Origin of the sequence: Sphingomonas sp. S-NIH.Pt15_0812 (genome assembly GCF_003951315.1) — a bacterium.
GTDB lineage: Bacteria > Pseudomonadota > Alphaproteobacteria > Sphingomonadales > Sphingomonadaceae > Sphingomonas.
Map to the genome: position 1 here is coordinate 1 of NZ_QLJH01000019.1, position 57523 is coordinate 57523.

The 57523-nt window shown below is 68.7% G+C and carries 48 protein-coding genes, 1 tRNA gene and 1 pseudogene (1 of these 50 cut by a window edge); 23 read left to right on the forward strand and 27 right to left on the reverse strand.

Going from position 1 to position 57523, the window contains the following annotated elements; all coding sequences use genetic code 11:
* Positions 1-159: 159 nt before the first annotated feature.
* The 5 genes from BRX43_RS13060 (at position 160) to BRX43_RS13080 (ending at position 3796) form a co-directional block, all read left to right on the forward strand.
* Positions 160-1257, forward strand: a complete 1098-nt coding sequence (locus tag BRX43_RS13060; protein ID WP_125995543.1) for a flagellar basal body P-ring protein FlgI — start codon at positions 160-162, stop codon at positions 1255-1257.
* On the forward strand, positions 1254-1553 hold the full coding sequence (locus BRX43_RS13065; protein ID WP_125995544.1) for a rod-binding protein: 300 nt from the start codon (positions 1254-1256) through the stop codon (positions 1551-1553). The genes BRX43_RS13060 and BRX43_RS13065 overlap by 4 nt, the downstream gene beginning before the upstream one ends.
* Positions 1550-1972 (forward strand): hypothetical protein, encoded by a 423-nt coding sequence (locus BRX43_RS13070; RefSeq protein WP_125995545.1) that lies wholly within the window; start codon positions 1550-1552, stop codon positions 1970-1972. Before BRX43_RS13065 ends, BRX43_RS13070 begins: the two co-directional genes overlap by 4 nt.
* Before the next feature lie 83 nt (positions 1973-2055).
* Complete coding sequence (locus BRX43_RS13075) at positions 2056-2379, forward strand: hypothetical protein (protein ID WP_125995546.1); 324 nt, start codon at positions 2056-2058, stop codon at positions 2377-2379.
* Positions 2380-2428: 49 nt separating this feature from the next.
* Positions 2429-3796 carry a methyl-accepting chemotaxis protein gene (locus BRX43_RS13080; protein WP_346962862.1) on the forward strand — a complete coding sequence of 456 codons (1368 nt, stop codon included), beginning with the start codon at positions 2429-2431 and terminating at the stop codon, positions 3794-3796.
* 139 nt (positions 3797-3935) lie between these two features.
* Here the strand turns inward: BRX43_RS13080 and BRX43_RS13085 are convergent, their stop codons facing one another.
* The 5 genes from BRX43_RS13085 to BRX43_RS13105 form a co-directional block, all read right to left on the reverse strand.
* Positions 3936-5561, reverse strand: coding sequence for an NAD-dependent malic enzyme (locus BRX43_RS13085; protein ID WP_125995548.1), 1626 nt, complete (start codon positions 5559-5561; stop codon positions 3936-3938).
* A gap of 18 nt (positions 5562-5579) precedes the next feature.
* The gene (locus tag BRX43_RS13090; protein WP_241214946.1) at positions 5580-7157 is read right to left on the reverse strand and encodes an alginate export family protein; all 1578 of its coding nucleotides are present in this window, start codon (positions 7155-7157) and stop codon (positions 5580-5582) included.
* A gap of 51 nt (positions 7158-7208) precedes the next feature.
* Positions 7209-8540: a dicarboxylate/amino acid:cation symporter gene (locus BRX43_RS13095; protein WP_125995549.1), complete on the reverse strand. Its 1332-nt coding sequence runs from the start codon at positions 8538-8540 to the stop codon at positions 7209-7211.
* Between the two features lie 341 nt (positions 8541-8881).
* Positions 8882-10201, reverse strand: a complete 1320-nt coding sequence (locus tag BRX43_RS13100) for a sigma-54 dependent transcriptional regulator (RefSeq protein ID WP_125995550.1) — start codon at positions 10199-10201, stop codon at positions 8882-8884.
* Positions 10198-11994 (reverse strand): ATP-binding protein, encoded by a 1797-nt coding sequence (locus BRX43_RS13105; protein ID WP_125995551.1) that lies wholly within the window; start codon positions 11992-11994, stop codon positions 10198-10200. The genes BRX43_RS13100 and BRX43_RS13105 overlap by 4 nt, the downstream gene beginning before the upstream one ends.
* A gap of 222 nt (positions 11995-12216) precedes the next feature.
* Here BRX43_RS13105 and BRX43_RS13110 point away from each other — a divergent pair, with 222 nt between their 5' ends.
* The gene (locus tag BRX43_RS13110; RefSeq protein ID WP_125995596.1) at positions 12217-13512 is read left to right on the forward strand and encodes an MFS transporter; all 1296 of its coding nucleotides are present in this window, start codon (positions 12217-12219) and stop codon (positions 13510-13512) included.
* A 63-nt stretch (positions 13513-13575) separates the two neighbouring features.
* Here the strand turns inward: BRX43_RS13110 and BRX43_RS20895 are convergent, their stop codons facing one another.
* On the reverse strand, positions 13576-14658 hold the full coding sequence (locus BRX43_RS20895; protein ID WP_241214947.1) for a trypsin-like serine protease: 1083 nt from the start codon (positions 14656-14658) through the stop codon (positions 13576-13578).
* A 328-nt stretch (positions 14659-14986) separates the two neighbouring features.
* Here BRX43_RS20895 and BRX43_RS13120 point away from each other — a divergent pair, with 328 nt between their 5' ends.
* Together BRX43_RS13120 and BRX43_RS13125 are read left to right on the forward strand one after the other, a co-directional pair.
* Positions 14987-16039, forward strand: a complete 1053-nt coding sequence (locus BRX43_RS13120) for a glycosyltransferase family 1 protein (protein WP_125995552.1) — start codon at positions 14987-14989, stop codon at positions 16037-16039.
* A gap of 64 nt (positions 16040-16103) precedes the next feature.
* Entirely contained in the window at positions 16104-17393 is a 1290-nt protein-coding gene (locus BRX43_RS13125; RefSeq protein WP_125995553.1) for an adenylosuccinate synthase, read from the forward strand.
* 177 nt (positions 17394-17570) lie between these two features.
* On the opposite strand, the gene BRX43_RS13130 is transcribed toward BRX43_RS13125, so the two are convergent.
* Positions 17571-17813, reverse strand: a complete 243-nt coding sequence (locus BRX43_RS13130) for a hypothetical protein (protein WP_125995554.1) — start codon at positions 17811-17813, stop codon at positions 17571-17573.
* 288 nt (positions 17814-18101) lie between these two features.
* Between BRX43_RS13130 and BRX43_RS13135 the strand changes: the two genes are divergently transcribed.
* The gene (locus BRX43_RS13135) at positions 18102-18320 is read left to right on the forward strand and encodes a hypothetical protein (protein WP_125995555.1); all 219 of its coding nucleotides are present in this window, start codon (positions 18102-18104) and stop codon (positions 18318-18320) included.
* 39 nt (positions 18321-18359) lie between these two features.
* Here the strand turns inward: BRX43_RS13135 and BRX43_RS13140 are convergent, their stop codons facing one another.
* The gene (locus BRX43_RS13140) at positions 18360-20276 is read right to left on the reverse strand and encodes a TonB-dependent receptor (protein ID WP_125995556.1); all 1917 of its coding nucleotides are present in this window, start codon (positions 20274-20276) and stop codon (positions 18360-18362) included.
* Positions 20273-22369, reverse strand: a complete 2097-nt coding sequence (locus BRX43_RS13145; protein WP_206433209.1) for a TonB-dependent siderophore receptor — start codon at positions 22367-22369, stop codon at positions 20273-20275. The genes BRX43_RS13140 and BRX43_RS13145 overlap by 4 nt, the downstream gene beginning before the upstream one ends.
* 144 nt (positions 22370-22513) lie before the next feature.
* Between BRX43_RS13145 and BRX43_RS13150 the strand changes: the two genes are divergently transcribed.
* From BRX43_RS13150 to BRX43_RS13165, 4 genes are all read left to right on the forward strand, one after another.
* Positions 22514-23254, forward strand: a complete 741-nt coding sequence (locus BRX43_RS13150) for an ABC transporter ATP-binding protein (protein ID WP_125995557.1) — start codon at positions 22514-22516, stop codon at positions 23252-23254.
* Positions 23251-24687 carry a DUF3526 domain-containing protein gene (locus BRX43_RS13155; protein WP_125995558.1) on the forward strand — a complete coding sequence of 479 codons (1437 nt, stop codon included), beginning with the start codon at positions 23251-23253 and terminating at the stop codon, positions 24685-24687. The genes BRX43_RS13150 and BRX43_RS13155 overlap by 4 nt, the downstream gene beginning before the upstream one ends.
* Positions 24687-25928: a DUF3526 domain-containing protein gene (locus BRX43_RS13160; protein WP_125995559.1), complete on the forward strand. Its 1242-nt coding sequence runs from the start codon at positions 24687-24689 to the stop codon at positions 25926-25928. Before BRX43_RS13155 ends, BRX43_RS13160 begins: the two co-directional genes overlap by 1 nt.
* 362 nt (positions 25929-26290) lie before the next feature.
* Positions 26291-26491 carry a hypothetical protein gene (locus BRX43_RS13165; protein ID WP_125995560.1) on the forward strand — a complete coding sequence of 67 codons (201 nt, stop codon included), beginning with the start codon at positions 26291-26293 and terminating at the stop codon, positions 26489-26491.
* A gap of 141 nt (positions 26492-26632) precedes the next feature.
* Here the strand turns inward: BRX43_RS13165 and BRX43_RS13170 are convergent, their stop codons facing one another.
* Entirely contained in the window at positions 26633-27235 is a 603-nt protein-coding gene (locus BRX43_RS13170; RefSeq protein WP_241214948.1) for an FxDxF family PEP-CTERM protein, read from the reverse strand.
* A gap of 541 nt (positions 27236-27776) precedes the next feature.
* On the opposite strand from BRX43_RS13170, the gene BRX43_RS13180 reads away from it, so the two are divergent.
* Positions 27777-28535: a ZIP family zinc transporter gene (locus BRX43_RS13180; protein WP_125995561.1), complete on the forward strand. Its 759-nt coding sequence runs from the start codon at positions 27777-27779 to the stop codon at positions 28533-28535.
* Between the two features lie 173 nt (positions 28536-28708).
* Here the strand turns inward: BRX43_RS13180 and BRX43_RS20900 are convergent.
* From BRX43_RS20900 to BRX43_RS13210, 7 genes and pseudogenes are all read right to left on the reverse strand, one after another.
* Positions 28709-28798, reverse strand: a pseudogene (locus tag BRX43_RS20900) (PEPxxWA-CTERM sorting domain-containing protein); the annotation flags it as partial.
* Between the two features lie 3 nt (positions 28799-28801).
* Complete coding sequence (locus BRX43_RS20335) at positions 28802-29467, reverse strand: hypothetical protein (protein WP_241214953.1); 666 nt, start codon at positions 29465-29467, stop codon at positions 28802-28804.
* Between the two features lie 351 nt (positions 29468-29818).
* Positions 29819-29895, reverse strand: a tRNA-Arg gene (locus tag BRX43_RS13190).
* Positions 29896-29937: 42 nt separating this feature from the next.
* Positions 29938-30342 carry a hypothetical protein gene (locus BRX43_RS13195; protein ID WP_125995562.1) on the reverse strand — a complete coding sequence of 135 codons (405 nt, stop codon included), beginning with the start codon at positions 30340-30342 and terminating at the stop codon, positions 29938-29940.
* A gap of 13 nt (positions 30343-30355) precedes the next feature.
* Entirely contained in the window at positions 30356-31018 is a 663-nt protein-coding gene (gene nth, locus BRX43_RS13200; RefSeq protein ID WP_125995563.1) for an endonuclease III, read from the reverse strand.
* A gap of 2 nt (positions 31019-31020) precedes the next feature.
* Positions 31021-31749: a 4-hydroxy-tetrahydrodipicolinate reductase gene (dapB, locus tag BRX43_RS13205; RefSeq protein WP_125995564.1), complete on the reverse strand. Its 729-nt coding sequence runs from the start codon at positions 31747-31749 to the stop codon at positions 31021-31023.
* Positions 31750-31937: 188 nt separating this feature from the next.
* A complete protein-coding gene (locus BRX43_RS13210) occupies positions 31938-32474 on the reverse strand; it encodes a PEPxxWA-CTERM sorting domain-containing protein (protein ID WP_164523601.1) in 537 nt (178 codons plus the stop codon).
* Between the two features lie 250 nt (positions 32475-32724).
* Between BRX43_RS13210 and BRX43_RS13215 the strand changes: the two genes are divergently transcribed.
* Positions 32725-33450: an NAD-dependent deacylase gene (locus BRX43_RS13215; protein WP_125995566.1), complete on the forward strand. Its 726-nt coding sequence runs from the start codon at positions 32725-32727 to the stop codon at positions 33448-33450.
* On the opposite strand, the gene era is transcribed toward BRX43_RS13215, so the two are convergent.
* The 4 genes from era to BRX43_RS13235 form a co-directional block, all read right to left on the reverse strand.
* Positions 33417-34313, reverse strand: coding sequence for a GTPase Era (gene era, locus BRX43_RS13220; RefSeq protein WP_125995567.1), 897 nt, complete (start codon positions 34311-34313; stop codon positions 33417-33419). The genes BRX43_RS13215 and era overlap by 34 nt on opposite strands.
* A gap of 150 nt (positions 34314-34463) precedes the next feature.
* Complete coding sequence (gene xylA / locus BRX43_RS13225) at positions 34464-35774, reverse strand: xylose isomerase (protein ID WP_125995600.1); 1311 nt, start codon at positions 35772-35774, stop codon at positions 34464-34466.
* Positions 35771-37231, reverse strand: coding sequence for a xylulokinase (gene xylB, locus BRX43_RS13230; protein WP_125995568.1), 1461 nt, complete (start codon positions 37229-37231; stop codon positions 35771-35773). The genes xylA and xylB overlap by 4 nt, the downstream gene beginning before the upstream one ends.
* Positions 37232-37238: 7 nt before the next feature.
* Positions 37239-38282 (reverse strand): glycoside hydrolase family 43 protein, encoded by a 1044-nt coding sequence (locus BRX43_RS13235; protein ID WP_241214951.1) that lies wholly within the window; start codon positions 38280-38282, stop codon positions 37239-37241.
* A 228-nt stretch (positions 38283-38510) separates the two neighbouring features.
* Between BRX43_RS13235 and BRX43_RS20340 the strand changes: the two genes are divergently transcribed.
* From BRX43_RS20340 to BRX43_RS13245, 3 genes are all read left to right on the forward strand, one after another.
* Positions 38511-38648, forward strand: coding sequence for a hypothetical protein (locus BRX43_RS20340; protein ID WP_164523602.1), 138 nt, complete (start codon positions 38511-38513; stop codon positions 38646-38648).
* A gap of 39 nt (positions 38649-38687) precedes the next feature.
* Positions 38688-39800 carry a LacI family DNA-binding transcriptional regulator gene (locus tag BRX43_RS13240; RefSeq protein ID WP_125995570.1) on the forward strand — a complete coding sequence of 371 codons (1113 nt, stop codon included), beginning with the start codon at positions 38688-38690 and terminating at the stop codon, positions 39798-39800.
* Positions 39801-39879: 79 nt separating this feature from the next.
* Positions 39880-41316, forward strand: coding sequence for a sugar porter family MFS transporter (locus tag BRX43_RS13245; RefSeq protein WP_125995571.1), 1437 nt, complete (start codon positions 39880-39882; stop codon positions 41314-41316).
* Between the two features lie 84 nt (positions 41317-41400).
* Here the strand turns inward: BRX43_RS13245 and BRX43_RS13250 are convergent, their stop codons facing one another.
* Genes BRX43_RS13250 through BRX43_RS13260 form a run of 3 tightly spaced genes read right to left on the reverse strand, consistent with a single transcriptional unit; the run spans position 41401 to position 46783 of the window.
* Positions 41401-43506 carry a GDSL-type esterase/lipase family protein gene (locus BRX43_RS13250; protein ID WP_125995572.1) on the reverse strand — a complete coding sequence of 702 codons (2106 nt, stop codon included), beginning with the start codon at positions 43504-43506 and terminating at the stop codon, positions 41401-41403.
* A 5-nt stretch (positions 43507-43511) separates the two neighbouring features.
* Entirely contained in the window at positions 43512-44660 is a 1149-nt protein-coding gene (locus BRX43_RS13255; RefSeq protein WP_125995573.1) for an endo-1,4-beta-xylanase, read from the reverse strand.
* Complete coding sequence (locus tag BRX43_RS13260; protein WP_125995574.1) at positions 44657-46783, reverse strand: alpha-glucuronidase family glycosyl hydrolase; 2127 nt, start codon at positions 46781-46783, stop codon at positions 44657-44659. Before BRX43_RS13260 ends, BRX43_RS13255 begins: the two co-directional genes overlap by 4 nt.
* Positions 46784-46987: 204 nt before the next feature.
* On the opposite strand from BRX43_RS13260, the gene BRX43_RS13265 reads away from it, so the two are divergent.
* From BRX43_RS13265 to BRX43_RS13285, 5 genes are all read left to right on the forward strand, one after another.
* Positions 46988-49309 carry a glycoside hydrolase family 3 N-terminal domain-containing protein gene (locus BRX43_RS13265; protein WP_241214952.1) on the forward strand — a complete coding sequence of 774 codons (2322 nt, stop codon included), beginning with the start codon at positions 46988-46990 and terminating at the stop codon, positions 49307-49309.
* Between the two features lie 314 nt (positions 49310-49623).
* Positions 49624-50982 (forward strand): M48 family metalloprotease, encoded by a 1359-nt coding sequence (locus tag BRX43_RS13270; protein WP_125995576.1) that lies wholly within the window; start codon positions 49624-49626, stop codon positions 50980-50982.
* Complete coding sequence (locus BRX43_RS13275; protein WP_125995577.1) at positions 50979-51683, forward strand: DsbA family protein; 705 nt, start codon at positions 50979-50981, stop codon at positions 51681-51683. The genes BRX43_RS13270 and BRX43_RS13275 overlap by 4 nt, the downstream gene beginning before the upstream one ends.
* Positions 51680-52609: an ABC transporter ATP-binding protein gene (locus BRX43_RS13280; RefSeq protein WP_125995578.1), complete on the forward strand. Its 930-nt coding sequence runs from the start codon at positions 51680-51682 to the stop codon at positions 52607-52609. Before BRX43_RS13275 ends, BRX43_RS13280 begins: the two co-directional genes overlap by 4 nt.
* A 67-nt stretch (positions 52610-52676) precedes the next feature.
* Positions 52677-53438: an ABC transporter permease gene (locus tag BRX43_RS13285; protein WP_125995579.1), complete on the forward strand. Its 762-nt coding sequence runs from the start codon at positions 52677-52679 to the stop codon at positions 53436-53438.
* Here the strand turns inward: BRX43_RS13285 and BRX43_RS13290 are convergent.
* The 3 genes from BRX43_RS13290 to BRX43_RS13300 all read right to left on the reverse strand — a co-directional run.
* Positions 53404-54099, reverse strand: coding sequence for a CPBP family intramembrane glutamic endopeptidase (locus BRX43_RS13290; RefSeq protein ID WP_125995580.1), 696 nt, complete (start codon positions 54097-54099; stop codon positions 53404-53406). The genes BRX43_RS13285 and BRX43_RS13290 overlap by 35 nt on opposite strands.
* Positions 54096-55061, reverse strand: a complete 966-nt coding sequence (gene glpX, locus BRX43_RS13295) for a class II fructose-bisphosphatase (protein WP_125995581.1) — start codon at positions 55059-55061, stop codon at positions 54096-54098. Before glpX ends, BRX43_RS13290 begins: the two co-directional genes overlap by 4 nt.
* A gap of 681 nt (positions 55062-55742) precedes the next feature.
* Positions 55743-57523, reverse strand: partial view of a ribonuclease E/G gene (locus tag BRX43_RS13300; protein ID WP_125995601.1) — the 3' portion only. Its footprint extends 919 nt past the window's final position; only the last 1781 of its 2700 coding nucleotides appear in the window; its start codon lies off the right edge, out of view; its stop codon occupies positions 55743-55745.

Sequence of the window (57523 nt, forward strand, 5' to 3'; positions counted from 1 at the left end):
GTCGGACGTACCGGCCGCGGGCTGGCGCTGCGGCCGGATCACTGGGCCAAGACGATCGATTTCCATGATTTCCGCCTTTCCCCCGGCACAAGACATGCTGGCATATCCTATAAGTAACCAACGGTCCACTGGCGTGGACCCTATCCCGGAACCTCGACCATGCGTCTGACCGCTTCATTGTTCGCCCTCCTTGCCCTGGCCGCGCCCGCCGCGGCCCAGGCCGGGGCACGCGTCAAGGACATCGTCGATGTCGAGAATGTGCGTCCCAACCAACTGGTCGGCTATGGCCTGGTGGTCGGCCTGCCCGGCACCGGCGACCGCACCAACAACGCGCCCTTCACCGAGGAATCGCTCCAGGCGATGCTGGAGCGGATGGGTGTCAATGTCCGCGACGCCAAGATGAAGCCGCAGAACGTCGCCGCCGTCTCCGTCACCGCGACCATGCCCGCCTTCGCGCGCGCCGGCTCGACCATCGACGTGCAGGTCTCGGCGCTGGGCGATGCCACTAGCCTTCAGGGCGGCACGCTGCTGATCTCGTCGCTGCGCGCGCTGGACGGCGAGATCTATGCGGTGGCGCAGGGGCCGGTGGCCGTCTCCGGCTTCAAGGCGCAAGGGGCGGGGGCCAGCGTCAGTCGCGGCGTGTCGACCTCGGCGCGGATCGCCGGCGGCGCGATCATCGAGCGCGAGGTGCCCTATGCCCTGCGCTCGGCGACCAGCCTGAAACTGGCGCTGAAGAATCCCGACCTGGCGACCGCGCGGCATATCGCGGCGGCGGTCAACGGCCTGTACGCTGGCACCGCCAGCGTGCTCGATCCGGGCACCGTGCAACTCACGCCCGGCGTCGGCTATCGCGGCAACATCGTCGACCTGCTCGGCGACGTCGAGAACCTCCCCGTGTCGGTCGACCAGGCCGCACGCATCGTCATCAACGAGGCGTCGGGCACCGTGGTCATGAGCGCCGACGTGCGGATCAGCCCGGTCGCGATCGCGCAGGGCGGCCTGACGATCAGCGTCAGCGAGACCCCGGTCGCCTCGCAGCCCGCGCCCCTGTCGCAGGGGCAGACGGCGGTGCTGCCGCGCACCCGCGTCGCGGTGGACGATGGCGGCAACGCCTCGCTCGCGATGGTGGAGGGCGCGTCGCTGCGCTCGCTGGTCGCCGGCCTCAACACGCTCGGCGTCTCGCCGCGCGACCTCATCACCATCCTCCAGGCGATCAAGACCGCCGGAGCGCTGCAAGCGGAGATCGCGGTCCAATGATCGATCGAATGAGCCCCCCATCGCCATCTAGCCAGGGCGCAGCGCCGGCCAGGGCCGATCCCGCCGCCGCCAAGGCCGCCCACGAATTCGAGGCCGTGTTCATCGGCCAGATGACCAAGATCATGATGGAGACGGTGCAGAGCGACGGCCCCTTTTCCGGCGGGCATGGCGAGGAGATGTTCCGCGGCGTGCTTGGCGAACAGCTCGGCACGGTCATCAGCGCGCGCGGCGGCATCGGCCTCGCCCCGGCGGTGATGGACCAGATCATCAAGCTTCAGGGAGGCGGCAACGCATGACGGCGGCACTGATCGATGCGCTGGCCTCGCTGGCCCAGATCGTCGACGAGGAGAATGACCGGCTGACCCGGCCGATCCATCATCCCGAACTGCCCGCCCTGGTCGAGGCCAAGACGCGGCTGGCGGCGACGGTCGAGGTGGAGATCGCGCGGCTGGCGCGCGAGCGGCCGGACTGGATCAACAGCGTCGAGGGCGAAGGCCGCGTCGCGCTGACCCAGGCGGTGGAGGTGCTGACCCGCCGGCTGGCGGTCAACAGCAAGCTGATCGAGCGGCGGATCGAACTCTGCGACGAGATCATGGAGGCGGTGGCCGACGAGGCCCGCCGGCTGAGCGGCGCGCGCAGCGCGGTCTACGGCGTCCATGGCACCCTGTCGCGCAGCGACCAGGCCGCGCCGATCGCGGTGAACAGCCGGATCTGATCGCCCCTTTGCGCCCTCCGTCCGTCCCGTCGTCCGGATTGCCGATGCCGCATCACGACATCGTTCGCGAACCCCCGTCCCTCATGGAGATCGACGCCCGGCCGCCATCGGTGCCGACGGCGATCACGTCGATCATCGGCGGCGGCATCGGCTCCATCCATGCCGCCCCGCTGGAGCAGACCGCGACCTCGGTCACGCAGATGGATGGCCGGACGCGTCGCGTGGTTCACCCGCGAGCCTCGCGCCGCCCCTGCCATGCACCGGCACCCCGGGGCACGACCGGCACGCCGGTCCGCACATTACAGAATTGCATTGCCGCCCGACCTGCAAGTTTCCGATCGGGAACGATGGCCGTCACTGACCACCGCAACATCGGATCATCTATATTGTATGACGGCTCTCTCTGAGGGGAATGATATGCAGTGGTTTACGGAGAACTCACCGATCCGGCAGAAAATGGCCATCGTCACGGCGGCGATGGTCGGCTTTTCGGTGCTGGCGATGCTGACGGGCGCGCTGGTCGCGGAATTCGCCCCCTTGTGGGTGGCGCTTCTCGCCGGCCTGGTGCCGGTCGGCGGCGCCTTCGTCGCGGCGCGGCTGATGAGCACGGGCGTCGTCGTGCCCTATGTCGCGACGGTCGAGCGGATGGAGGCGCTGGCGCGGGGCGATACGGACAGCCCGATCAACTATACCCATTTCACCGACTGTATTGGCCGGCTGACCAAGGCGATGTTCACCTTTCGCGAGACCGCGATCACGCAGCGCAAGGTCGTGGTCGAGCAGCAGGCGATCGTCGATGAGATGAACACCAGCCTGCTGCGCCTGTCGGAAGGCGATATGACGCGCACGATCACCACCGACTTCCCCAGCGAATATGCCTCGCTCAAGACCAACTTCAACCAGGCGGTGCTCAATCTGCGCAACTTGATCGGATCGGTGTCGGAAAGCGCGGCGACCATCCGCACCGGCTCGGACGAGATCGCCCAGGCCTCGGAGGATCTGGCGCGGCGGACCGAGGCCAATGCCGCCTCGCTGGAACACACCGCGTCCTCGGTCACCCAGATGGACAGCCGACTGAAGGCCTCGGCCACGGCGGCGGCGCGCACCGTGGAGCGGGCCGATCAGGCGATCTCCACCGTTGGCGGCGGTCGCGCGGTGGCGGACGAGGCGGTGCAGGCGATGGGCCGCGTCGCGGACAGCGCCAAGGGCATCGATTCGGTGATCGAGGGGCTCGACAAGATCGCGTTCCAGACCCGCGTCCTGGCGATGAACGCGGCGGTCGAGGCGGGCCGGGCCGGCGATGCCGGGCGCGGCTTCGCGGTCGTCGCCGATCTGGTGTCGGCGCTCGCCATGCGATCCGAGGAGGAGGCGAAGCGCGCCCGCGAACAGCTGACCGCGACTCAGACCGACATCGTCACCGCCGTGCAGGCCGTGCAGAAGGTGGACGGCGCGCTGTCGGCGATCTCGGGCGACGTGGCGCAGGTGCACGAGTTGCTCGCCACCATGGCCACCGACAATTTGGCGCAGGCGACGGCGATCACCCAGATCTCCAGCGCGGTCGGCAGCATGGACCGCGCGACCCAGCAGAATGCGGCGATGGTCGAGCAAACCTCGGCGGCGGCGCGCAATCTGGCCAATGAAGTCGGAACACTCGCGGAAAAGGCGTCGCACTTCAAGACCGATGCCCGACGCGGCGGCGACCAGCGACCGGCGGTGCGCAAGATCGACATTGCGAGCTTCAACCAGCCGATCAGGCCGCTGCCCGCCGCCGCCGTCACGGCCCTGACGCCGAACGGCACCGACGACGACTGGAAGGAGTTCTGATCGGCTCGCCGTCCGTCACGCTGACGCCGAGAGGGCGGCGCGAGCGGACGGCGGGTCGATCCGATCGAAGGGACGATGGGAACAACGGCGTATCGGGCGTCGACGGACAGTCCAAGGCCGTCCCGACCGCCCTGCACCGTCACCGATAGGCGGGCACCCACATGCGGGCGGCCAGCGCCTCGGTCTCGTTCGCCTCGGCCGGGGGCGCGACCCCCTCGGCGCGGGCCTGGTCGGCCACCGCCAGCGCGACCTGCAGGGCCACGTCGCGGAGCGCCAGGATCGGCGGCAACAGTCCATCGTCCGGCCCGGCCAGTTCGCCCAGCTTGCGCGCGGCGGCCATGAACATGCCCTCCGTCACCCGCGTTGCCTTCGCCGACAGGGCACCCAGGCCGACGCCGGGGAAGATATAGACGTTGTTGACCTGCGCCAGCGCCTGGGGCGTGCCGGACAGGTGTGGATAGGGGCTGCCGGTTCCGACGATCGCGCGACCCTCGGTCCAGGCGATCAGGTCGGCGGGGTTGGCTTCCGATCGCGAGGTCGGGTTGGACAGCGGGAAGATCACGGGATGCTCGACCGCCGCCGCCATGCGCCGCACGATCGGCTCGGCAAAGGCGCCGGGCTGGCCGGACACGCCGATCAGCACGCCGGGGCCGACCCGCTCGACCACCTCCGCCAGCGTGATCGCGCCTGGCGCCGACCAGCCGGCCAGCTCCTTCGGGTCGCGCGCCAGCGCCGCCTGGCCATCGCTCAGGCCCGCCATGCCGCGCACCACCAGGCCGAAGCGGTCGATCGCCCAGATCCGGCCGCGCGCCTCGATCTCGGTCAGGCCATCGGCGACCAGCAGCCGCACCAGCATGTCGGCGATGCCGCAGCCCGCCGCGCCCGCGCCGTACAGCACGAACCGCTGCTCGGTCAGCGCATGACCGGTGCGGCGCACCGCCGACAGCAGGGTGCCGACCGCGGTGGCGGCGGTGCCCTGGATATCGTCGTTGAAGCTCAGCAGCCGGTCGCGATAGCGATCGAGCAGGCGATAGGCATTGGTGCCGGCGAAATCCTCCCATTGCAGCAGGACATCGGGCCAGCGCGCCTGCACCGCCGCCACGAACTGCTCGACAAAGGCGTCATAATCGGCGCCGCGCACGCGCGCGTGTCGCCAGCCGACATAGAGCGGATCGTCGCGCCGGGCTTCGTTGTCGGTGCCGACATCGAGCAGGATCGGCAGCACCTCGGACGGGTGGATGCCGGCACAGGCGGTGTAGAGCGCCAGCTTGCCGATCGGGATGCCCATGCCGCCCGCGCCCTGGTCGCCCAGGCCCAGGATGCGTTCGCCGTCCGACACCACGATCACCTTGACCCGGTCCAGCGCCGGGTCGGCGAGGATCTGGTCCATGTGATCGCGATTGGGCCAGGACAGGAACAGGCCACGGGGCTTGCGCCAGATCTCGCTGAACCGCTCGCACCCCTCGCCGACCGTCGGCGTATAGACCAGCGGCAGGAAGCGCGGCAGGTCGCTCGCCACCAGCGCATGGAACAGCACCTCGTTGCTGTCCTGCAATTCGCGCAGGAACGCGTAGCGGGCGAAATCGTCGGGCAGCCGTTCCAGCGCCCGCCGCCGCCGCTCGATCTGGCTGTCGAGCGTGCCGACATGCGGCGGCAACAGGCCGTGCAGGCCGAAGGCGTCGCGCTCCGCCTCCGTGAAGGCGGTGCCCTTGTTGGTCAGCGGATCGGCAAGGAGCGCGCGGGCGGCGATATGCGAACTGGCGATGGGATGGTCTCCGTCAGGTCAGAACCGCAGGCTGAGCCAGCCTGCGAGGAAATCCGAGCTCTTGTACCCGGCATTGGTCAGCGCCGGCCCGGCCATCAGATGCTCGTACCGGCCGGTCAGGCTGACTCGTGGCGACACCGTGTAGACCGCCTGCAACCGCGCGGTGTCGGCGATCTTGCGCCCCGCGACCAGCTGCGTGCCGGCAAAGGCGGTGCCGTTGGCACGGTAGACCGCGTCGGTCACCGTATCGCGCCAGCTCAGCTGATATTCGGCCGACACGCGCAGCTTGGCCAGGGGCGTGAAGGTGAAGGTCGGCGCGAACGCGATCAGGTTGGTCGGCGTCGCATAGAGCTGGTAGCTGTAGTAGATGTTGTTGCCGAATGGCGCGAGCGCGTTGCGCAGCTTGCCGGTGCCATAGGCGCCGCCGCCGGACGCATAGTCAAAGTGGAAGCCGACGCGTGGTGCACCCTTGCTCTTCCCGATGCGGTAGTTCTGCGCGAGCAGCACCAGCCAGGCATCGATCGAGCGGCCGTTGTAATTGCCGCCCTGGTAGTTGACCGTCCAGTCGAGATTGACCGGACCGACATCGCCCAGCGTGTGCAGGCCGTAGAAGAACCGCTCCTCGCGCACGGTGGTCCGCCCCCAGGTGGCGTTGTCGTTGCGCAGCCGCCACAAGAACGGGTCGAGGAACAGCTTCGAGCCGCCGAACAGCGTCTTGGGCAGGACGATACCGCCCGAGATGCCCGAGAAGCGGCGGCCGCGCTCGCTGATGTCGTCGCCGGTGCCGCCGACGCCCAGCCGCGTGGTGCGGAAGTCGAACAGGTCGACCCGCACCGACTTGGCCCGCGCCCAGGCGCGGGTGCCGTTATAGACGAAGAAGATGGTGTTGTTGTCACGCGGCACGACCATCAGGTTGGGGCCGTCGGCGAAGGTCTGGCGACCGTAGCGGACGCCGACATCGGCCTCGGCGATCTTGCCGGTCACGTCGACGAACGACTGCTGCACGACCAGGTCGTTGCGCATCTGCGGCGTGATCGTCCCCAGGTTGCGGCCGGCAAGACCGGCATGGGCCAGCTCGCCGAACAGGCGGACATGGTTGCCCAGATGCAGGTCGGCGCCGCCGACGATGCGGGTGATGTCCTGGCGCTGCGCCTCCGCGTCGCGCAGGTTCGGATTGGTCGTCTGGTTGACGCGGAAGCGAAGCTCGCCCGACAGCGTCAGATAGACATTGCCGTTGGCATCGAACGGAATGAACTTCAACCGGTCGAGCGGGTCGTTGCGCTTGGCGGGATCGCGATAGCGGGTCCAGTCCTCGGCCCAGCGCGACTGGTTATAGCCGCCCGCCGTGTTCCCGTCGCCGACCGCCTCGGCCGGGTAGGCCTCCTGCACGGGGGAGGCGATGGTCTGGTTGCCGCGTTCCTTGGGGCCCAGCGCCTGCGGCGTGGCGGGAGCGGCATCGGCGGGAGCGGCATCGACGGTCGTGGCAGGGGCCGGGGCCGGCGGCGTTTCCGCCGGTGCCGGCGCGGCGGCGATCAGGGCAAGCGGGGCGGTGGCGAGGGCGAGGCGCGTTCGGGTCGGCATGGTCGTTACTTTCACTTGTCTGGCGGTGGCGGCGCGGGGCCGCCCCATGGAGGTCACGTACCCGCATCACTCAGCGGGGACGGCACCAACCCCCATCTGATCCACGCGCAGGCTCTCTCCCTTCATAGCGCGATCGAGCTGTGCATGGTCGAGCACGCCCTCCCAGCGCGACACCACGATCGTCGCGACCGCATTGCCGATGAAGTTGGTCAGGCTGCGGCACTCGCTCATGAACCGGTCGACGCCCAGGATCAGCGCCATGCCCGCGACCGGCACGGTCGGCACGATCGACAGCGTCGCGGCCAGGGTGATGAAGCCCGCGCCGGTCACGCCCGCCGCGCCCTTGGACGACAGCATCGCCACCGACAGCAGCAGCAGTTGCTGGCCCAGCGTCAGGTCGACATTGCACGCCTGGGCGATGAACAGCGCCGCCAGCGTCATGTAGATGTTGGTGCCGTCCAGGTTGAAGGAATAGCCGGTCGGCACGACCAGCCCGACCACCGACTTCGGACAGCCGGCGCGCTCCATCTTCTCGATCAGGGCGGGCAGCGCGCTTTCCGACGAGGAGGTGCCCAGCACCAGGAGCAGTTCGGTCTTGAGATAGGAGATCAGGCGGAAGATCGAGAAGCCGCACAGCCGCGCGACCACGCCCAGCACCACGATGACGAACAGCAACGCGGTCAGGTAGAAGGTGCCGACCAGCATCGCCAGATTGGCGAGCGTGCCGACGCCGTACTTGCCGATGGTGAAGGCCATCGCGCCGAACGCGCCGATCGGGGCGGCCTTCATGACGATCGCGACGACCTTGAACACGGCGGTCGACAGTTCCTCCAGCGCGGCGGTGATGCGCTCGCCGCGCTCGCCGATCATCGCCAGGCCGATGCCGAACAGGATGGCGACGAACAGCACCTGGAGGATGTTGCCCTCGGTCAGCGCCGACAGGAAGGTGTCGGGAATGATGCCGGTCAGGAAGCCGGTGATCGTCGTCTCATGCGCCTTTTCGGCGAACTCGGTCACCTTGCTGGTGTCGAGCGAGGCGGGGTCGATGTTCAGCCCCGCGCCCGGCTGCACCACATTGGCGACGACCAGGCCGACGATCAGCGCCAGCGTCGAGAAGAACAGGAAGTAGATGAAGGCCTTGCCCGCGACCCGGCCGACCGAGGCGAGATCGCGCATCCCGGCGATGCCGGTGACGATGGTCAGGAAGATGACCGGGGCGATGATCATCTTCACCAGCTTGATGAAGGCATCGCCGACCGGCTTCAGCGCCGCGCCCGTGGTGGGATAGAAATGGCCGAGCAGCACGCCGGCGGTGATCGCGATCAGCACCTGGACATACAGGTGGCGGTACCACGGCTTGGCGGCCGGGGGCAGGGCAGGTTGGGCAGAGATGTGCATGGCTGAGCCTTTCATCCTCTCGAACGCGCTGCCGTATTCGGCTGGTGCGATAGGTTATCGGGGCCAGCATCCGCTTTCGGGACAGGCTATGCAATGCGCGCTCAAAGCCGTGGAAATCCGCCATTCCGCGATCGAATGGCAATAAATGTGAGTGAAATCCCGCACACGGTTCCGCCGGGCTTGGGCGGATGTCCGCCGCCGGGCGCTCGTGATCCGCCTGGGTGGGGCGGGGGGGGGCACGGGCAGAAGGAATGTCCGTGCGGGTGAGGACGGCGGCGCTCACCGGCCGGGCGCGTCTTCGTCAGGCCGGCGGCCTGCCACCTGCCCGGGATGGTTCCTCGCTATTCCGCCCGGCGGAACGCGTCGAGCGATAGGCCGTGACGCGCGACCTTGTCGTAGAAGGTCTTGCGGGGGATGCCGAGCCGTTCCAGTGCGGAGCGGACATCGCCCTGCACCTCCTCCAGCACGGTGCGGATCACATCGCCCTCGAACCGCTCGACTCGCAAGGGAAGCGGCTCCATCTCCGGGGCGGTCGCGGCCTGGTCGGCCAGGCCCAGCGTCACGCGCTGCGCATAGTTGCGCAATTCGCGGACGTTGCCGGGCCAGTCATGCGTGTCGAGCCGCGCGCTGATGCCCGCATCGATGCTCGGCACCGGCCGTCCGAATCGCTCCGACGCCTCGCGTAGGAAGGCCGCGAACAGCAGCGGCACGTCGCCGCGCCGTTCGCGAAGGGGCGGCACGCGCAGCCGCACCGCATCCAGCCGGTAGAGCAGGTCGGCGCGGAACCGGCCGGCCGCCACCGCCTCGGCCAGATCGGTCTTGGCGGCGGCGACGATGCGCAGGTCGACGACGCGCGGGCCCTCGCCGCCGCCGCGCACCTCGCGCTCCTCGACGACGCGGAGCAGCTTGCCCTGGAGCGCGGGCGACATGCTGTCGATCTCGTCGAGGAACAGCGTGCCGCGATCGGCGGCGATGATCCGCCCTTCCTGTCCGCGCCGGCCGGCGGAGGGCCCCAGGCCGAACAGCTCCTCCTCCGCCACCGCATCGGGCAGGGCCGCGCAGTCGATCGCGACGAAGGGGCGGGCGCGGCGCGCGCTGGCGCGGTGGAGCAGCCGGGCGACCAGTTCCTTGCCGGTGCCCGTCTCGCCCTCGACCAGCACATCGACCTCGGCGGGCGCGACCTGGCGGATGGTGGCGCGCAGCCGCTCGATCGCGGGTGACTGGCCGATCAGCGGCGAGGCATGGTCGGCATCCTCCGCCAGTTGCCGCAACCGCCGGTTCTCCAGCACCAGCCGGCGCAGCTCCAGCGCGCGGTTGGCGCTGGCGACGAGCTGCTCGGGGGCGAAGGGCTTGGCGATGAAGTCGAACGCGCCGTCCTTCAGCATCGCCACCGCCATCGCGACATCGCCATGCCCGGTCATCAGCAGCACCGGGATTTCGCTGTCGATCGCGGCGGTGCGGTGGAACAGCTCGGTGCCGGTCATGCCCGGCATCCGGATGTCGGTGACGAGAATGCCGGGAAAGTCCGCGCTCAACCGCGAGAGCGCGGTGCGCGGATCGGCATGGGCCTCCACCTCCAGCCCGGCCAGCTCGAATGTCTGGACCAGCGCGGTGCGCAAGCCGTCATCGTCATCGACCAGCAGGATCTGAAGCTCGCTCATGCGCGCGGCAATATCATGCGAAAGGCCGCCCCGCCCAGAGGCGAGGGGATCAGGTCGAGCGTCCCGCCGAATTCCACCACGATGTCGCGCGCGATGCCCAGGCCCAGGCCGAGTCCGTCGGGTCGGCCGGTGACGAAGGGGGTGAAGATCTCGCAGGCGCGATCCTCGGCGATGCCCGGGCCATTGTCGGCGACGGTCAGCGCCACGGTGTCCGCCGCGGTGGCGACGAGCAGCGCGACGCGCGGCGCCGCCCGGCCGGCGAGCGCATCCAGCGCGTTGGCGAGGAGATTGACCAGCACCTGTTCCAGCCGCACCCGGCCCGCCACCACCATCGGCAGGTCGTCCGGTTCGGGCAGGTCGAGCGCGACGCCGGCGGCGCGCAGCCGGTCGCCGACCAACAGCATCGTCCCCTCGATCACCTCGGTCAGCGGGATCGGCCCCAGGCTGCGGCTGCCGCGCCGGGCGAAGCGGCGCATCTCGCTGACGATGCTGCCGATCCGCTCGGTCAGCGCGGCGATGGTGGCGAGGTTCTCGGCGGTGCGTTCGGGCCGGGCGCGGTCCAGAAACAGGCGGCCATTCTCCGCCAGCGTGCGGATCGTCGCCACCGGCTGGTTGATCTCATGCGCGATGCCGGCGGTGATCTGTCCCAGCGAGCCGAGCCGGTTGGCCTGGGCCAGTTCCTCGCGCGCGGCGCGAAAGCGCTGGTCGGCGGCCATCCGCTCGGTGATCTCGACGCGCAGTCGGTCATTGGCGAGACGCAGGTCGCCGGTGCGCGCGGCGATCTCCGCCTCCAGCGCCTCGCGCCGGGCGGCGGCGCGCTCGCCCCGGCTGGTGCGCCACAGCCAGCCGGTGGCCAGCCCCGCCGCGATCAGCGCGAAGGCGAGCGTCGCGGTATGCGACCAGGTGTCGGCCGTGTGCAGGGCCGGGGCCAGCGGCTCGACGTGCAGCAGGCGCCAACCGGGCAGCGGCGCGGCCAGCGTCGCGCTCGCCATCGCCGCGCGCGCCGCCGTCCCCTCGCGCCAGCGCGCCAGGGGCAGGGGCTGGTCGGCGAACTGACGGTGGATGCGGATCACCTGCCGCTCGGTCGCGGTCAGCGGACGCAGGGTGGTGAATCGCTGCGTGGGGTCGCTCGCCACCACCACCACGCCGGTCGCGTCGGTCAGCAGCGTCATGCCCGCATCGCCGCGCCAGGCGCGCTCCAGGCGATCGAATTCCATCTTCACCACGATCACGCCGTCCGGATTCGCCGCCGAGCCGATGCGGCGCGCCAGGAACAGGCCGGCCCGGCCGCTGGTCGTGCCGATCGCGAAATACTCCGCCGCGCCATAGCGTTTGGCCTGGAGGAAGTAGGGGCGAAAATCGTAGCGCTGGCCGGCGAAGCTGTCCGGCCGGTCGGCGTTGGAGGCGGCGACCGCCAGGCCGTTGCGATCGACCAGGTAGATGACGGGAGCGCCGGTCCGCTCGGCCAGCAGCTTCAGCTTGCCGTCGAGCCGCTCCGCCGCCGCGTCGCCGTCCGAGGCCAGCGCCGGGCGCAGTTCGGCGAACTCGCGCAGCACGATCGGCAACAGGCGGAACTTCTGCAACTCGCTGTCGAGCAGCCGCATCTGCTGGCGGGCGGTTCGCTCCACCTCGATCGCCAGCGACGCGCGCGCTTGGTCACGGGCATAGCGGCCGGCGATCAGCGCGAAGAGGATCGTCGCCACCGCGACCAGCAGCACCGCGACGACCGCGCGACGGGCGGCGGGGCTGGCGAACGGGCTGGCGGGGACGGGCACCTGTGTGGATTGCCGCAAGGCTGGGCGGCTTGGCAAGCGAATCCCCGCACGCTCGAGTCGCGCCCGTCGACCGCGCAACCTCGGGAAATCCCCACAACTGCTTGGCTAGGGCCTGGAAAATCGTGCCGCTTGCCGGCCGCGTCGATCCGGGGGAGCATGACGCGTCCCTGTCCGAATACGGCAGGAAAGAAACCAAGGAGAGACATGATGGCCGGTGCCGTTCCCCGTGATCCGATCCAGATGGCGGGCGCGCCTCCGACATCCTCCACCGCCGGCCGGTTGAAATCGATCATCGGCGGATCGACCGGCAATCTGGTCGAATGGTTCGACTGGTATGTGTATTCGGCCTTCACCCTGTATTTCGCGCCGCATTTCTTCCCCAGCACCGATCGCACCGCGCAGTTGCTGAGCGCGGCGGCGGTGTTCGCGGTCGGGTTCGTCATGCGGCCGATCGGCGCGTGGATCATGGGCATCTATGCCGACCGGCGCGGGCGCAAGGCGGGGCTGACCCTGTCGGTGACGCTGATGTGCGCGGGCTCGCTAATCATCGCGGTGACGCCCGGCTTCGAGACGATCGGCCTCGCCGCGCCCGCGCTGCTGGTGCTCGCCCGGCTGATGCAGGGCCTGTCGGTCGGCGGTGAATATGGCGCCAGCGCCACCTATCTGTCGGAGATGGCGGGCAAGGGGCGGCGCGGCTTCTTCTCGTCCTTCCAATATGTCACGCTGATCTCGGGACAGTTGCTGGCGATCTGCGTGCTCCTGATCCTGCAATCCACGCTGAGCGAGGCGGATCTCGACGCCTGGGGCTGGCGCATCCCGTTCGCGGTCGGCGCGTTGCTCGCGGTGGTCGTCTTCTATCTGCGGCGCGGGCTGGCGGAGACGGAGAGCTTCAAGAACGCCAAGCAGGAGGGGGCGCCCAAGTCCGGCTTCTGGCAACTGATCCGCCATCACCCGCGCGAGACGGCGACGGTGATGCTGCTGACCGCGGGCGGTACGCTCGCCTTCTACGCCTATTCGATCTACATGCAGAAGTTCCTGGTCAACACCTCCGGCTTCAGCCGCGAGGTGGCGAGCCAGATCAATGCCGTGACCTTGTTCGTCTTCATGCTGCTGCAACCGCTGGTCGGCGGCCTCAGCGACCGGATCGGACGCAAGCCGATCATGGTGGCGTTCGGCATCGGCGGCCTGCTGTTCACCTATCCGATCTTCTCGACGCTGGCGACGGTGCGCGATCCGCTGACCGCCGGCCTGCTGGTGATGGCGGCGCTGATCATCGTCACCGGCTATACGTCGATCAACGCGGTGGTGAAGGCCGAGCTGTTCCCCGCCCATATCCGCGCGCTGGGCGTCGCCTTGCCCTATGCGCTGGCGAACACGATCTTCGGCGGCACCGCCGAATATGTCGCGCTGAAGTTCAAGGCGGCGGGCTGGGAACAGGGCTTCTACTGGTATGTCACCGCGATGATCGGCGTGTCGCTGATCGTCTATCTGCGGATGCGCGACACCGCGCGGCACAGCCAGATCATCGAGGACTGAACGCGATCGGGGCGGGGGATCGCTCCCCCGCCCCGCCGGTCCTGCGGCTGACGCGACGGCGGTTCAGGCCGTGGCGGTCGCCCGGCGGGCCCGGCGGCGCAGGCCGACACCCATCATGCCGAAGCCGCCCAGCATCATCACCCAGCTCGACGGCTCGGGCACGGCGCTGGCAAGATAGGCGTTGATGAAGCCGGTATACGGCTTGACCCAGGTATCGCCCGTCAGCTCGCCGATCGAGGAGTTGGTGCAGTTGCCGCTCGCGGAGGCATAGGGATCGATGCTGCCGGTCCGGCCGCAGCCGCCGCCGAACACCGCGCCGGTCACGCCGAAAGAGGTGATGCCGGCGATCTTGCCGTCGATGAAGATCGGGCCGCCCGAATCCCCCGGCGAGGAGGCGCTTTCCCCGTCGATTCCGGTCTGCGACGTGCCCATGCCGCGGCCAAAGGCGTCATGCGTCGCCGTGCCGTCGTCGAAGTCGGACAGCAGGATGTTGTGCTGGGCGTCGCCGAACACGTCGTCGCCGTAGAATTCGTAGAGGTTCCTGCCCTCGCGCTGCTTGTAGTCGTTGCTGACGCCGCCGGTGCCGGTGCCCTCCGGACCGCCGATCGTGCCGGTGCCGACGCGGGTGAAGTCGCGCAGCGGGTTGCCGTCATAGATGCCGTAGACGTCATGGCCGGTCGCCTCGCGCGACAGCGAGAACAGCGCGATGTCGTTGCCCGCGCCGAGGTCGGTCGCGTCGTAATCGTCATGCACCTTCCACGAGCCGGTGATGGCGGTGAAGGTGGTCTCGGCCGTGCGCTCGCCACGCGAAGGCAGGTAGAAGGTGACCGACGTCACCTTGTCCATCGTGCCGTCCTGCTTGAAATCCGACAGGCAGTGCGCGGCGGTCAGCACCGCGCCGCTCGACACCAACGCGCCGGTGCACAGCGACCCGAAACCCGTCGTCTTGGTGGACTCGAAGCTGATGAACAGCGATCCGACCCCGGTATAGGAACCACCGGTCAGGCCACCGGCGACCTTGTCGGCGGTGGTATAGGTCATGATCGGCACAGCCTGGCCACCCAGGGTATAGGCCGCCTGCGCAGGCATCGCGCCAGCCACCATCGCCAGCGTCGCCGCGGCGAGCATGGTCCACGTCTTCGTCATTTTCCCCCCTGTCTTATTCGCTGCAAAAGGCCGGCCCGCCATGTTCAGGCGGCCGGTTCGGTCGCAAACCTGTCCTGTTTCGATGAGCTTAGCAAGATGGTGGTTACCGGAATATTATTCATGACCGATCCGTCATCTTGCGAATGCCGGCATGATGGAAATCATCACTCCAACCTTCCTGGAAATGCCGTTTCATCATTGATGAATTCCGCTTGAAATCAGAGTGTTGCTAGTGGAATTGGGCGGGACGCCGAAACGTCATCGATGTGAGACATGGGCGTCACAGGCCGGTGCTAACCCGTCCTGATCCGGGACAGGGAAGAGCCATATGCGGATTGCGATCGTCACCGACGCCTGGGCGCCGCAGGTCAACGGCGTCGTCCGGACGCTGCGCGCGACGCGGGCGCAACTGGAGTCGATGGGCCATCGGGTGATGGTCGTCTCGCCCGACCGGTTCCTGTCGCTGCCCTGCCCGGGCTATGCCGAGATCCGGCTGGCGCTGGCGGGATCGCGCCGGGTCGGACGGATGATCGCCGACTTCGCGCCCGAGGCGGTGCATATCGCTACCGAGGGCCCGCTCGGCTGGGCGGCACGCGCCTGGTGCCTGCGGCAGGGGCTGCCCTTCACCACCGCCTATCACACCCGCTTTCCCGAATATGTCGCCGCGCGCACGCCGCTCCGGGCGGAGCGGGTCTGGCCGATCATCCGGCGCTTCCATGCTCCCGCCCATGCGATCCTGGCCGCGACCGCCGGTGTCGAGGCGGTGCTGGCGGACCATGGCCTGACCCAGGCGCGGCGCTGGGGGCGGGGCGTCGACCTGGAGCAGTTCGATGCGATCGGGCCGATCGACCAGGCGATCCGGTCTCTGGGGGGACCGGGTCGGCCGGTGCTGCTCTATGTCGGGCGTGTCGCGGTGGAGAAGAATGTCGCCGCCTTCCTGTCGAGCCGCCATCCAGGCGTACGCGTCGTGGTCGGCGACGGACCGGCGCGCGCGGCACTGGAGCGGCGGTTTCCGGACGCGCACTTCCTGGGCGCGCGGCACGGCACGGCGCTGGCCGCCGCCTATCGCGCCGCCGATGTGCTGGTCTTCCCCAGCCTGACCGACACGTTCGGGCTGGTGATGGTCGAGGCGCTGGCCTGCGGCACGCCGGTCGCGGCCTTTCCGGTGACGGGGCCGGTCGACGTGCTGGTGCCGGGCGTGGGCGGGATGCACGACGATCTGGACCGGGCGATCGCCATGGCGCTGCCCTGCGATCCCGCCGCCTGCGCCGCCTATGGCCAGGGGTTCAACTGGGCGGCCAGCGCCCGGCAATTCCTGTCCGCGCTCGCTCCGATCCCCGCCGAGCGGCGGTCGGCGACCATGGTTCCGGCGCTCGCCTGACGATTCGGCATGGACCCGGAGCCTCTGCGCCCTTAAGCGGCGCGCGGACAGCGAAGGAAGAACTGTGGCGAACGTAGCGGTCATCGGCGCGCAATGGGGCGACGAGGGCAAGGGCAAGATCGTCGACTGGCTGGCAAGCCGAGCCGACATGGTCGTGCGATTCCAGGGCGGGCACAACGCCGGGCACACGCTGGTGGTGGGTGACAAGACTTATAAATTGTCGCTCCTCCCCTCCGGCCTGGTGCGCGGCACCCCGTCGGTGATCGGCAATGGCGTGGTGCTGGACCCTTGGGCGCTCAAGGCGGAGATCGAGCGGCTGGGCGAGCAGGGCGTGGTCGCCACGCCCGAGACGCTGCGCATCGCCGATACCTGCCCCCTGATCCTGCCCTTCCACCGTGACTTGGACGGGTTGCGCGAGGATGCGAGCGGCGCGGGCAAGATCGGCACGACCCGGCGCGGCATCGGCCCCGCCTATGAGGACAAGGTCGGCCGCCGCGCCATCCGGGTGTGCGACCTCGCGCATCTGGGTTCGCTGGAGCCGCAGCTCGACCGGCTGCTGGCGCATCACGATGCGCTGCGGGCGGGTTTCGGCGTCGACCCGATCGACCGCGCGGCGCTGATCGCGGAGCTGGAAGAGATTGCGGGCTTCGTCCTGCCCTTCGCCAAGCCGGTGTGGCGCGACCTCAACGAGGCGCGCAGCGCGGGCAAGCGCATCCTGTTCGAGGGTGCGCAGGGCGTGCTGCTGGATGTCGACCACGGCACCTATCCGTTCGTCACCTCGTCCAACACCATCGCCGGGGCGGCGGCGGGCGGTTCGGGCCTGGGGCCCTCGGCGGTCGGCTTCGTGCTGGGCATCGCCAAGGCCTATACGACCCGCGTCGGCTCCGGCCCGTTCCCCACCGAGCTGGAGAATGAGACGGGCGAGCGGCTGGGCATGCGCGGCCATGAGTTCGGCACGGTCACCGGCCGCAAGCGGCGCTGCGGCTGGTTCGATTCGGTGCTGGTGCGCCAGTCGGCGGCGGTGGGCGGCATCACCGGCATCGCGCTGACCAAGATCGACGTGCTCGACGGGTTCGAGGAGGTGCAGATCTGCACCGGCTATCGCCTGCGCGGCGAGGTGCTGGACTATTTCCCCTCGCACGCCGCCGACCAGGCGCTGGTCGAGCCGGTCTATGAGACGATGGAAGGCTGGAGCGAGTCGACGGCGGGCGCGCGCAGCTGGGCCGACCTGCCGGCGCAGGCGATCAAATATATCCGCCGCATCGAGGAGTTGATCCGCTGCCCGGTCGCGCTGGTCTCGACCAGCCCGGAGCGGCTCGACACGATCCTGGTCCGCGATCCCTTCGCGGATTGACGACCCTCGGGGGCGGGGCGGCAGGATACCGCTCCGCCCCCGGCGACGACGGGATACGCCGACGTTCGCGCTGCGACGACGCTAGGTAGGTTCCGGCGTAATTCGCGCGCCTGACGCCCTGGATCGTTTCGCTGCGCTCGCCATGACGATCCCAAGTCCCAATCATGTCATCGGGTTCTACAGTTCCGCCTGCGCCTCCCTGAGATCGGGGAAGCTGTAGCGCGACGGCGGATCGTCGCTCGTGCCGCGGGCGAACACGGCGATGTCGCCCGGCACGATGGCCTCTCTGGCCCAGACGTCCCAGCCGATATGGATGAAGTCCGGCGTTCCGAACACGCGGACGGCGCTATGATATTCGTCGCCCCGGAATGCGACGAAATGGACCGCCCGTCGCGGGGGCGGGGCACCCGCACATGTCATGCCGGGTGCCTCCGTCGCGACGGACCGGCAAGCCCGTCCGCCATGTCCATCTCGCTTATTGGTAGCCGCCGTTTTCCTCGCGCTCCTCGGCCGCGTCCTCCTGCACCTTCTCCATCTCTTCGGCTTCGTCCTGCGTGGTGTCGGGATCGATCATGATGCTCTCCTTCGCGGTAGGATCAACGCGAGATCCCGCCGGTCGGGCGCATGGGGATCGTCGATGCGATCCATGAGGCATCATCATGCGTTGACCCGGCACCCAAGCCAAGCGGCCGACCTTCGGAGATCATCATGCGGTTCGTTCAGATCGACATCCTTCCGTCCGGCAAGGCGCTGGTCGACATCGACAAGCTGACCCATGCCGTACCGGAGGGCGAAGGGTCGCGCCTGTTCCTGGGGGCGCAGCACCTCGACGTGCCGCATACGCTCGGCGAACTGGAGAATGTGCTGGCGGGGCGCGACCGCACCGACAATGGCGAGCATGGCCGAGCCGGCTTCGGCACGGGCTGAACGCGATCTCCGCGCGCCATGCCCCGATCGGAAACCGCTTCAGAAATCCGCCGTCACGCTCGCGATGACGCGGCGGCCCGGCAGCAGCGTGTAACCGCCGCCGCCGGATACCCGCCAACCGAACGTATCGGCGACGTTGCGCACCTGTACCCGGAGCAGCGTCGGCACATGGCCGATGCGGCTGCGATAGCGCGCGCCGAGATCGAGGATCGCACGCGCCGGAAGCGAGGCGGTGTTCGCGGCATTGGCGGTCCGTCGCGCTTCATAGGTGGCATGGGCGTCGACCGAAAAGCCGGAGAAGCCCGGAATCCGGTAGTCGACGCTGGCATCGATGAACAACGGCGTTCGGCCGATCGGGCGCGGGCCGATCCGCCCGTCGTCGACCGCCTGGCCCGTCACGCGGGGACGCAGCCAGACCATGCCGACGATCATGCTGAGCCCCTCCAGCGGACTTCCGGACAGCGATGCCTCGGCCCCGCGATGGGTGACGGTGCCCAACTGGCGAAACGCGCCGTTCCGCCGGTCGAGGTCGAAATAGGGCTTGGCGATGTCGAACACCGCCGTCGTCGCGCGCCAGCCGCCGGGAAAGGCGTAGCGGGCACCAGCCTCATATTGTCGGGTCCGCAGCGCGGGCAGCGCCGCGCCGGGATTGCTCGCATTGCCCGGCGCGATGCCGCTTTCCTCCAGCCCGCGCGTCGTCGCGACGTAGAGCGTCAGGCGTTCGGTCGGCAGCAGGGCGAGGGCGGCATTCCATAGCCAGGGGCGATCGCGTTCCAGGACGACGGCCGCGTCCGGCACCACCACCGCGTTGCGATAATCGGTGCGCGTCAGGCCCAGATTGAGTTCGAGCAGCCTGGTCCAGCGCAGTTCATAGCCGACCGCATGGCTCGCCTGCCGCACATCGTCGCGCGTCCGCTCGCCGGATACCGGCATCGGCCGGGGGCGGGGGTCGGGAACGCCGATCGTCGCAAGTCCCAGATCGGCGGTGGCCAGCCCGCCATAGCGCGCCGACACATCGCGCGCCCGCACCGACACGAGCAGCCGGTGGCGACGCGGGCCGTCCTCGATCAGGCGGCTGAGGCGCAGTTCGCCCGAGGTGGAGGCGGTCGTCTGATCCTCGCCCGCCAGCACGAAGGAACGGCCGACCCCGTCCGCATCGACGCCGCGATAGAAGGCGGTGTGATATTCGTCGCGGGCGAAGCGGCTGCGGAAGGCGCCGGCGGCGACCTGCCACTGGCCGAGCGTCGCCTTGGCCAGCGCGCCATAGTTGAACGCCTGTCCCGCCCAGTCGGCCCAGTCCTGTCCGAAGAAGCGGCGGCGCACGATGGGCTGCGGCACCCGGCCATCGGCGGTGAAGATCGTCGGCGCCTGTTCCTCGTCCGCGAAGCTGTAGCCGCCATAGAAGCCGGTCAGCTCGACCCCGTCGACCGGACGCAGGCGCGCGATCCCGCCATAGCTCAGGAACCGGCCACTGGCCCCGCTGACATATTGGTCGTCGTAAAGCCCCGCATCCAGGTTGATGCCGATCCGTTCGCCGATGGGGATCGCCGCATCGACGATCAGATCGGTCCCCAGATAATCGCCGCTGTTCACCTGGACGCTGACGACCGGCTTGGGTCCCGCGCGACGCATCTCATGGTCGATGATCCCGGTCGGCGCGGGCAGCGGATAGCCGAAGGCGCTGAGGCCGACGCGGGTCGTCGTTTCGCGGGTGATGACGCTGCTCAGCGTGGCCGCGCGATCCCAGTATATGCCCTCGATCCGATTGTTGCCCGCCTCGGTCGCGCTGAACCCGCGCACCTCGCCGCTGGCGTAGATGCCGATCGATTCGCTGCCCACGCTCTTGCCGAAGCCGTCCTCCGCCTCGCGCACGGTATTCTCGGTCGTGCGCTGGGCGGCAGCGGGCGCCTGCCAGCCACCGGCGGCCAGCGCCAGCCCCCATGCCAGTCGTCTCACAGCGCGAGGGCGATCCGGGCGCGGATCGTGCGCGGTGCGCCGGGCGTGATCCACACATTCGAATAGCTGCTTTCGAGATAATAGACGTCGAACAGATTCTCGCCATCGAGATGCGCCGACAGCCCTTTTGTCAGCCGGTAGGACAGCTTGAGCCGAGCGGTGGCATAGCCCGGCAGGCGGAGCCCGCTGGCGACGTCGTCGCCCGGCCGTGCGCCGACATAGGTCACGCCCGCGCCGATGCCGACCGATCCCGGTCGCGTCCCGCGGGACTGCCAGAAGGCATAGGCCGCGCCGCTGTGATGCGGGATGTTCGACAGGGCGCTGCCGGTCAGGCCCGACCGTGTATCGCGCGTCACCTTCGCATCGGTATAGGCATAGACGCCGGTCAGCGTCAGCCGCTCGCCGACGCGATAATTGGCGTCGGCTTCCACCCCGCGACTGCGCGCCTCGCCGGTCGCGATCGAGAAACCGGGATTGGCGGGATCGTTGACCAGGATGTTGCGCTTGGTGATCTGGAAGAGCGAGACGGTGCCGGTCAGCCGCTTGTCCAGCGCCGCGATCTTCACGCCACCCTCCCACGCCTCGCCGCGTTCGGGGGCGAAGGGGGCGTCGGCGGCGTCGACGCCCTGGTTGAAGCGGAACGACCGGCCCCAGCTGATATAGGCCGAGACATGCGCGCTCGGCGCGATGGTGAAGGCGGCGCGGGGGCTGGTCGCCTGTGGACGCTGCCGGTCGGTGCGGCCGGTCCGATAGTTCAGATTGTCCTGGCGTATCCAGTCGTGGCGGAGACCGAGCAGCAGCGAGACGCGATCGTCGAACGTCAGCAGGTCCTGGGCATAGACGCTGTGCCCGCCCAGCCGTTCGAGCAGATCCTGGTTGAGCGGCGCGACCGGCTTGGGCTGGCCATAGACCGGCTTGGCGATGTCGATGGCATAGGGCTGCGCCGCCGTCGGGTTGAACCGGTGGAAGATGCGTCGCTGGTCGTAATCGAAGGCGTCGGCGCCGACCCGCATCTGATGACCGATGCCGAGCAGCGTACGATTGGCGCTCAGCTCGATCCGCCCAGACAGATCCTGCCAGCGGTAATCATGGATGCGCAACTGCCGCCACAATTGCGTGCCGACCAATCGGCTATTGTGCGTCGACTGCCCCAGCAGCGCGCCGTCGCGATATTGGACGCCGCCCTCCAGCGCGACGCCGGGGCCGAGATCGACATAGGCGGTCGCCTGATGCTGCGACGTGCGCTGGGTCATCTGCCCGTCGTTCGGCTCGCCCAGGAACCGGCTGCGCGGCAGCGCGCGGCCATTGCCGTTCACCGCCACCAGCCCGCGATCATGGGTGAAGCCCACCAGATTATATTCGAGCTGGTAGAGCAGCCGCACCCGGTCGTTCAGCCGCCAGCCGATCGACGGCGCGAACAGCAGCCGGTCGTTATGCACGAAGTCGCGGAAGCTGCCGCCGTCCTGATAGACGCCGATGACCCGCGTCGACAGGCCCTTGCCGACCGGGCCGCCGATATCGAAGCTGCCGCGCCACGTATCGAAACTGGCATAGCCCAGCTCGCCGCCGGCATGGACATGGTCGAGCGGGGCCTTGGTCACGATGTTGATCGATCCGCCCGGTTCGCCCTTGCCCGATAGCGCCGAGGCCGGGCCCTTCAGCACCTGGAAGCTTTCGACCGTCGCCACGTCGCGGCGCGCATTGAAGCCGCGATTGGCGCTGAAGCGATTGACCAGCAGGTCCGGCCCCTGATTGATATCGCCGGAAAATCCCCGGATCGCATAGGCATCCCAGGCGCCGCCGAAGCTGTTCTGCCGCGACATGCCGCCCGCCAGATCGAACAGCTGCGACAGGTCGGTAAAGCCCGCCCGCTCGATCAGCTGGTCGTCGAGCAGGCGGACATTCTGCGGCAGCAGTTGCGGATCGATGTCGAGTCCGTTGATGCTGGCATTGGCCCTGCGCGACCCGGTGATGACGATGTCGTCGGTCGTTTCCTCGACCGGCGATGCCTTGGGCTCCGCGCCTTCGTTCGCCCGCGCGGCGGTTGCGCTGGCCAGCGGCACGAGCATCAGGGCCGGCGCAAGCCGGCGCAAACAGATCGACATACGGTTCCCCCCAAATGCGAATGACGTGAAATTTTACGCGCCCCAACCCGATCCACAAAAGCCTGTCAATGGAATGATACATCATCGCACTTGACGATGGCGTTTGTCGGAGGGCAGTGGGCGGATATGTCGATGCCGCACCAACCGCCCGCCGGCCTGCCCGAAATCGCCATTGACGGCGCCATCCTCCATTATGGCGCGCATCGCGTGCTCGACGGCCTGTCGCTGTCGGTGGCGAGCGGCGAGATCTACGCGCTGCTCGGTGGCAATGGCGCGGGCAAGTCGACGACGCTGTCGGCCCTGCTCGGCTTCGTCCGGGTCGACGGGGGCAGCGTGCGGGTCGGGGGGATCGACGCGGCCGCCGATCCCGACGCGGCCCGGCGCCGCATCGCCTATCTGCCGGAGAATGTCGCGCTGTACGAGCATCTGAGCGCGGTCGAGAATGCGGATTACCTGCTCGCCCTGTCGGGTACGCCGCGCGACCGGCCGGCGATTGTCGAGGCCCTGGCGGCGGCGGGCCTGCAGGAGCGGGCGTTCGACCAGCGGCTCGGCGGCTTTTCCAAGGGGATGCGACAGAAGGTCGCCATCGCCGTGGCGCTGTTGCGCGAAGTCCCGGTGCTGCTGCTCGACGAGCCGACCTCCGGCCTCGATCCGCGCGCGACGGCCGATTTCAACGCGCTGCTCCATGCGGTGCGGGCGCGGGGCACCGCCGTGCTGATGGTGACGCACGACCTGCTCAGCGCCGCCGATGTCGCCGACCGTATCGGCTTTCTGGAGGGCGGACGCATCGTCGCGGCGGTCGCGGCGGAGGGCGAGGCCCGCTTCGACGTGCGCGCCCTGCATGATCGGTTCGCGGGGGCGGCGGCGGCATGAGCGCGGTCTCGCTCATCGCGCGCGACGAGTGGCGGCTGATGCGGCGCAACCGCGTCGCGGTGACCGCCATCCTGCTGCTGCTGCTCCTGACGCTGGTTGCGGTCGTCACTGCCTGGACGCATCAACAGGGAATCGCCGACCATCGCGCGCGCAATCAGGCGGAGGCGAACCATGCGTTCGAGGCGCAGCCCGACCGCCACCCGCACCGTGTCGTCCATTATGGGCATTTCATCTTCCGCCCGCTGGGGCCGCTCGCCGCCTTCGATCCGGGCGTCGACGCCTTTACCGGCAACACCATGTTCCTCGAAGGACATCGGCAGAATACCAGCAATTTCGGCGATGTGCGGCAAAGCTCGGCCCTGGTCCGCTTCGGCCAGCTCACCCCGGCCTTCGTCCTTCAGGCGGTGGCGCCGCTGCTGTTGATCTTCCTCGGTTACGGGGCGGTCGCGCGCGAGATCGAAGGGGGGACACTGCGCCCGCTGATGGTGCAGGGGGCCTCGGCACGGTCGATCGTGCTGGGCAAGCTCGCCGCGCTGGGCGTGGTCGCGCTGTTGGTCGGACTTCCGGCGATGATCGGCTTCGTGCTGATCGCCGGCCAGCCGGGCGCCTTTGCCGGGCCGATGACGGCCATCGCACTGGGCTATGCCGCCTATCTGGCATTGTGGGTGGTGGCCATCATCCTCGTGTCGATGCTGGTCCGTCGCCGCCGCGATGCCCTGCTCGCCTTGCTGGCGGTGTGGGCGGTGACGGTGGTGCTGCTGCCGCGCGTCGCGCCCGACATGGCGAGCGCGGCCTATCCGCTCACCAACCGCCTGCAGACCGATGTCGCCATCGCCCGCGACCTGCGGCGGATGGGCGACAGCCATGATCCCGACGATCCGCATTTCGCCCGGTTCAAGGCGGACGTGCTGAAGCGCTATGGCGTGACACGCGTCGAGGATCTGCCGGTCAACTATAAGGGCCTGCTCGCGCTGGAGGGCGAAGCGCTGACCAGCAAGTTGTTCGACCGTTATGCCGCGGCCAGCTTCGCGACGCAGGCGCGGCAGAATGCATGGGTCACCGGGATCGGCCTGCTCAGCCCGACCATCGCGCTGCGCCAGGCGTCGATGGCGGCGGCGGGCACCGACTTCACCGGCCATCGCCGCTTCCTCGAACAGGCGGAGGCCTATCGCTACGCCCTCGTCCAGCGGTTGAACCGCTTGCAGGCCGAGGCGGTCCGCTATGCCGACGATGTCGCCAAGGACGCCGGCGCCGACCGGCGTAAGCGGATCGGGGCCGACCATTGGCGGGGAATTCCCGAATTCGCCTTCGTCCCGCCCGATGCGGCGACCTTGGTGCGGGCGAGCCTGCCGGGGCTGACCATCATCCTGGGCTGGCTGGTGGTGGCCGGGGCCGCGCTGGCATGGGCGACCCGCCGACTGGGAGCGAAGTAATGGCGATGTGGAGGCATGAGCTACGGCTGCTGCTGCGGTCGCGCATGGCGAGCATCGCGCTGGTCCTGCTGGCGGTGCTCAGCGCCGCCGCCGTCGCCGCCGGGATGACCGAAATGGCACGGCAGCGCGCCGCCATCGACGCGATCTCCACCGCGCAGGCGGGGGATGTCGCCGCGATCGCCCGCTATGTCGACCGGGAGAAGGACGCCGGAAGCGCCGCCTATTATACCTTCCACCCCACCTGGGACGCGCCCGCGCCGCTCGCCTTCGCCGCGATCGGCATGCGCGATGTTGCACCGTATCTCCTGCGCGTCCGGACGCTGGGGCTGGAGGCGCAGATCTATGACGGCGATACTTTCAATCCCGAACTGGCGCTGCCGGGGCGGTTCGATTTCGCCTTCGTGCTGGTGTTCCTGGCGCCGCTGTTGGTCATCGCGCTGTTCCACGACTTGAAGTCGGGCGAGCGCGAGGCGGGACGCGCCCGGATGCTGGGCGCGCTGCCGGGCGCGGGGCGGCTGTGGCTGCGACGTGGGCTGCTGCGGTTCGCGCTGTTGCTGGCGGCCCTGGCGGTGCCGTTCATGATCGGCGCGCTTCTGTCGGGGGGCGAAACCTGGGCGATGCTGCTGGTCGTCGCGGTGGCGGGTGCGTATCTGTTGTTCTGGATCGGCCTGGCCGGGCTGGTGTCGCGACTGGGCCATGGATCGACCGCCAATGCCGCGACGCTCGCCGGACTGTGGCTGGTGCTCGTGCTGGTCGTTCCGACGCTCGCCAATGTCGTCATTGATCGCGCCATTCCGGTCGACGAAGGTGCCCGGATCGCGCTGGCGCAGCGCGAGAATGTCCACCACGCCTGGGAAATCCCGCGTGAGGACACGATGCGGCGCTTCTATGCCCGCCATCCAGAATGGGCGGACTCGCCGCCGCTGCCCGAGGGTTTCCATTACAAATGGTATTTCGCCTTCCACCAGAATGGCGACGACAGCGTCGCCGATCGGGTCAAAGCTTATCGCGAGCGGCTGGAGCGCCGCGCCAACGCCGCCGACGCGCTCGGCTGGCTACTTCCGTCGGTGGGCGTTCAGGCGCTGCTGACGCGGCTGGCGCATACCGACCTGGCGGCGCAACTCGCCTATCAGGATCGTATCCGCGCCTTTCACCGTCGGCTGCGCGACTTCTATTATGACTATATCTTCCGCGACCGGCCGTTCGGCAAGGCGGACTTTGCCAAGGCGCCCGGCTACTGAGGCCATGTCAGGGGATGCGGCGCGCGACATGCGAGGCATCCGGATAAGCCAGAGTTTTGGGCACAATGGTGCGTGACAGCGTCGCCGACGCGCCCGCGCTTGCGATGCTTGCCGAGCCGTCCGTCGGATGGGGCCGGTCCGTGCAAATCTCGTCGGACCAGGGCAGGCATGACTGTCCGAGCGAAAAAGAACCGGTTTTCCCACAAGGCCCGGACCAGAATTGGATCGAGATTCGATAAAGACCGATTGGCGCTTAGCGTATTCGCCGAATCATGATAGTAAGACCTATCGTCGACAGCCTCTCTCGAAGCGTCGACGGCTGAGAGACATCGTGCTCCCGCTTCCACATGCCGGGAATTATCATGTCTGATAGTGCATTAGATTATCGTTCGCGCGCGGCGGATTGCCGGCGCACGGCTGGCGCCGCCATCTTGGAGAATGTCCGCCTGCGCTGGGAATCGTCCGCCTTGAACTGGGACGCACTCGCCGAACGGGCCGATCGCACCGATGCCGAGCGAGACAGGATCAAGGCCGATCGCATCACTGCGATGGCGCGAACCTAGCCATGGCCGCCTCGCCATGCCTGGTGCGGGTGAGGGTGCAAGGAGCGGGCGGCGGTTGCGGGAAGCCTCGCGGCATCACCGCTCGTGAACTCGCGCCTTCCGCGGCGGAGTAGGGGCCGGCCGTAGCCGGCCCCGACAGGCTTAGGCGAACGCCAGCTTGCGACGACGCATCGCATAGCCAACCATGCCGAAGCCGGCGAGCATCAGCGCCCAGGTGGACGGCTCGGGGACATCCAGGGGCTCGAAGCTGGCCTGGCCGCCATAGGCGCCGTTGCCGCGCGAGAAGCCGGTCACGGTGATCGTGTTGAGCTGCCCGGCGGTGATGGGGATGAGATTCTGGAAGGCCGTTTCGAACACGCCGCCGCCCGCGACGAAGATCTGCGCAGCCACGCCGTTGATCAGGACGGACGTGAAATCGAGATCGTTCGCGTTACCGAGGAAGTTCGCGCTCGTCGTCACCGTGCCGCTGCCGAAGCCATTGGCGGGGATCGTGAAGGTGAAGGTGTCGGTGAACGCACCCGACGCGATGCCCGTGTTGAAAAAGGCACCGGCGAAGGTGCCGTTCGGGCCAGCGGTGGCCTTGAAATTGGCACTGCCCACCGGGAAGGTTGCCGCTTGCGCCGACGAAGCGGCAATAAGGCCGCTCGTCGCAATCGCTGCGGCGAGTAAAACCGTTTTCATCTCAATTGTCCCTGTTGGCGAAACTGCCGCACGGCCTGTGCGCGTAAAGTCTCTGATAACCAAGAGAAATTTGCGTAGTTAATCGTAGGTTAAGGTGATTTTAAGCGTGCCGTTCGAGGCCCTGCGCCGCGTCTGGAAGGATGTGTTGCGGCCTGTACGCGACGAATGTCCGATCCGTACCGCCGTCAAACCCCGTAGCGCTTGTTCCCGCTGCTGGTGATGCAATATCGGCCGCCGCGCGGGCCGACACAGGCGTCGTCGCCATTGCACGGACATTCACCGCTTGTCGTGCCGCGCGACGGCGTGAAGGTGCGGACGCGTACGCTGTGCTTCCGGCTCTTATAGGTCGACGATCGGCGGGCGTCACTTGGCACCGTGCCGACAGCCAGCATCGAAAGGGCGGCACAACCGAGAATCACCATGCGTCTCATAGACGTCCCCCTGTCGGGGCACCTAGTCTCCCGAGACGGGCCGCGTCCACGACTCCTTGATCGGTTCTGGATGTATTCTGCCGGAAAGTGACGCGGGAACAGGCTGTTAGTCAGCTCGACGGAGCCTTCACCGGACGATGGCGTTGCGCGCCTGCAACGATAGGGGATTCGCCATGACTGGACTATGGGCCGCCGGCTTCTGGGGGCTGGTGGGAGGATCGGCATTGGTCCTCGGCGCGGTCGTGGCGTGGTTCGCGACCCTGCCGCAACGCCTGATCGCCGCCGTGATGGCGGTCGGCGCGGGCGTGCTGATCTCCGCCGTGGCGTTCGACCTGATGGATGAGGCGTTCCACCAGGGCGGCTTCGATGCCACGGCGGTCGGCTTTCTTGGCGGAGCGATCACCTATACGGCCGCGAACATCATCGTCTCTAGGCGCGGAGCCCGTCACCGCAAGCGGTCGGGCTCCAACCCCGACGAACGCCAGTCCGATGCGCGCAGCGACTCCGGTGCCGCCATCGCGATCGGCGCGCTGCTCGACGGCATTCCGGAATCGGTCGTCATCGGCGTCAGTCTGCTCGGCGGCGGCGGCGTGAGCGCGGTGACGGTGGCGGCCGTGTTCCTGTCGAACGTGCCGGAGGGCTTGTCGAGCGCGGCCGGCATGAAGGCGGCCGGCCGCTCGCCCAAGTACGTGTTCGGCGTCTGGGGCGGCATCGCCATCGCCTCCGCGATCGCCGCGATGATCGGCAATGTGGCGCTGGCCGGCAGCAGCCCGGACCTGATCGCGGGCGTCACGGCGGTCGCGGCCGGCGCGATCCTCGCCATGCTGGTGGACACGATGATCCCGGAGGCCACCGAAGCCACGCATGACTATTCCGGCCTGATCGCGGTCGTTGGCTTCCTGCTGGCCTTCATTTTGACGAAAAGCGGTTGAAACCGATGGAGCGACCGCATCCCAAGCCTTGTATCCGGCAGAGCTGCCGCCGCGGCCGGGGGGGGGGCGTCAGGTCGGCACCGGCAAACGGTAAAGGCCGCCAGCCTTTCGACCAGCGGCCTTTCTTGAAGCCATACAGAGATGGGAGTTCAGGCCTCAAACCGGATATGGGTTTACGCCAGGGCGATCTTGGTCGACCGGCGGCGATAGCGGGCTGCGGCTCCAACCATCGCAAAACCGACCAGCATCATCGCCCAAGTCGTGGGCTAGGGAACCGCCGCCACCGTCAACTGCGCGACCTTGAAGAAGTCGTTGCGATCGTCCGGCCCGTTGAACGAACCGCCCACGATCCAGACGTTCGACGCTTTGGCCAGCGGCAGGGCATAGGTCTGGAGAGCGGTCTTGTAGGCGTCGCTGTTGCTGTTGGAGCCACCGAGGCGGGTGTCGAACAGCGTCGCGGCATCCGTGCCCGTCAGCGCCGTGCCGAGGCCGAGCGTCGACGAGTTCCAGCCGATAAAGGCGTCATTGTCGGTATAGTTGCGGTCGTCGATGCCGAAGCTGTTCAGCTTTGCCGATTGCAGCGTCACGGCCTCGCTGAACTGGAGGATGAGGAATTCCCAGCCATTGATGTTGTCGATCTGGTGATAGCCGCCGTCGCGACGTTCACCCTGCTGGTAGATGCCGAGACCGTTCGAGCCGAAAGACGCGATCTCGCCGGCCGTGAACGCACCATCGAAGCCTCGCGACCAAGCGGTCGCCTTCATCGTGATCGACCGCGACCCGTCACTGCCGGAGTAAGTGAAAGCATTGCCGTAGCCTGAGCCGGTAACTTTACCGGAATTGACTGTGTTGAACACGAAATCCGCGGCCTGCGCCGATCCGGCGCTAGCAAAGGCTCCAAATGCTGCCGTTGCGGCGATGATCTTCTTCATGTCGTTCCCCGTAATCTGATGAACAATCTCCTAACGTGGATTTTCGTTATCGCGCAATAGGTTGTTGGGGGCAGCTTTGTGTCAATATGAAGCCCGCCATGGTTAATCACTATAGTAACCATGATTTGCGGGTAATGCGATCGATCTAGACCCAGTCTGCACGCATAGGTTTTCGTGCGAGTTGAAGATTTGATTAGAGGCTGGCCCATCATTGCCGATGTGATCGACGACGCCCATCGCGTCGAGGTTCGCGACCAAGAGGTGCGGATCGCGGAGCACGACGCTATGCTGGAACGCACGATCAGGGTGTCCGGGCAGCCCGGCGCGGCAGTGTGCAAAGCTGAACGGAAATGGCGCACCCGACAGGATTCGAACCTGTGGCCTCTGCCTTCGGAGGGCAGCGCTCTATCCAGCTGAGCTACGGGTGCCTGGAGGGCTCGCCTAGCAAAGCCTTTGGCGGAGCGCCAGCCCTAACGTGCAGGGAATCGTCGTGTCGGCGTCAGGGTGACGGGCTGGAAGGGCGCCAGGCCGCAGGCGGCGCCGCTCTGGATCGGCGCGCTGGTGATGACCGTCAGGATGTCGGTCGAGCAGAGCCGGTTGCCGATCGGGCGGTAGCTGATCCGCCGCTCATAGCCGAGGCCTGGGCAGGCCTGTGCCAGGGTGGTGCGGAAGACGCGGCGGTCGCGCATCAGGAAATCGATCACCCGGTCGCTGCGGACCTGGCTCTCGCGGATCAGATGGGCGGGGATGCAGTCCACTGCCGCGCCTGCCGGCTCGGCCGGGGGCGGGGTGCCATGATCGCGGTTCCTGGCGGAAGCCGCGAAGGCGGGTGCGATCGCCAGCAGCAGGAAGAACCGTCGCCGGGATCGCGTCATCGCATCGCCTCCGTCAGGCCGCGCGCGCCGCCTTGGTGGCGGGCGGCGGGGTCTTGGGCTTGAACGCACAGAGATCGGCGACGATGCAACGCCAGCATTCGGGCCGGCGCGCCTTGCACACATAGCGGCCGTGCAGGATCAGCCAGTGATGGGCGTGCTGGCGAAAGGGCGGGGGCGTCGCCTTGTCCAGCTTCAGCTCGACCGCCAATGGCGTCTTGCCGGGGGCGAGGCCGGTGCGGTTGCAGACTCGGAAGATATGCGTGTCGACCGCGAAGGTTTCCGCGCCGAACGCCACGTTGAGCACGACATTGGCGGTCTTGCGGCCGACGCCGGGCAGCCGCTCCAGCGCCTCGCGCGTGGCGGGCACCTCGCCGCCGAACGCATCGATCAGCATCTGCGACAGGGCGATGACGTTCTTCGCCTTGGCATTGTACAGGCCGATCGTCTTGATATGCCGTTTCAGCCCCTCCTCGCCGAGCGCCACCATCTTCTCGGGCGTGTCGACCGTCTCGAACAGCGCGCGGGTCGCCTTGTTGACCGACACGTCGGTCGCCTGCGCCGACAGCGCCACCGCCACGACCAGCGTGAACGGGTTGCGATAGTCCAGTTCGGTGACCGGATGCGGGTCCGCTTCCGCGAGCCGGTGATAGAAATCGCGAACGTCGGCGCGCTTCACGCTCAGAGGCCCAGCACGTCGCCCATGCGATAGCGGCCGGCGGGTTGCCGGGCGAGCCATAGTGCCGCCTTCACCGCGCCGCGCGCGAAGATGCTGCGGTCCTGCGCCAGGTGGCTGAGTTCGATCCGCTCGCCTTCCGCCGCCAGGATGACGCTGTGATCGCCGACCACCGATCCGCCGCGCAGCGCCGCCAGCCCGATCGTGCCCTCGCTACGCGCGCCGGTCAGTCCGACGCGGCTGTCGACACGCAGTTCCGACAGCGTCGAGCCGCGCCCCGCCGCCGCCGCCTCGCCCAGCAGCAGCGCGGTGCCGGAGGGGGCATCGACCTTGTGGCGATGGTGCATCTCGACGATCTCGATGTCCCAGTCGGGTCCGAGCCGGGCGGCGGCCTCCTGCACCAGCATCGCCAGCAGCGTGACGCCGAGCGAGGTGTTGCCGGTCTGGAGGATGGCGACGCGGGTGGCGGCGGCGTCGATCGCCGCATGGTGCGCGGGCGACAGGCCGGTGGTGCCGATCACGATCGGCGTATCCGCCGCGACCGCCGCGTCGAGATGTGCCTCCAGCGCGGAGGGCGTGGAGAAGTCGACCAGCACGTCGGCGGCGCGCGCAACGATCGCGGGATCATCCTTCGCCTCCGACCCGCCGGCGAGCCGTGCGCCAGCCTCGACCAGCGCGTCGGCGATGGCGCGGCCCATGCGGCCGGCGCTGCCATAGATGCCGATGGCGGTCATGCGGGAAGGCTCAGATGCTGGCGGTGTGGCATGGCCGATCCTTGGCACGAAGCGCGGCAAGCCGGAACCGGAAATCGCCCGGTTTCGCTAACGCCCGGCGAGTAAAAGCGGAAACGCCGCCGGCCTGACGGCCGACGGCGTTTCCGACGTTCGGGGCGGGAATCTGTCCTGCCGCCCCGTCCGTCACTTCAAGCGAAGCGGATCGCGGTGTTGCGGCGGCGATAGCGCGCAGCACCGGCGACCATGCCGAAGCCGAGCAGCATCAGTGCCCAGGTGGCGGGTTCGGGCACCGCCGAGATGGTGACGACGTTGCCGCCCTCGGTCGGCACCACATAGCCACCCGGCGTGGCCAAGTCGGCATCGGTGATGTTCAGCCTCAGGCCGCCGATGTAGAGCGGCTTGGCGGCGGTGAAGGCATCGTCGAACCAGTATTCGACCGAGTCCTCACCTTTCCGCTTCGTGCCGATGCCGAAGTTGAAGGCGCCATATTCCGCTGCGGAACTGCCGAAATAGGCGGCGTTGTTGCCCTTGAGGCTGTTGCTGATGTCAAAGAAGACGTAGTTGGCGATCGAGTTCTGGATGCCGGTATCGGAGTTCAGATCGAACGAATCGATCAGATCTGCGCCATTGGTAATCTTGAAGTTCAGCAGCGCAGCGGAGGCCGGCGCAGCGGCGAGGATGGTCAGGGCGGCGGTGCTGGCGAGCAGGGTCTTGATGATCTTCACAAAGGTCTCCGTCAGAGAGGTTCGAGAACTTGACGCCTCTTTGATGCGACCGACCGAGTAGGGCAACAGATAGCTTGGATTAACAATGTGCTAAAGCGGGACGATGATAAAGATGAATAAAATAATCCATGATAATCATTATGTTGATCGGTAAACCTCCATGCGATCGCCCATCGGCTCTGTCGATTTTCGGTGTCACCGGGCCTTGCCGGGCCTGTTCGCCAATCGCTGGGGCTTCTATCCTGCCGTCATGGAGAAACGATCTGCCATCGTCGTGCTGACCGGGGCGGGGATTTCTGCCGAATCGGGGGTCCCCACTTTCCGAGGGCCCGGAGGCTTGTGGGAGGGGCATCGGGTCGAGGAGGTCTGCACGCCGCAGGCGCTGGGGGCCGACCCGGCCTTGGTGCACCGCTTCTACGATTTGCGCCGTGCGGCGCTGCTCGATGTCGTGCCAAATCCCGCCCATGAGGCGCTGGCGCGACTGGACCGGGAATGGCGGGGCGAGTTGCTGATCGTGACGCAGAATGTCGACGACCTGCATGAGCGGGCGGGCGCGCGGCGGCTGCTCCATATGCATGGCGAATTGCGATCCGCCTTGTGCGCCGCCTGCGGTGCCCGGATGCCGCATCCGGGGCCACTGCCGCCCGGCAGCCGCTGCCCAGGCTGCGGGGCGGCGGCGCTACGGCCGGACATCGTCTTCTTCGGCGAGTTTCCCTACGCGATGGAGCGGATCGAGGCCGCGCTGGCGGCCTGCGACCTGTTCGTCTCGATCGGCACGTCGGGCGCGGTCTATCCGGCGGCGGGATTCGTCGCGAAGGCCGCCGCCTATGGCGCACGCACGCTGGAACTCAATCTGGAGCCATCGGCAGGCAGCCGCCGATTCGACGAGACGCGGCTCGGCCCCGCCAGCCGGCTGGTGCCCGAATGGGTCGAGGCGCTGCTTCAGTCGACCCAGTCGAGCCCGATGTCGCGATAGAGCGTTCGGTCCTCGTCCCAGCCGGGGCGGACCTTGACGTGGAGGTAGAGGTGCACCGGCCGGTCGAGCAGCACCGCCAGTTCGGTGCGCGCGCGCGCGCCGATCTCGCGGATGCGGCTGCCGCCCTTGCCCAGCACGATGGCGCGCTGGGTCGGGCGCTCGACCAGGATCTGCTGGTGGATCTCGACCGATCCGTCCTCGCGCTCCTTGAACGCCTCGGTCTCGATCGCGCTGGCATAGGGCAACTCGGCATGGAGCTGGAGATAGAGCTGCTCGCGCGTCACTTCGGCGGCCATGGCGCGCTCGGTGGCGTCGGACACCTGGTCCTCGGGATAGTGCCAGGGGCCGACCGGCATCGCCCCGGCCAGCGCGCGCTTCAATTCGGGCAGGCCGTCGCCGGTCTGGGCGGAGACGAACCAGGTCTCTGCAAAGGGCAGCAGCGCGTTCAGCCGCTCGGCATGGATCAGCAGCTTGGCCTTGTCGGCCAGGTCGACCTTGTTGAGGATCAGGTGCTTGGGCTCGGGCCGGTCGCGTAAGGATTCGGCGATGTCGGTCACCTTGCTGCCCAGGCCGCCCTTGGCGTCGACGACCAGCGCCAGCACGTCCGCGCCTTCGGTCCCGCCCCAGGCGGCGGCGACCATCGCGCGGTCCAGCCGGCGCTGCGGCTCGAAGATGCCGGGCGTGTCGACCAGCAGCAGCTGCGCCTCCTCCTCGATCGCGACGCCCATCAGGCGCGCGCGCGTCGTCTGCGCCTTGGGGCTGACGATCGCCACCTTCTGCCCGACCAGGGCATTGACCAGGGTGGACTTGCCCGCATTGGGCGCGCCGAGGACGGCGACGAGGCCGCAACGTTGTTCGCTCATGCGCGTGGCGTAGAGGCGGGACGGGGGGCGGGGCAAGCCCCGAGCTTCCGCGCGGGCAAAGGGTGGCGCTCCGCCTGGCCCTGGACTCCCGCGTTCGCGGGAACATGAAGAGGCGCCCCCTCCCCGAAGGCGGGAAGGGGGCCGGACGTCTTACAGGAAGCGGTTGATGAGGTTCTCGATCCGCTCCTGCCGGCCGGAGCGGGGCTTGGGATCGATGTTCCGCTCCACCGCCAGGTCGGCGATGCCCGCCAGGTCGAGGCCGCCGACCTGCTGGCCGAACGCGCCGTCCCAGCCGGCGTAACGCTCCGCCTTGATCGAGTCGAGGCGACCGTCCTCGATGATCGCGGCGGCGTTGAGCAGGCCCTTGGCGACCACGTCGATGCCGCCGACGTGGCCGTAGAACAGGTCGGCCGGGTCCATCGACTGGCGACGCACCTTGGCGTCGAAGTTGAAGCCGCCGGTGGTGAAGCCGCCCGCGCGGATGATCTCGATCATCGCCAGCGTCAGTTCCTCGACCGAGTTGGGGAATTGATCCGTGTCCCAGCCATTCTGCGGGTCACCGCGATTGGCGTCGATCGAGCCGAAGATGCCGAGCGCCGCCGATGTCGCGATCTCATGCTCGAAGGTGTGGCCCGACAGCGTGGCGTGGTTCGCCTCGATATTGACCTTGACCTCGTTCTCCAAGCCGTAGCGCTTCAGGAAGCCGTACACGGTCGCGGTGTCGAAGTCGTACTGATGCTTGGTCGGCTCGTGCGGCTTGGGCTCGATCAGGATCGTGCCGGTGAAGCCGATCTTGTGCTTGTGCTCGACCACCAGGCTGAGGAAGCGGCCGAAATTGTCCAGCTCGCGCTTCAGGTCGGTGTTGTGCAGCGTCTCATACCCCTCGCGGCCGCCCCACAGCACATAGTTGCTGCCGCCCAGGCGATGCGTGGCCTCCAGCGCGTCGCGGACCTGGAGCGCGCCGAACGCATAGACCTCCGGATCGGGATTGGTCGCGCCGCCGGCGGCGAAGCGCGGATGGCTGAACAGATTGGCGGTGCCCCAGAGCAGCTTGCGGCCCGACGAGGCCTGGAGCGTCTCCAGATGGTCGACGGCCTCGGCGAAATAGCGGCGATGCTCGGTGACGTTGGCGGCGTCCGCCATCACGTCCACGTCATGGAAGCAGTAATAGGGCACGTCGAGCTTCTGGAAGAAGTCGAACGCCACCTCGCGCTTCTCGGCGGCCGCCGCGCTGTCGTTCGCGCCGCGATGCCAGGGGCGGTTGAAGGTGCCGCCGCCGAACACGTCGGAGCCGGGCCAGCAGAAGGTGTGCCAGAAACAGGCGGCGAAGCGGAGATGCTCCTCCATCGTCTTGCCCATCACGACGCGGTTCTTGTCGTAATAGCGATAGGCCAGCTCGTTGGTCGAATCCGGACCTTCGTAGCGGATCTGGGGAATGTCGGCGAAGAAATCGGACATCAGGCGTTCCTGTCGAGAGGGGTGGGGGTGATGCGGGAATAGGCGTCGCGGAAGGCGGCCTTCTTGGCGGCGAGCCGGTCGACCAGTTCGGGTTCGGGGGCGATGCTGCGCGCGACCGGCGGGGCGGCGCAGACGCTGGCGGGATCGCCGCCATCGACGGCGAGCTGCGCGAGGCGGGCGGCGCCCAAGGCCGGGCCGACCTCGCCGCCCTGGAGATAGACCAGCTCGACCTCCATCGCGCTGGCGAGGATGCGGCCCCAATAGCCGGAGCGCGCACCACCGCCGATCACCGCCATGCGGTCGACCCGCGTGCCGGCATCCTTCAATGCGTCGAGCCCGTCGGCCAGCGCGAAGGCGACGCCCTCCAGCACCGCCTGCGCCAGTCGGCCGCCGTCCGTGTCATGGTCGAGGCGGAGGAAGGCGCCACGCACCTCGGCATCGTTGTGCGGCGTCCGCTCGCCCGACAGATAGGGGAGGAAGAGTTCGGGGCCGCAGGCCGGCCCCGCCGCCTCGGCGCGCGCGAACAGTTCGGCCGCGCCGCCGGCCGCCGTGATCCGCGCCACCCAGTCGATGCACGAGGCGGCGGACAGGTGGACCGACATCTGGTGCCACAGGCCGGGCAGGGCGTGGCAGAAGGCATGGACGGCGCGCGCCGGATTGGGGCGGAACTCCTTCGTCGCGACGAAGATCACGCCCGAGGTGCCGAGCGACAGCAGCGCGTCGCCGTCCCGCACCACGCCGACGCCGACCGCGCCCGCCGCATTGTCGCCGCCGCCGGCCGCGACCGGCACTGGCGGCACGCCCCACAGTTCGGCCACCTCGGCCAGCAGCGTGCCGGTGACGTCCGATCCCTCGTGCAGGCTGGGCATCTGCGCCTGGGTCAAGCCGCAGGCGGCGAGCACCGCGTCGCTCCACCGCCGGCCGGCGACGTCGAGCCAGATGGTGCCGGCGCTGTCCGACAGGTCGGACGCCTTGTCGCCGGTCATCTTCAGCCGGACATAGTCCTTGGGCAGCAGCACGGCGCGGACCGCGGCGAACACGTCCGGCTCGTGGTCGCGGACCCATAGCAGCTTGGGCGCGGTGAAGCCGGGCATCGCCAGATTGCCGGTGATCGCGTGGAGATCGGGCACCGCCGCCTCCAGCGCGCGGCACTCGGCGGCGCTGCGCCCGTCATTCCACAAAATGGCGGGGCGCAAGGGGCGGTCGTCCGCCCCCAGCAGGGTCGCGCCGTGCATCTGCCCGGCGAGACCGATGCCGCGCACCGCGCGCCGCACCGCCGGGTCGATCGCCTGGACGGCGGCGGTGGTCGCCTTCCACCAGGCGTCGGGGTCCTGTTCGGACCAGAGCGGATGGGGACGCTGCACGGTCAGCGCCGCCGTTCCCTGTCCGGCGACCGCGCCGCTGTCGTCGAGCACTACCGCCTTGACGCCGGAGGTGCCGATATCGATGCCGAGAAACATGGGGGGATCAGTCCTTGAACGGGTTGATCGTCTGGATCGTGCCGTCGGGGTTGAAGCGCAGCTCGGTCATCTTGGCGGAGCGCAAGTGGTTCTTCCCGGACAATTGCGTGTCATGGTAGAAGAGATACCAGCGACCCTTGAAGTCGATGATCGAGTGGTGCGTCGTCCAGCCCTGCACCGGCTCCATGATCCGGCCGGTATAGCGGAACGGGCCATAGGGCGTGTCGCCGATCGCATAGGCCAGGTAGTGCGTGTCGCCGGTCGAATAGGTGAAGTAATATTTCCCGTTCCGCTTGAACAGCCAGCTCGCCTCGAAGAAGCGGCGGTCATGATCGCCGCCGAGGATCGGCTTGCCCTGGTCGTCGACGATCTGCACGTCGCGCGGCGCCTCGGCGAAGCTCTTCATGTCGGGGGACAGGCGGGCGATCTTGGCCGACAGCGCCGGCTGGTCGTCGCGCTTCAGGTCGGTGTCGCCGCCGTTCGCGTCATAGCGGCCGGTCGCCCAGCGCTGGAGCTGCCCGCCCCAGATGCCGCCGAAATACATGTAGCTCTGGCCATCGGTGTCGGTGAACACCGCCGGATCGATCGAATAGCTGCCGGCGATCGGCGTCGGTTCGGCCTTGAACGGGCCGGTCGGCGACTTGGAGGTGGCGACGCCGATCCGGAACACGCCCTGTTTGTCGCGCGCCGGGATATAGAGATAATAGGTGCCGTTCTTGTACGCGGCATCGGGAGCCCAGGTCTGCTTGGACGCCCAGGGGATGTCCTTCACGTCGATCGCGACCGGATTCACCGTCACCGGGCCGCCGGGCCGGTCCATGCTCAGCACCTGATAGTCGTGCATCGCATATTGGTTGCCGAGATCGTCGTCGGGAATGCCGGCATCGACGTCATGGCTGGGATAGACGTAGATCTTGCCATTGAAGACATGCGCGGACGGGTCGGCGAAGAACTGGTTCCGGACCAGCGGCTGGGCCAGATAGCGCTTGCCGTCCGGGCTGCGTGGCTCGGCCGCCGCCTTGGCGGGCGCGGTCTTGGGCTGTTGCGCGATCGCATAGCCCCCGCCGGCAAGCGCCAGCGTGGCGGCCGCGAGAAGGGTGGAGAAATGGCGTGGCACGACCTTCTGATCCTTTCCTGTCTTTTTAGAGCCTTCTGCTGAGGCATTTGCGCGGCGGGAACCACATCGATAGCGCTACCATATGGAAGCGGAGGGGCGGGGGCAAGCGTCGCCGCGCGGAAATCGCGGCCTCTAGCGAAATGGATTGCGATCCCAGGGTCCGTGATCGGCGGCGGCCTGTCCTATCTGGTCCAGCGCCTGGGGGTGGAGCGTTCGGCGACGCTGGCCTGGCTGCTGAACGGCCGGGGGATGCCGACCCGCCCGGCGGCCGGTCCGGCGGTCATGGCGAAACCGGTCTAGCCCTTCCCCAAGCGACGGCGAGCGCGTACCGACAGCATCATGGCTGCCGAACCTCCTTCGCCGATTGCTGTCTCCACCCCGCCCAAGCCGTCCACCCGCACCGCCCGCCGCGCCCGGTCCGCGCCGACGATCAGCGACGTGGCGCGCCATGCCGGCGTGTCGCCGATGACGGTGTCGCGCGTCATCAACGGCGAGGCGAGCGTCCGCCCCTCGACGCGGGAGACGGTGAAGGCGGCGATCGCCGCGCTCAACTATGCGCCGAACCCGGCCGCGCGCAGCCTGGCCGGCGCGCGCCAGCTCCGCGTCGCGATGCTCTACAGCAACCCCTCCGCCGGCTATCTCAGCGAGTTCCTGCTCGGCAGCCTCGACCAGGCGTCGCGATCGGACGTGCAGATCGTGGTCGAGAAATGCGAACTGGGCGATCATGAGATGGAGGTCGCCGCGCAGGTGGTCGCCAGCGGCATCGACGGCGTCGTCCTACCGCCGCCGCTGTGCGAATCGGAGCCGCTGCTCGACCTGTTCGCCAAGGCCGGCGTGCCGACCGTCTCGGTCGCGACCGGCCGGCCCGCCGCCGATATGCTGGCGATCCGCATCGACGACCGCGCCGCCGCGCTGACTATGACCCGGCACATCATGTCGCTGGGCCATCGCCGCATCGGCTTCATCATGGGCAATCCCAACCTGACCGCCTCCGCGCGTCGGTTCTCCGGCTACAAGGCGGCGCTGGAGGAAGCGGGGATCGCGGTCGACCCGGAACTGATCGTCCAGGGACTCTATACCTACCGATCGGGCCTGGATGCGGCCGAGCAACTGCTCGACCGGGCCGATCCGCCGACCGCGATCTTCTCGTCCAACGACGACATGGCCGCCGCCACCGTCGCGGTCGCGCATCGGCGCGGGCTGGACGTGCCGGGCGACCTGACGGTCTGCGGCTTCGACGACACCACCCTGTCGACCGCGATCTGGCCGGAGCTGACCACCATCCACCAGCCGATCGCCGACATGGCGCGCGCGGCGGTCGAACTGCTGGTCGCGGTGCTGCGCCACAAGGATGGCGAGGTGGCGGACCGGCACCTGCTGCTCGACTATACTTTCATTCGGCGTCAATCGGATGCGCCGCCCCGGATGCGGCCGAAGGCGCTTCCGGCTTGACCGCCAACGGTTAACTGATAGCGATAACAATATTGGGGGCGGGCCGGTCGTCGGCGACGCGTCATCAGGAGAGGGTCCCATGACCGATAAAATGCGGGGGACGGGAAGTGCGGGCGAAGCCGCCACCGTCAACCATGGTTTCATCGCCGCGATCGTCGCCGTCGCGACCATCGGCGGCTTCATGTTCGGCTATGATTCGGGCGTCATCAACGGGACGCAAAAGGGGCTGGAGGCGGCCTTCGACCTCGGCCGGCTCGGCATCGGCGTCAATGTCGGCGCGATCCTGGTCGGCTCGGCGATCGGCGCGTTCGGTGCGGGCCGGCTGGCCGACCGGATCGGCCGTCGCAACACCATGATGCTGGCGGCGGCGCTGTTCCTCGTCTCCGCGCTGCTCGCGGGCGCGGCGACCAGCTCGGCGATCTTCATCATGGCGCGCATCATCGGCGGCCTGGGCGTCGGCGCGGCGAGCGTCATCTCGCCCGTCTATATCTCCGAAGTCACCCCGGCCTCGATCCGCGGGCGTCTCACCAGCGTGCAGCAGGTGATGATCATCACCGGCCTGACCGGCGCGTTCGTCGCCAATTTCGCGCTGGCCCGCTATGCCGGCGGCTCGACCGCGCCGTTCTGGCTCGACTATCCGGCCTGGCGCTGGATGTTCTGGCTCCAGGCGATCCCGGCGTTCATCTATCTCGTCGCGCTGTTCGTCATTCCGGAAAGCCCGCGCTTCCTGGTCGCCAAGGGCCGCGAGGCGGAGGCGCACGTCGTGCTGACCCGCCTGTTCGGCCGCGCCGAGGCGGACCGCAAGGTCGTCGAGATCCGCAACTCGCTCGCCGTCGACCATCACAAGCCCAAGCTGTCCGACCTGGTCGACAAGACCACCGGCAAGATTCGCCCCATCCTGTGGGCAGGCATCGGCCTCGCCATCTTCCAGCAGCTGGTCGGCATCAACGTCGTCTTCTATTACGGCGCGACCTTGTGGGAGGCGGTCGGCTTCTCGGAGGATTATGCGCTGCAGACCAACATCCTGTCGGGCGTGTTGTCGATCGCGGCCTGCCTGTTCACGATCGCGACCGTCGACAAGATCGGCCGCAAGCCGCTGCTGCTGATCGGTTCGGCCGGCATGGCGGTGACGCTGGCGCTGGTCGCCTATGCCTTCTCCACCGCCGTGACCGGCGCCAGCGGAGCGGTGTCGCTGCCGGGCAATAACGGCATCCTCGCGCTGGTGTCGGCGAATCTCTACGTCATCTTCTTCAACGCCAGCTGGGGCCCGGTGATGTGGGTGATGCTGGGCGAGATGTTCCCGAACCAGATCCGCGGCTCGGGCCTGGCGGTGTCGGGCTTCGCGCAGTGGATCGCCAACGCCGCCATCTCGGTCAGCTTCCCGGCGCTCGCCGTGTCGCCCGGCCTGGCGGTGACCTATACCGGCTACGCCTTTTTCGCGGCGATCTCGTTCTTCTTCGTCAAGGCGCTGGTCAACGAGACCAAGGGCCGCGAGCTGGAGGACATGGCCGGCTGATCCCCGGTTCGTCAGCGACGCAAAAGAGAAACGGCGCGGGGAGCGATCCCCGCGCCGTTTCTCTTCGTGCGCCTGCGGTCGTGACTACTGGCAGAGCCCGGCCGGCGGTCCCTTGAGCACGGCCGGCCCGTTCAGCGTCGCGGTCGGCCCCGGCCGGCGCGGGTCGAGCGCGGCGGCGTAGAAGGGGTCGGCCTCCGCCTGGGCGAGCGTGGTGAAGCGGAAGCCCATGGCGCGATATTGCGCCAGGATGCGGGGCAGGAGCCGCGCGTCGAGCGCCCCGACATGCATCAGCAGCACATAGGGGATGTCGTGCCCGACCTGCGCCTTCGCTCGCGACCGGGCGGCGAGCGCCGCCGCCCTGGCATCCGCCAGCATCCCGGTTTCCAGCCGTGCGATCGCGGCCTTGTCGCCCTTGGCGGCGCAGGCGGCATAGACGGGGTTCCAGGCGAAATCGTCGAAGCTCATCGTCACGCCGGCGATGCGATAGCCGTCCGCCGCCAGCCGGGCGCGGACCGCATCACGCGCCGCCGGATCGCGCCCCTCCGCCAGGAAGGGATAGCGGAACCAGTGCCAGTCGCTCCGCCCCGCCGCCATCGCCAGCGGCCCCTCGTTCCTCTTCACCGAGGCGAGGAAGGCGTCCGCGCCGACCTGGTCGAGATTCTCATGCGCATAGCTGTGGTTGCCGAGTGGAAAGCCCGCCGCCCGCCACGCCCGGATCGCCGCCGCCGAGGTCGGATCGTCCAGCCCGAACCCGGCATTGAGGAAGCCATGGGCCGGTGCGCCCGCGGCGCGCAGCGCTGCGGTGATGCGGCGGATCACCTCCAGCCGGGTCATGCCGGGCGGCAGGGGGCCGTGCGCGGGAATATCGTCGAAGGTGATCGCGATCGTCGGTGCCGGAGCGGGCGCGGGTGCGACCGGCACCGGGGCCAGCGCCGCCGCGACCGCGACCGGCCGCTGCCGGGCGCTGAACAGCGTCAGCGGCACCGCATCGCCCATCGCCTTGTAACCCGCCTCGGACGGGTGGAGATGGTCGCCCGAATCATAGGCGGGCCGAAGCCGGTCGGGATGCGCCGGGTCGCGCAGCAGTCGGTCGAAATCGACCACCGCGTCGAACGTCCCGCTGGTGCGGATGAAGGCATTGATCGCCTGTCGGTCCGCCTCCGTCTCCGGCCCCGGATGATAATAGCCATTGCCGCCAAAGGGCGTGATCGTGCCGCCGATCAGCGTGATGCCATGCGCATGGGCGCGGTCGGCGAGCTGCACATAGGCGGCGGTGATGTGCTGCACGATCGCGCGGTGCGCGGCCGAGGTGGCGGGCGCCTCGCGCGTCAGCACGCCGAGGTCGTTGACCCCCTCCAGCAGGATCGCCCAGCGCACATCGGTGCGCGCGATCACGTCGCGGTCGAAGCGCGCCATCAGGTTGGGGCCGTTGCCGTCGAGCAGCACGCGCCCGCCGCCGATGCCGGCATTGACCATGCCGATCCCGCGCGTCGCCGCATCGGCTCGCAGCCGCCCCGCCAAGATATCCGACCAGCGCGTGTTGCGGTTGCCGGTGACGCCATAGCCGTCGGTGATCGAGTCGCCGATCGCGACCAGCGTCCCTTGCGTCGCCGGCCCCGCCACCTCGACATCGGCGATGCCGTACCAGCGGGTCATGGTCGTGGCATCGGCCAGCTCGGGGTCGGCGACATGGTCGCCGGCGACCAGGAAATTCGCCCCCCGCGCGCCGGGATGGCCGGTCTGCACGTTCGGCACGTCGGGCCAGTAGAGGCTGATCGCCAGGTCCGCGCCGGGCGGCAGCGGCACGGCGACGGGATCGGACCAGATCTCCGCGCCCGGCGGGATCACCGCCTGCGCCTGCCCGGCGAAGCGGAGCGGCCGGCTGGTCCCGATCCGCGCGGTGCCGGGGGCGAGCGCGGGGGCGACGCTGGCCGCGCCGATCGTCAGCGGCGTGGTGCCGAACAGGTTGGAGAAACGGACGCGCAACCGCTCGCCCCCGGCCGACAGCCGGACGACCTGGCGCAGCGTCACCGCCTTGCCCTGAGACGTGGGAAGGGCATTGTCGCCATCGGCCACCAGTTGCGCCGAACCCCAGCTGCCGACCCAATGGGCGGTACGGTCTCGGGCGGGTACGGCGCCGGTGAGGGCGGTGGCGGCGAGCAGGGCGGCGAGGGTCGCGAGGGGACGCATGGTCGTCAGCTCCGTTGGGCGGCGGAAAAGGCGGCGGCGAGGCTGTCGCGCATCGGCTTGGGGATGAAGCGATCGTCATAGGGGCAGGGGCGGCGACGCGCGCCGTCCTTGCGCGGCTCGAACCCCTCGATCCAGCTATAGCGGTCACTCATGCCCCAGACGAGCACGTCGCGAAGCTGGGGATAGCTGAACATCAGGTCGCAATAGGCACGGGTATAGTCCGCCACCGCGCGGTCGCGCACCTTCGGGTCGGCGGGCAGATTATTGTCGCGCACGTCCAGTTCGGTGATGACCAGGCCATATCCCATGGCCGTCACCGCATCCAGGAAGCGTCGCCATTCCGCCTCGCGCTTCGTCGCGTCGCTGCCCGCCGGCTGGGTCATGATATGCGACTGCACGCCCAGGGCATCGACGGGCACGCCCCGGGCCTTGAACCCCTCCAGCAGCGTCAGCACGCCCGCCCGATGGCGGTCGTTGCCCGGCTCCCAGCTCATATAGTCGTTATAGACGAGCTGGGCGTGCGGGGCGGCGGCGCGCGCGGTGCGGAAGGCGAGATCGAGCGTCGGCTCCGCCCCGCCGATCGCCCTGGACAGGGCGGTATCGTAGAGCGCGCCGGTCGCGGGCGTCACTGCCTCGTTGACCACGTCGTAGCTGCGGATGCGCGTGCCGTAGCGGCGGCACACCGTCTCGATATGGCGGACCAGCATCTGTTCGCCGGCCTTGCGCGCACCGGTGCCGAAGTCATGCGTCGCCATCCAGCGCGGCAGCCATTTGTCTTGGTGCCACAGAAGGTTATGCCCGCGCATCTCGAGATGCTGGCGATCCGCCCAGTCGATCATCGCGTCGAACCGCGCGAAGTCGAACCGGTCGGGCGCGGGGCGCAGCGCCTGCCACTTCATCTCGTTCTCGGCGACGACCAGCCCGCACTCGCCGGTCAGGAGCGCCGCATAGGCCGGGTTGGCCCAGGAACCGCTGTCGGTCCCCGCCGGCCGGCCATTGACCGCCGAGCCGAAGCGCATCCCCCTGGCCTTGGCCAGCGTGTCGAGCGAGGGGCCGGTCGCGACCGCCGCCGCCGCGCCTGTACCCATGAGGGCGGCACCTCCCGTGGCGGCCAGGCCGGCCAGCATCGTCCTGCGTGTCGGATGATCGGTCATTGCGGGTTCCCCGGTGCGAACGGAAAGCGTTGTTGCTTGTACCAGTCGAGATCATGCGCTGGCGGTGCCATGCCGGCGGGCAGCGGCAGATGGTTGACCGACATCCAGTAGGACAGGCTGGCGTCGCGCCACCAGCGCGCCTCCCGCTCCTGCACCGCGAGGAAGGTCGCGGTCTTGGCCCAGCGCTGCGGATCGACGCGTCCGCGTAGAGCCTCCCATTCGCGGCGCATCGCCGCCACCGTGTCGACGCCCCGGTCGTAGCGCCGCGCCAGCGTCTCCCACAGCGTCTGCCCCGAGGCCATGCGATAGTCCCAGGGCAGGTGATGGAACCACAGCAGCTCCCCCTCCGGCGTGGTGCGCGGGTCCGCCAGCCTGGCGGCGAGCGACGGCGCATATTGCGCGACGGCGTTGCTGCCGGTCTTCGTCCGGTCGAAGCCGATGCCGCCCCGGTCGGCGCGGTGATAATAGACCGGGTTCCATTCGGGCCGCTTGAGGTCCGAAACCCAGGGGGCGGGACCGTAATGATGACCCGTCGCCATCAGATGGGCGAGGCCCAGCGCGCCGGTATAGTCGACCACCGCCTCGCGCGATCGCATCAGCATGTCGGTGACGATCCGCATCACCTGGGGATCGCGGCCGAAGGTCTGGGCGGTCCATTCATGGGCGATCGCCTCCGGCGTCAGGCCGGGGTCCCAGGCGAGCCGGCCGAAGGCGTACCAGTTGGCCTGGTTGAACGGCGACCCGGTCCAGTCGCGACTGTCGCCGATATTGGCGACGCCGGCCATGCCGGTCAGCCTGTGCCCCTCCAGCGAGCCGTCGACGACCCGGGCGACGGCCGCGCCGGGCGCGGTGCCGGTCTGGGCGTCCAGCGTCTCGGCGAACAGGGGGGCGAGATAGGCGAGGTGGGTGGCGAAGCCCAGATATTCCTTGGTGATCTGGAATTCGATCATCAGCGGCGTCCGGGGCATCGCGCCGAACAGCGGATGGAAGGGCTCGCGCGGCTGGAAGTCGATCGCGCCGTTCTTCACCTGCACCACGACATTGTCGGCGAAACGACCGTCGAGCGGCTTGAACTCGTCATAGGCCTGTTTCGCGCGATCGTCGGGATCGGTATCGGCATAGACGAAGGCGCGCCACATCACGATGCCGCCATGCGGCTTGACCGCCGCCGCCAGCATGTTGGCGCCGTCCGCATGGGTCGCGCCATAGTCGCGCGGGCCCGGCTGCCCCTCGCTGTTCGCCTTGACCAGGAAGCCGCCGAAATCGGGGATGGCGCGGTAGATCTCGTCCGCCTTGGCACGCCACCAGCGCCCCACGGCGGGATCGCGCGGGTCCGCGGTCTTCAGCCCGCCCAGTTCGATCGGCGCGGAGAAGCGCGCCGACAGATAGACCTTGATGCCATAGGGGCGGAAGATGTCCGCCAGCGCCGCCGCCTTGGCGATATAGGGCGCGGTCAGGCTCTCCGCCTTGGCGTTGACGTTGTTGAGGACGGTGCCGTTGATCCCGATCGCGGCATTGGCGCGCGCATAGTCGGTGTAGCGCGGGTCCCTGTAGTCGGGCAGCGTCCACCAGTCCCACAGCGACTTGCCCGCATAGCCGCGCTCGACCACGCCATCCAGATTGTCCCAATGGTCGAGGACGCGCAAGGCCACGCGCGGGCGCGAGCGGAGGTCGATGGCGGCGGAGGCGCCGTTCACCGCCACCTGCCGCAGCAGCGCGAAGGCACCATAGAGCACCCCGCGTTCGTCATCGCCGGTGACGACGACGGTCGACCGCCCGCCGATGCTGGCGCGGCGGACGACATAGCCCTCCGGCCCCGGCGAGGGCAGGCGCAGCGCCTGGATGTGCGGGTCGCGGGCGGTGGCGAGCAGGACCGGGCCGAAGCCCGCGGGCAGGCCGCGGCGCAGCTCGGCGGCGGCGGCATCGAGCGTGGCGGAGCGGCCCCGGACCGTCACCGCATCCGGCGCGACGGTCCGGGCAGGATAGCGCATCCACAGGCGATAGCCGTCGTCGGGCGCAGGCTGGTCGCTGGCGGCAGGGACCGTGCCCGTTTGCGCGAGCAGCGGAGTCGAGGCTCCACTCAACAACAGAAACAAACCCAGCCGCAACGCCTTGGCACGCATCCTTCTCTCCCGATCGGGCGGCGGCTGCGAGTTGACAGTCCGGGTTCGCCCTCTTCATGATACCGCTATCACCTGAACGGCGTCGGTAGCAACGCCGGACCAGGGGTACGGGAGAGATTTGATATGACACGCCGATCCGCCGCCCAGACTGGGGCGACCCGCCGCGATTGCCTGCGCTGGTCGGGCGTTTCGCTGCTGGCGCTGATGCCGGCTCCGCTCCTCGCCGCGACGCGGTCGGCGGCCCCGCTCTACAAGGATGCCCGCGCGCCGGTCGACCTGCGAGTCCGCGACCTGATGGCGCGGATGACGCTGGACGAGAAGGTCGCGCAGATGATCGCGCTATGGGCGACCAAGGCGCAGGTGATGGTGGAGGGGGGGCTCGACTTCGACCCCGCCAGGGCGACCCGCGCCTATCCCGACGGCTTCGGCCAGATCACCCGGCCCTCCGACAAGCGCGGCGGCCCGCGCGTGGCGGAGGTGGCGGGCGGCACCGGCGCGCAATATCGCGACGGGGCCTCGACCATCCGCTTCGTCAACGCGATCCAGCGCTGGGCGCGCGAGGAGACCCGGCTCGGCATTCCCGTGCTGTTCCACGAGGAGTCGCTCCATGGCTATATGGCGCCCGGCGCGACCATGTTTCCCCAGGCGATCGGCATGGCCGGCAGCTTCGACCGCGACCTGGTGGCGCGGTGCCAGTCGGTGATCGGGCGCGAGGTGCGCGCGCATGGCAGCCAGCTGGCGCTGTCGCCCGTGGTCGACATCGCCCGCGATCCCCGCTGGGGCCGGATCGAGGAGACGTTCGGCGAGGACCCCTATCTCTGCGGCGAGATGGGCGTGGCGGCGGTGCGCGGGCTGCAGGGCGACAGCGCGACGCTGCAACCCGGCAAGGTGTTCGCGACGCTGAAGCACATGACCGGCCATGGCCAGCCCCAGGCCGGCAACAATATCGCGCCCGCGCCGATCGCAATCCGCGAGCTGCGCGAATCCTTCTTCCCGCCGTTCCGCGCGGTGGTGGAGCGGACCAAGATCGCCGCCGTCATGCCCTCGTACAACGAGATCGACGGCGTACCGAGCCATGCCAATCGCTGGCTGCTGGGGCAGGTGCTGCGCGGCGAATGGGGCTTCGACGGCGCGATCGTCAGCGATTACGGCGCGGTCGAGGAACTGGCGACGATCCACCATGTCGCCGCCGACCGGCCGGCGGCCGCACGGGCGGCGCTGGCGGCGGGGGTCGACAGCGAACTGCCCGACGGCACCGCCTATCGCACGCTCGCCGATCAGGTCCGCGCCGGCACCGTGTCGCAGGCGGCGGTCGACCGCGCCTGTGCGCGCCTCCTGACGCTCAAGTTCCGCGCCGGCCTGTTCGACGCGGGCCCGACCGATCCCGCCATTGCCGAGCGGCTGACCGGCAATGCGGAGGCGTGCGCGCTGGCGCTGGAGGCGGCGCGCAAGTCGCTGTGCCTGCTGACCAATGACGGCACGCTGCCGCTGAAGCCGGCGGGGCGGATCGCGGTGATCGGCCCCAATGCGGCGATCGCGCGGCTGGGCGGCTATTCCGCGCCGCCCCGCCGGAGCGTCAGCCTGCTCGACGGCATCCGGGCGCTGGTCGGCGGATCGGCGCAGATCGTCCATGCGCAGGGCATGCGCATCACCCAGAGCGAGGACCGCTCGGCGGATGAGGTCAAGTTGGGCGACCCGGCCGACAACCGCCGCCTGATCGCCGAGGCGGTCGAGGCGGCACGCGAGGCCGATGTGATCGTGCTCGCGATCGGCGATACCGAGCAGACCAGCCGCGAGGGGTTCGCGCGCAACCATCTGGGCGACCGCACCACGCTGGACCTGGTCGGCGACCAGAATGCGCTGTTCGACGCGCTCCATGCGCTGGGCAAGCCGGTGGTGGTCGCCGCTATCGCTGGTCGTCCGCCGAGCTGGCCGAACGTGATCGCGCACGCCCATGCGGTGCTGCTCTGCTGGTATCCGGGGCAGGAGGGCGGCACCGCCATGGCGGAGGCGCTGTTCGGCCGGATCAATCCGGGCGCCAAGCTGCCGGTGACGGTGGTGCGCGAGGTCGGGCAGGTGCCGATGTACTACAATGCCAAGCCGTCGACCGGGCGCGGCTATCTGTTCGCGGACGGCGCGCCCTTGTTCCCGTTCGGCCATGGCCTGAGCTACACGCGTTTCGAGATCGGCGCGCCGCGCCTGTCCGCCCCGACGATCGGCCGTGCCGGCACGGTGGCGGTCGAGGTCGATGTCGCCAATATCGGCGCGCGGGCGGGGGACGAGGTGGTGCAGCTCTACGTCCATGACCAGGTCGCCTCGGTCGCGCGGCCGCTCAAGGAGCTGAAGGGGTTCGAGCGGGTGACGCTGGCCCCGGGCGAGCGGCGCACGCTCCGCTTCGTGCTGGGGCCGGAGGCGTTCCGGATGATCGACGCCGACCTGCGCGAAGTGGTGGAGCCGGGCCGCTTCACGATCATGGCGGGCGGCAATTCGGTCGAACTGAAGACGGCGGAACTCGACATCGTCTGACCCCGGCGCTGGCCATGGAAACGCCGCCGCCGGGTGATCCCCGATGGCGGCCTCCATCGACCCTGGGGGCGGCGGGATCAGGGGAAGCGGAGCGTGGTCGCGACCCAGCCGCCCGTCGCCGTGCTTTTCCCGTGATCCTGACGGCCTGCGGATTCCCCTTTCGGTACGGGTGGAAAGAGAGGTCCGTATAATCAACGGGATGGCGATGGTCGCCGCGACGCGACGGTCGCCGCCGCTTCAGGCCCGGTTCACCCGTACGCCGCCAAGCGCCATGCCCGTTGATCCCCCCTGGTTTTTCGCGGATAGCTGCCCCTATGAAGCGTCCCACCGCTCGCCTGGCCGCGCTGGCCGCCGCGCTCCTCGTCTGGGTACAGCCGGCGGCCGCACAGTCGATCCTGCGCGATGCCGAGACCGAGGCGATGTTCCACGACATGTCGGCGGATATCGTCAAGGCTGCCGGCCTCAATCCGCGCGACGTGCAGATCGTCCTGATCAACGACGGGTCGATCAACGCCTTCGTCGCGGGCGGGCAGATCGTCTATATCCATTCCGGCCTGATCGAGGCGGCGAGCAACGCCAATGAGGTGCAGGGCGTGATCGCGCACGAGGTCGGCCATATCGCCGACGGCCATGTCCTGTCGGGCGAGGCGGCGATGAAGCCGGCGATGGGCATGACCATCCTGTCGATGGTGCTGGGCCTGGCGGCGATGGCGGCCGGATCGGGCGATGCGGGGGCCGGCATCATGGCGATGGGCCAGCAGGCGGCGATGGGCAAATATCTGTCGTTCAGCCGCACCCAGGAATCGACCGCCGACGCCTCCGCCGTCCGCTATCTCGACACCGCCGGGGTCAGTGGCAAGGGGATGCTGACCTTCTTCAAGAAGCTGGCGAACCAGGAATATCGCTACGGCACCGCCAATATCGACCCGTTCATGCAGACCCACCCGCTGTCGGGCGAGCGCATCGCCAACCTGACCGCCGACATCCAGAAGTCCAAGGCCTATAACGCCAAGCCCGACGCGGCGCTGGAGGAGCGGTTCCGCCGGGTGAAGGCCAAGCTGCTCGGCTATGTCGCGGAACCGTCGCGGACGCTGGCCGAATATCCGGAGACCGACCAGTCGCTCTATGCGCATTATGCGCGCGCCTATGCCTATCACAAGGGCGGCTATCCCGACAAAGCCGATGCCGAGGCGGCGGCGCTGATCGTCGCGCAACCGCACGACCCCTATTTCCAGGAGATCCAGGGCCAGATCCTGCTGGAGGCGGGCAAGCCGCGCCTGGCGCTCGGACCCTTGCGGGCCGCGACCGAGGGATCGCGCAACAATCCGCTGATCGCCACCACCTATGGCCATGCGCTGATCGCGACCGAGGACAAGGCGAACCTGCCCGAGGCGATCCGCGTGCTGCGCATCGCCACGCAGCGCGACGACGACAATCCCTGGGCGTGGATGCAGCTCGGTACCGCCTATGAGCAGAGCGGCGATTCGGCGCGGGCGGCGCTCGCCACCGCCGAACGCGCGCAAATGACCGGCGACCAGCGAACCGCCGTGCAATCCGCGCGTTACGCCATGGCCAATATCCCCGCCAACACGCCCGACTGGATCCGCGCGCAAGACATTGCGATGACCTCCGGCGACGCGATGGCCAGCGACAGGAAGAAGAAGAAACGATGAGGATCCTGACGCTCGCGCTGGTGGCGGTGGCCGGTGGGCTGATCGGTGGCGGCGCGGTGCATGTGCTGGGCGCGCGCGACGGCGTCGCGTCGGGCGAGGCGGTGCGGACCTATCTGCTCGCGCATCCCGAGGTGCTGCCCGAGGCGATGGCGAAATTGCAGGCGCAGGAATCGGGCAAGTCGGTCGCGGCGAACCGCGCCGCGATCACCACGCCGTTCGGCAGCGCCTATGCCGGCAATCCGCGCGGCGATGTGACGCTGGTCGAATATTACGACTATAATTGCGGCTATTGCCGCGCCAGCCTGCCCGCGATCCGCCAGCTGGTCGCGAACGATCCCAAGCTGCGCGTGGTGTTCCGCGAACTGCCGATCCTGGCCCCCACCAGCCGGGATGCGGCGCGGATGAGCCTGCTCGCCGCCGCGCAGGGCAAGTTCGCCGCCTTTCACGACGCGCTCTACGGCGGCGGCCGGGTGACGCCCGACAGCATCGCCGCCGCCGCCGCCAAGGCCGGGGTCGACACCCGCCAGCTTGCCGCGCTGACGCCGAAGCTGGATGCGGAGATCGCCGGCAATCTGGAGATGGCCGGGCGGCTGGGCTTCACCGGCACGCCGTCCTGGGTGGTCGGCGACCAGGTGCTGTCGGGCGCGCTGCCGCCCGAGGAGCTTGCCAAGGCGATCGCCGCCGCGCGCAAAGCCGCATGACCGACTCCATCCTGCGCCTGTCGGGCATTTCCAAACAATATCGCGACGGGCCGACCGCGCTGCATGCGGTCGATCTCGACATCAGACGGGGCGAGATCTTCGCGCTGCTCGGGCCGAACGGCGCGGGCAAGACGACGCTGATCTCGATCGTCTGCGGCATCGTCACCCCGTCCTCCGGCACGATCCTGGTCGACGGGCATGACGCGCTGGTCGATTACAAGGCGGCGCGGCGGCGGATCGGGCTGGTGCCGCAGGAACTGGCGACCGACGCGTTCGAGACGGTGCTCGCCACCGTCTCCTTCTCGCGCCGGCTGTTCGGCCGCGCCGCCGATCCCGCCTATGTCGAGCGGCTGCTGCGCGACCTGTCGCTGTGGGAGAAGCGGTCCGCCAAGATCAAGGACCTGTCGGGCGGGATGAAACGCCGTGTGCTGATCGCCAAGGCGCTGGCGCACGAGCCCGAACTGCTGTTCCTCGACGAACCTTCGGCCGGCGTCGACGTGGCGCTGCGCCGCGACATGTGGACGCTGGTGCGGTCGCTGCGCGAGCGCGGCGTGACGATCATCCTGACCACCCATTATATCGAGGAGGCCGAGGAGATGGCCGACCGGGTCGGCGTGATCGCCAAGGGCCGGCTGCTGCTGGTCGAGGACAAGTTCGCGCTGATGCAGACGCTGGGCAAGCGCGAGCTGGACCTGACCCTGGTCGAGCCGCTCGACACGGTGCCGCCGGAGCTGGCCGAGTGGAGCCCGACGCTAGTGCATGACGGCCATGTGCTCCGCTATGTCTTCAACGCCACCGACGAGCGGACCGGCATTCCCGGCTTCCTCCGCCGGGTCGGCGATCTCGGCATCCATTTCAAGGATCTGGAAACCGCCAAGTCGAGCCTGGAGGACATCTTCGTCGACCTGGTGGAGCGCGAACGGTGAGGGCGGCCATGCCCGCGACGACGCCCCCGTCTCCCCCTGCCACCCCATTCCATCCCGGAGCCCATCCATGAATCTCCACGGCATCTGGGCCATCTACCGCTTCGAGATGGCGCGGTTCGGACGGACGATCTGGACCAGCCTGGCGGTGCCGGTCATCACCACCTCGCTCTATTTCATCGTCTTCGGCTCGGCGATCGGATCGCAGATGCGCGAGGTGTCGGGCGTGCCGTACGGCGCGTTCATCGTGCCGGGGCTGATGCTGCTCGCGATCTTCTCGGAAAGCATCCTCAACGCGTCGCTGGGCATCTACATGCCCAAATTCACCGGGACCATCTACGAGATCCTGTCCGCGCCGCTGTCGCCGATCGAGACGGTGATGGGCTATGTCGGCGCGGCGACGACCAAGTCGCTGCTGATCGGCCTGATCATCTTCGCCACCGCGCATCTGTTCGTCGACCTGCCGGTCGCGCATCCCTTTCTGATGCTGCTCTACCTGGTGCTGGTCGCGGCGGCCTTCTGCCTGTTCGGCTTCGCGATCGGCATCTTGGCCAATGGCTTCGAGCAGTTGCAGGTCGTGCCGCTCCTGATCGTCACGCCGATGACCTTCCTGGGCGGGGCCTTCTACTCGGTGCAGATCCTGCCCGAGCCGTGGCGGACGATCACGCTGTTCAATCCGGTCGTCTATCTGATCAACGGTTTCCGCTGGACGTTCTTCGGGCAGAGCGATGTCGGCGTCGGGATCAGCCTGGGCGTGTCCTTCGCCTTTCTCTGTGCGTGCCTGGCCTTCGTCACGATCATCTTCCGGACGGGATGGCGGCTGAAGGCCTGAGGGCGGGCCAGATCACCAGCCCGTTCAGGTCGATCAGCATGTGGAGCAGCACGACCAGCCACAGCGCCCCGCTCGCCAGATAGACCCAGGCCATGACCGCGCCGAACAGGGTCGTCGCGACCATGCCGCGCCAGCCCTGATAGCGGTGCATCGCCCCGAAGATCAGCGTCGCCAAGCCGAACCCGACCCAGGCGCTGCCCGTGGCGAGCGTGATGAGCAGCGGCAGGAGCAGGCGAAAGAACGGCTCCTCGCTCGCCCCCGCGACGATCGCGACGACGATGCCCCAGGGCAGTTCGCGCCGATCGCGCGGCATCAGCGCGCCGGGCCGCCCGATCGGCCGTCCGCCGGTCCGCGCGCGCCACGCCGCGACCGCCAGGCCCAGCACCGTCCCGCCAACGGCACCCGCGACGATCTCGCCGGGGGCGAATGTCGGCAGGGCGTCGCGCACCGGCTGGAACACCAAAGGCAAGCCGGTCAGCACCTTCCAGCCGTCCAGCACCGCCAGCGACACCAGAACCGGCAGCCAGAACGCTGCCAGCGCCCGCATCACCCAGGCCCGGTACATCGCGTCGCGATCCCGGGCGCGGTCCTTGGGGCGCACGAACCAGCCCGCCGCCGCCAGCGATCCGGCCAGCAGCAGCAGCGCGAGCAGCCGGCTCACCCCAGGCGATGCTCGCCCTTGACCCAGCGCACCGTGCCGGAGAAGGCGCGCATCACCACGCTCTCGGTGGTCATCATCCCGCCCTTGCGCTTGACGCCCGCCAGCAGCGATCCGTCGGTCACGCCGGTCGCGGCGAAGATGCAGTCGCCCTTGGCCAGATCGGTCAGGTCATATTGGCGGTCCAGATCGGTCACGCCCCATTTGGCGGCGCGGGCGCGCTCGTCGTCGTTGCGGAACAGCAGCCGGCCCTTGAACTGCCCGCCGACGCAGCGCAGCGCCGCGCAGGCCAGCACCCCCTCCGGCGCGCCGCCCGAGCCCATATAGATGTCGATCGTCGTGTCCGGATTGGTCGTCGCGATCACGCCCGCCACGTCGCCATCGCCGATCAGCACCACGCCGCAGCCGATCGACCGCAACTCGGCGATCAGCGCCTCGTGCCGGGGCCGGTCGAGCACGCAGGCGACGATGTCGCTGGGCTTCACGCCCTTGGCGGCGGCGACGGCGGTGACGTTCTCGGTCACCGACTTGTCCAGGTCGATGATATTGTCGGGCAGGCCCGGGCCGACCGCGATCTTGTCCATATAGACGTCGGGCGCGTTGAGCAGGCCGCCGCGCTCGGCGATCGCCAGCACCGCCAGGCTGTTCGGTCCGGCCTTGGCGCAGATGGTCGTCCCCTCCAGCGGGTCGAGCGCGATGTCGATCTCCGGGCCGGTTCCGGTGCCGACCTTCTCGCCGATATAGAGCATCGGCGCCTCGTCGCGCTCGCCCTCGCCGATCACCACGGTGCCGTCCATGTACAGCTCGTTGAGCGCGGCGCGCATCGCCTCCACGGCGGCGGCATCGGCGGCCTTCTCGTCGCCGCGCCCGACCAGCGTCGATGCGGCCACCGCCGCCGCCTCGGTCACCCGGACCATTTCGAGGACGAGCACGCGGTCGAGGACGTTGCTGGCAGTCGCGATCATTGGGGTCTCCGTGGCGGACGATGCGTTGAACACGTTAAACACGGGAATAGCCCGGCTGGTTGCGACGGGCAAGGGCGGTGCGTGCGTGGATCATGTGCGGGCCTGTTTTCGCGGGCGGTTCGGCGGGGACGAAGATCGTACAGAAATCGAGCTCTCGCCGACCTCCACCCCGGCGAAGGCCGGGGTCCAGTAACGGAGCGTTCTGAGGAAATCGCAACGGTCACCTCGCTGGATTCCGGCCTCCGCAGGCCCTCCGCAGAAGTTGGGCAACAGGGGCGACAGGCCCGTACTCTTGCGAAAGCAGGAGCCTAGAGCCGGATGGCATGACCATGACTGGGAATCGTCTTTGCGAGCGGAGCGACGCAATCCACGGCCGCGCGCGTGACGCCCTGGATTGCTTCGCTGCGCTCGCAATGATGGCTCGGGGTAATCCGCTGTCCTCCGGCTTGAGAGCCCAGCCAAGCAACGCCTTGTGGGTATCGGCAACCCTGGGCTCCTGCGTCCGCAGGAGTACGGTGGTGACCTTCGCAACGGGCCCATCTTTGCCGGCACGGTCATCGGGACTCATGCTTCGGGCGCACAAAAAATCCCGGCGACGATGCGGTGGAGGCATCGTCGCCGGGACGGTTCGTCTCATGATCGGCCGCCCCATGCCGGGAAGGGCGGGGCGGCCGGATCGGGTCAGGCGCCGAAGGTGCGCTGCCACCAGCCGCGACGCGGGGCGTCACCGGATGCGGGGGCGGCGTCGGCCTCCGGAGCTTCCGCGACCGGCTCTTCCGCCACCGCTTCCGGCTCAGGAGCGGGCACAGGCGCTTCGGCCTCCACCTTCTTCTTGCGGACGCGCTTGGGCTTGGCCGGCACCTCCTCCGCGACCGGTTCGACGACCGGGGCGGGGGCTTCGGTCTCGACCTTCTTCTTGCGGACGCGCTTGGGCTTGGCGGGGGCTTCGGCTTCCGCCTCGACCACCGGTGCCGGTGCCGGTGCCGGTGCCGGTGCCGGTGCCGGCTGCGGCGCGACGGCCACTTCGGCGGGAGCCGGTGCCGCCGTCTCGGCGACGGCCGCACGCGCACGCGGACGACGACGCGTCTTCGGCGCGGGCGCGGCCTCCTCGACCGGGGCGGCCGGCACGTCGGCCTCGACTTCGGGCTCGACGATGGCGAGCGCGATCGGGTCGGTCACCGGACCCGAGTCGCCCGCATCGGCGGCTTCCTCGACCTCGACCGCCTGGTCGGTCGATCCCTGCGTCTCGACGCCGTCCTGGCGACGGCCACCGCGGCGGCCGCGACGACCGCGACGACGACGGCGACCGCCTTCGCCCTCGGCATCGCCCTGCGCCTGGGGCTCGTCGGCCTCGGTCGTCTCCGTATCGCTATCGGCCTCGTCCTCGACCGACTCCGGCTCGACGCCGTTCTCGTCGGTTTCGTCCTCGGACTCGGCACCGGTCTCGTTCGGGTCCTCGCCCTCGTCGCCCCGGTTGCCACGACGCCCGCGGCGGCGACGGCGGCGCTTGCCACGGCCCTCGCCCTCGCTGTCGTTGCGCGCCGGACGCGGAGCGGGCTCCGCCTCTTCCAGCTCCTCCTCTTCCTCGATCTCCTCCTCCTCGATGAACTCCTCCTCGTCTTCCTCGACGACGAGTTCATCGATGCGCGGCGCATAGGCCGGCGGCGGACCGGAGACGTCGACCGTCATCCGCGCGCCCTCTTCCTCGCGATCGGGCAGCACCTCGATCGAGACGCCGTAACGCTCCTCGACTTCGGCGATGTCGGCGCGCTTGCGGTTGAGGACGTAGATCGCCGCCTCCTGTGACGCGCGCAGCGTCAGCAGCGAGCCACGGCCGCGCGCCGCTTCTTCCTCCAACAGGCGCAGCGCCGACAGGCCCGCCGACGAGGCGGTGCGGACCAGCCCGGTGCCCTCGCAATGCGGGCAGGCGCGGGTCGACGCTTCCAGCACGCCGGTACGCAGGCGCTGGCGGCTCATCTCCATCAGGCCGAAGCTGGAGATGCGGCCGACCTGGATGCGCGCCCGATCGTTCTTCAGCGCCTCCTTCATCGCCTTCTCGACCTTCCGGACGTTGGACGAATGGTCCATGTCGATGAAGTCGATGACGACCAGGCCCGCCATGTCGCGCAGGCGCAGCTGGCGCGCGATCTCCTGCGCCGCTTCCAGATTGGTCGCGGTCGCGGTCTGCTCGATATTATGCTCGCGGGTCGAACGGCCGGAGTTGATGTCGATCGACACCAAAGCCTCGGTCGGGTTGATGACCAGATAGCCCCCCGACTTCAGCTGGACGACCGGATTGTACATCGCCGCCAGCTGGTCCTCGACATGCGCGCGTTGGAACAGCGGCACGGCGTCGGCATATTGCTTCACCTTGCGCGCATGGGCCGGCATCAACAGCCGCATGAAGTCCTTGGCGTGGCGATAACCTTCCTCGCCCTCGACGATGACTTCGTCGATGTCCT

What these genes read in the sequence shown, in the direction of transcription:
- BRX43_RS13280 (WP_125995578.1), top strand. Translation starts at nt 51,680, where the DNA reads ATGACCGACTCCATCCTGCGCCTGTCGGGCATTTCCAAACAATATCGC.
- xylB (WP_125995568.1), bottom strand. Translation starts at nt 37,231, where the DNA reads ATGTTTCTCGGCATCGATATCGGCACCTCCGGCGTCAAGGCGGTAGTG.
- BRX43_RS13245 (WP_125995571.1), top strand. Translation starts at nt 39,880, where the DNA reads ATGACCGATAAAATGCGGGGGACGGGAAGTGCGGGCGAAGCCGCCACC.
- BRX43_RS13275 (WP_125995577.1), top strand. Translation starts at nt 50,979, where the DNA reads ATGAGGATCCTGACGCTCGCGCTGGTGGCGGTGGCCGGTGGGCTGATC.
- BRX43_RS13180 (WP_125995561.1), top strand. Translation starts at nt 27,777, where the DNA reads ATGACTGGACTATGGGCCGCCGGCTTCTGGGGGCTGGTGGGAGGATCG.
- BRX43_RS13130 (WP_125995554.1), bottom strand. Translation starts at nt 17,813, where the DNA reads ATGACATGTGCGGGTGCCCCGCCCCCGCGACGGGCGGTCCATTTCGTC.
- dapB (WP_125995564.1), bottom strand. Translation starts at nt 31,749, where the DNA reads ATGACCGCCATCGGCATCTATGGCAGCGCCGGCCGCATGGGCCGCGCC.
- glpX (WP_125995581.1), bottom strand. Translation starts at nt 55,061, where the DNA reads ATGATCGCGACTGCCAGCAACGTCCTCGACCGCGTGCTCGTCCTCGAA.
- BRX43_RS13080 (WP_346962862.1), top strand. Translation starts at nt 2,429, where the DNA reads ATGGCCATCGTCACGGCGGCGATGGTCGGCTTTTCGGTGCTGGCGATG.
- BRX43_RS13070 (WP_125995545.1), top strand. Translation starts at nt 1,550, where the DNA reads ATGACGGCGGCACTGATCGATGCGCTGGCCTCGCTGGCCCAGATCGTC.
- BRX43_RS13120 (WP_125995552.1), top strand. Translation starts at nt 14,987, where the DNA reads ATGCGGATTGCGATCGTCACCGACGCCTGGGCGCCGCAGGTCAACGGC.
- BRX43_RS13195 (WP_125995562.1), bottom strand. Translation starts at nt 30,342, where the DNA reads ATGACGCGATCCCGGCGACGGTTCTTCCTGCTGCTGGCGATCGCACCC.
- era (WP_125995567.1), bottom strand. Translation starts at nt 34,313, where the DNA reads ATGAGCGAACAACGTTGCGGCCTCGTCGCCGTCCTCGGCGCGCCCAAT.
- BRX43_RS13065 (WP_125995544.1), top strand. Translation starts at nt 1,254, where the DNA reads ATGATCGATCGAATGAGCCCCCCATCGCCATCTAGCCAGGGCGCAGCG.
- BRX43_RS13155 (WP_125995558.1), top strand. Translation starts at nt 23,251, where the DNA reads ATGAGCGCGGTCTCGCTCATCGCGCGCGACGAGTGGCGGCTGATGCGG.
- BRX43_RS13165 (WP_125995560.1), top strand. Translation starts at nt 26,291, where the DNA reads ATGTCTGATAGTGCATTAGATTATCGTTCGCGCGCGGCGGATTGCCGG.
- BRX43_RS13285 (WP_125995579.1), top strand. Translation starts at nt 52,677, where the DNA reads ATGAATCTCCACGGCATCTGGGCCATCTACCGCTTCGAGATGGCGCGG.
- BRX43_RS13215 (WP_125995566.1), top strand. Translation starts at nt 32,725, where the DNA reads ATGGAGAAACGATCTGCCATCGTCGTGCTGACCGGGGCGGGGATTTCT.
- BRX43_RS13075 (WP_125995546.1), top strand. Translation starts at nt 2,056, where the DNA reads ATGGAGATCGACGCCCGGCCGCCATCGGTGCCGACGGCGATCACGTCG.
- BRX43_RS13150 (WP_125995557.1), top strand. Translation starts at nt 22,514, where the DNA reads ATGCCGCACCAACCGCCCGCCGGCCTGCCCGAAATCGCCATTGACGGC.
- BRX43_RS13095 (WP_125995549.1), bottom strand. Translation starts at nt 8,540, where the DNA reads ATGCACATCTCTGCCCAACCTGCCCTGCCCCCGGCCGCCAAGCCGTGG.
- BRX43_RS13060 (WP_125995543.1), top strand. Translation starts at nt 160, where the DNA reads ATGCGTCTGACCGCTTCATTGTTCGCCCTCCTTGCCCTGGCCGCGCCC.
- BRX43_RS13240 (WP_125995570.1), top strand. Translation starts at nt 38,688, where the DNA reads ATGGCTGCCGAACCTCCTTCGCCGATTGCTGTCTCCACCCCGCCCAAG.
- BRX43_RS13260 (WP_125995574.1), bottom strand. Translation starts at nt 46,783, where the DNA reads ATGCGTGCCAAGGCGTTGCGGCTGGGTTTGTTTCTGTTGTTGAGTGGA.
- BRX43_RS20895 (WP_241214947.1), bottom strand. Translation starts at nt 14,658, where the DNA reads ATGACGAAGACGTGGACCATGCTCGCCGCGGCGACGCTGGCGATGGTG.
- BRX43_RS13160 (WP_125995559.1), top strand. Translation starts at nt 24,687, where the DNA reads ATGGCGATGTGGAGGCATGAGCTACGGCTGCTGCTGCGGTCGCGCATG.
- BRX43_RS13110 (WP_125995596.1), top strand. Translation starts at nt 12,217, where the DNA reads ATGGCGGGCGCGCCTCCGACATCCTCCACCGCCGGCCGGTTGAAATCG.
- BRX43_RS13135 (WP_125995555.1), top strand. Translation starts at nt 18,102, where the DNA reads ATGCGGTTCGTTCAGATCGACATCCTTCCGTCCGGCAAGGCGCTGGTC.
- BRX43_RS13265 (WP_241214952.1), top strand. Translation starts at nt 46,988, where the DNA reads ATGCCGGCTCCGCTCCTCGCCGCGACGCGGTCGGCGGCCCCGCTCTAC.
- BRX43_RS13270 (WP_125995576.1), top strand. Translation starts at nt 49,624, where the DNA reads ATGAAGCGTCCCACCGCTCGCCTGGCCGCGCTGGCCGCCGCGCTCCTC.
- BRX43_RS13100 (WP_125995550.1), bottom strand. Translation starts at nt 10,201, where the DNA reads ATGAGCGAGCTTCAGATCCTGCTGGTCGATGACGATGACGGCTTGCGC.
- BRX43_RS20335 (WP_241214953.1), bottom strand. Translation starts at nt 29,467, where the DNA reads ATGAAGAAGATCATCGCCGCAACGGCAGCATTTGGAGCCTTTGCTAGC.
- BRX43_RS13250 (WP_125995572.1), bottom strand. Translation starts at nt 43,506, where the DNA reads ATGCGTCCCCTCGCGACCCTCGCCGCCCTGCTCGCCGCCACCGCCCTC.
- BRX43_RS13255 (WP_125995573.1), bottom strand. Translation starts at nt 44,660, where the DNA reads ATGACCGATCATCCGACACGCAGGACGATGCTGGCCGGCCTGGCCGCC.